Source organism: Winogradskyella pacifica, from assembly GCF_013403915.1.
Classification (GTDB): domain Bacteria; phylum Bacteroidota; class Bacteroidia; order Flavobacteriales; family Flavobacteriaceae; genus Winogradskyella; species Winogradskyella pacifica.
Genome location: NZ_JABFDI010000015.1, coordinates 57,672 through 108,561 on the forward strand (window position 1 = coordinate 57,672; position 50,890 = coordinate 108,561).

Genomic DNA, 50,890 nt, shown 5'->3' on the forward strand with positions numbered 1-50,890 from the left:
TCACACCAAATAAAGACATCACTAAAGAGGTCGTTTTAAAAGCGTTTGATAAAACTTTAGCTAATAACAATGTGATAAAAAGACTCTTTTCAAATCATCTTGCTGGAGAAGAAGCGTTTGATGAAGCTGAATCTATAGTTTGGGATTTAATTTCGGTTGGTGAAAACTCTTACACTTTAACAACTTCTGAATACTGGATGAGTAGAGACGAGTTTAAAGATGCTGAGTTTGACGCAACAGTAGTTGAGTTTGAAGACGAAGAGGACTAGTTCTTTTTTAAATAATCCAAATACATATCTTCAACCTTGGTTCTTGCCCAAGGTGTGCGTCTTAAAAACTTTAAACTAGACTTAATAGAAGGGTTATCTGTAAAACAGCGAATACTTACTTGATAGCCCATGTATTCCCAACCATAATGCGCTTGCAGTTCTGTTATGATCTGTTCTAATTTTACTCCGTGAAGTGGGTTATTGGGTTGCGTTGACATTTAGTTTTCAATTAAAGCCTTAATCTTAACCGCTTTTTCAAAATGATCTAATTGGTGGGTTTTAATCCACCAGATTGCAGCTTCCATTAATAATTCTGGATTGTCATTTTTGTTTTTAAAAAACGCATAGAAGGAAATGCCAACATTAGTGCCTTTTTGGGCAATCTTTTTATCGCAAACTTCTAGAATTTTGTCTTTTAGATTAGGAGTCATATCACTATAATTTCTTTCAACAAACAGATTACTTCGTCATGCTTCCTCGCAATGACGTTAGCTACTAACGTCTACTATCGTTATTTCGATTACGGCTTCTACTTTTATTTCGGTCTGAACTCGAACTTTTAGACTTTCCTGAGTTTCCCGAATTTTTATTATTAGAACCTCTTCCACGACCTTGATTTCTATTCTGACCTGGTTTTATCGGTTCTGTTGAAGCATTAGGATCTGGTTCGAAACCTTCGAGGATTTCAACTTCAATCTTCATATCAATCAACTTCTCAATATCGCGTAAAAAAGTCGTTTCATCTGCACTTACTAAAGAAATAGCTTCTCCACTAGCTCCTGCTCTACCTGTTCTACCAATTCTGTGAACGTAGTCTTCAGAAATATTAGGCAATTCAAAATTAATAACATGTGGCAACAACGGTATATCTAAACCTCTTGCTGCAATATCTGTAGCGACTAAAACTCTAACCGATCCATTTTTGAATCCGGCTAATGCTTTTGTTCTTGCTCCTTGACTTTTATTTCCATGAATCGCTGCGGCAGTAATGCCATCGCTTATCATCTTTTTGCAAAGTTTATTGGCTCCATGTTTTGTTCTTGTAAACACTAAAACCTGTTTCCAATCTCCTTCGGAAATTAACTTTATAATCAGTCCTGTTTTTTTGCCTTTGGCAACACGATAGACTTTTTGTTCAATAACCTCAACAGCTGTGTTTTCAGGTGTGGCTTCAACTTGAATAGGATTATTAAGAATTGAATACGCTAATTTCTTAATATCTTTAGAAAACGTTGCCGAGAACATAAGGTTCTGACGTTTGCTTGGCATTAGTTTCATAACGCGTTCTATATCGCGTAAAAAACCCATATCTAACATACGATCGGCTTCGTCTAATACAAATATCTCTACTTTACTTAAAGATAACAGACCTTGGTTTTCTAAATCGATTAAACGTCCTGGTGTTGCGACCAAAACATCGACTCCTTGACTTAATTTATTAACCTGTGGTTTCTGATTGACTCCCCCAAAAATAACAGTACTTCTAATGTTTAGAAACTCACTGTACTCTTTAACATTGGCATAAACTTGCGCTGCTAGCTCACGTGTTGGAGTTAATATTAAAGCTCTAATTGGTCTGTGTCTCTGCTGAGAACCATTAGATAATAGGTGAAGTAACGGTAATGTAAAACCTGCTGTTTTTCCTGTTCCGGTTTGTGCTGATGCTAAAACGTCTTTTCCTTCTAATACTGGAGGAATGGCTTTTGCTTGAATTGGAGAAGGTGTTTCGTATCCTTTTTTCTGGATAGCTTGAAGTAAAGGCTCAGATAGGCCCAAAGATTTAAATGACATAAATAGTGTTTATGAAGCAAACTCTATTTATTTAGGTCACTCCTTTAATTTGGTGCGAAGTTACGGCTATTTTAAGCCTGACTCTAAAAAAATGCTTATTATATTCTTAACACTATGAATTCTTGCGTTCTTGTAACTTAGTTAACGGACTAGTGCCACGGTTTTTAAAAGCATGAATAGTACTACTAATTATTAATACACCTGCACTCACAAAAGCCATGTACATCAATGTTTCGTTATTAAGTTTATTAGCATTTCCTATACCAATTAATGCCCAAGCACCAATAAGCGCAAACTCTCTCATATTACGTTCCCAAGTTACCAACACATTGATTATCACTGCAATGACGATAAGTATAATAGTCCAACTGACATCAGATAAGCCAAAACCATCCCAATCAATTTTCACTAAAAATGTTGAGACATTAGCAATACTAGCCACAGTTACCCAACCCGAATACATCACAAAAGGCCACCAAACAAAAGCAATAATGGGTAATGGCTCGTCATCTAATTCCATTCTGTTGTTGACTACAATCTTTAATAATGAAAACAGTAATAAGAAAATAAAAATGCAAGACACTGCTGTATATTCATAAATCCAAGCGAATACCCAAAGTGAATTAAATAAACACGACAGTATAAACCACCACCCTGTTCTCAGTACAACATCGTCATTTTTTACGTTTTTGAACAAGCTCCGACCTTGATAAACAACAAAACCTATCAACAGTAAATAAATTAGTCCCCAAATGGCAAACGTATAACCTGCAGGCGTGAACAAGGATCTATAACTATTAGACACTTCACCAATTGTTGTATTATTTAAGGCTCCTGTATTAGAGAGATAATTGATAAATATGATTAAAATTAGAGCTATTATATTTCCAATTTGAAGCGTCTTTTTCATGATTTAATTTTTCTCTAATTTAAGACTTATGATGCATTAGATTAACTTATTCTCGCCATTCTTTAACGTAAATGATATAAATAAATCTTGTTAAGCGCTCTTTATCAAACTTTAAAATGCTAAATCATTAGATTCCCCATAAAACTTTTGTGGTTTAGGGAAATTATTAAACTTGAAGAATTCATGTATATTAGCTGTTAGAGAAACACACACTAACAAAATTCAAATATGAAAACACTACTCTTTTTTTTACTCGTATTACCACTAACACTCTTAGCACAAGAACAAACCAATTCAGAAAAATTTTGGGAGCAACTCGAAGCACATTGTGGTAACGCTTACGAAGGTGAAATTACAGAAGGAGGAAAAGTAGGTGACGGCTTTACAGGTGAAAAATTAGTAATGCATGTGCGTTCTTGCGACACAAATGATATTAGAGTTCCGTTTTTTGTAGGTGAGAATAAATCGCGTACTTGGGTTTTGCATATGAATGAAGAAAAAATAATTCGATTAAAGCACGACCATAGACATGAAGATGGTTCGGAAGAAGATTTAACCCAATATGGAGGCACAAGTACAAATCAAGGTTTGGCCAATTTACAAATGTTTCCTGCCGATACACATACTTCAGAAATATTACCAGCCGCTTCTACTAATATTTGGTGGTTTACTATAGATGAAACAAGTCTAACTTATAACTTACGTCGTTTAGGCACTGATCGTTTATTTACGGTTCATTTTGATTTAACTAAAACTATTGAAACCCCAGATGCTCCTTGGGGAACTGAGGATTAATGATAAGAAAATACTACAACAAAAAAAACACCCCTTTATTTGCATAAAGAGGTGTTTTAGTAAAATACGAATATCTATTCTTCTGTTATAATTCTTTTTTAAGGTCTTCAATAGTTTTAGCCATTACAACACCTGGTAATTTTATTGGCGCTGCAACTTCTGCTAAAAATGTTCCTTTAACTTCTCCTGTTTTGTAAGTTGTAAAACCAATACGATACAAACCAGCAGTTAAAGCTTTTGTAGGACTTCCCACTTCACTCTTATATCTTAATAAAGAATTGTAGCTGCTTCCACTAGGTTGCTTAGGCATTTCGCTATTATCATCATTACTAGCAAGGGTTGTCCAAGTAGCGCTTTTAGCACCCTCTTCAGTAACACCTTCTTTTGTAAAAATAGTAGAACGCTCTAAAGTAATATAAGTATCAAAATAATCGCTTGAAGACGCATTTTCTGTATACTCATCAGATGTTATGGCATCTTTAACTTTTGTTTTAGCAACAGGAGATAGCATTCTTACTCCAAGTTCTGGTGCTACAGCAGGAACCCATAAATAAATGTAATAGAATTTTTTACCATCTACTATTTCATCTTCATTCCCGGCAGAGGCATATCCTAAATACGATATCACATCTGTGTAAGGTACTTTAATGGTTTTTGGCCCCACTTTTTTCTCAACTGAACTTCCAAACTTTTTTAATTTTTGAGCTTCTGCGTTAAACACACAACAGAAAGTAAATACTGATAATACTACTAATTTAATTTTCATGATTTTTAAGTGATTTTGATTATTAAAAGACATTCGTTATTTTATTATTTTAATTCAAAAGAGACGGTTACGGCATAACTCTGTAACGCTGAAGTCCCATAACTTTGAATATACTGTGTACTTGAATTTTGATCGACAATAGAAATAATTTCTCCAATAGTTTTATTCATTTCTTTAGCTAAAGCGCTTGCTTTTTCTTTGGCATTATCTATTGCTTTTTTTGAAAGATCAACTAACTGTTTATTGGTTAACTTCTTAGCTTCTACCTCGGTATTAACAACAGACATTCCTGCGGATTTTAACTTTGATAGTTTTCGAACATCGTCCTTATTTGATGTTTTGAAGTGGTAATATTCCGACTCTCTGTTTTGTGAATACGACATGGCAAACTCATAGTATGTATTTCTAGTAAACTGGCTAAATTCGATTCCTGAAGCTTCTAATTTTTTGATGTAATTCTTTTTAACTTCATCTAAAGAGGTTACTTCTACTTCACCTTGTCCTTCATAAACAAGCACTTGTTGCAATCCGATTAGAACTATATAACTATCGTCATCAACTATTGTTTCTGTTTCACCAACTACAGTAATTGTATTTTTATGTTCTTGGGCTATTAATGGCACTGTAAATAACAATGCCATTAAAAAGATAATTTTTTTCATGTATAAATTTGATTTTAAAATTTTAAAAGAATTGGTTAAAAGAAAAGGATTGAAGCAACGATCATCCAACCACCAACAAACACCCCTACAATACCTAGCTTTCCTTGTTTTGGAGCTAGTTTCTCTCTAAGAGCTATAGCTTTTTCTTTTGCAGCGTCATTTTTAGACAAGACGTATTTGTTAATAAGGCTAAATCCTAACATAAACCCTAGAACAGCTTGTACAATACTACCGGCTAATAATGTTGCCCACCAGATAGGGAATGTTGTCAACCAACCTAAGTTTAAAATGGAAAAAATAATACCCCAAACTCCATAAAAACATAAAATAAGTCCGATCCAACCTTGGTAAGGTTCTATTTTTTCTAACAATTCTTTTGCGTTAGGTTTTTTTGATAATAATAAAGATGGTACTGCGATGATACTTAATAAAATAAGTGTAATTCCGAAAGTCATAATTTTGTTTTAATGGTTAGAATTTGTTTGGTTTTGTAATAGAAACACGTTTAGTTTTTTATAATGTTTCTTATTTTCTTATGCAAATTTATACCCATAGCTACTTAGTTTTAACCCCGTTTTTAGCGAAAAACAATACCCTGTAAACAGGGTGTTAAAACGTTACTAACTAAACAAAAGCAAGTTATATGCCTTTTGAATTTGTATGTTTGTTGATAAAATCACTTTAGTCATAAAACCTATTTTAAAAATGTATTTATATTGAAATTTTAAAGCGCTAATGCTTAAGCAACAAAAGTATTAGCCGTAAAAAAGAGGTTCTATTATAAAATAGAACCTTTGTATATAATTGGTGGTAGTATATTTATATTATTAAGACACATAGCCTTTTTTAATAGCGTATTTTGTAAGTCCAGCGAGGTTTCTAACATTTAGCTTAGTAATCAGGTTCTTTCGGTAGCTTTCAATAGTATGCTTACTTAAAAACAACTGATCTGCGATTTCTTGAGTAGTAAACTCTTCAGCAATAAGTGAGATGACTTCTACTTCTCGTTTGGTGAGTTTAATTTCCTTTTCTTTATTCTTTTCAAATTTATTTTGAAGGTAGATATCTTTAATTTCCTTAGAGAAATATTTCTCTCCTCCTAAAATGGTTTCTATAGCTTTTAAGAATTCCTCCTTTTGTGCATTTTTCTGAAGATACCCATCTACATTATTTTCAATAAGGCTATCTATAATTTCTGGTGTGTTGTGCATACTAACCACCAATGTCTTTATATTTCTATCCGTATTCTTTATCCACTTATTTAAAGTAATACCATCCACTTCAGGCATTGTAACATCAGTAATTACAAGGTCTATTTTTTCTTCCGTATTTATCGAAATATATTTTTGAACATGGCCACCATGCTTTGCGGTATATAAAATGTTGTAACTACTTTCTGTATTTAGAATACTTAATAAACCATCTAAAAACATTTTGTGATCGTCTGCTATAATGAGGTTATGCTTCATTTAATTATGCTTTTAATGGAATTTCTATATTAATATTGGTGCCTCTATTGGGTTTAGAATCGATATGCAATATACCGTTATAATTTTCTACCCTATTCTTTATATTTGTTAAGCCTATGCCTAATGTAATCATTGATAAATCAAACCCAATACCATCATCTTCATAAACAAAAAACAGACATTCATTTAATACATCTAACTGTATATCTATGGTCTTTGCTTTTGCGTACTTAAGTGTATTGGTTGTTAATTCTTGAAAAATTGAAAACAATTCGTTTTGTAAAATCTTACTTAGTGCATTGATTTTTTCCTCATCGTAAAATGAAAGGTTAATGGTGATCTCACTAGCGTCTTCAACCGTATGGATGTATTCTTTAACTAGAAAAACAAAATCGTTCTCTCTAATTTTTTTTGGCAATAAGTTATGTGATAAGTTTCGTACTTGTTCATAAGTATCATCTAACTGACTATAAATTAATTTCAGTTTATCTGGGTGATTATAAAGCTGACTGAATTGTAATTTTATAGCCGCCAAATTACCACCAACACTATCGTGCATTTCTTGAGCTATTTTTTTACGCTCTTGATCTTGACCTCTAACAGATGCTTTAATTAACTTTAATTCTTGATCTTTTTTTAATGAAATGACTTGCTGCTCGTTAATCTCTTTTTCTTTTAAATTAAGTAAACTCTGTGCTTGTAATTTTTGATAGTAGATAACTAAAAGTCCAACAATAGGAATTAATAGAATAAAAAACGCCACGAGAACAATATATTTAATGGTCTTCTCTCTATCTAGCTCTACAGCTTTTAACGCTTCTTTTTCTTTAAGTAATGCAATTTCATTTTTACGTTTTTCAACACCATTTTGTAGTTGCAAAACCTGATTTTCATTTTGTTTTGCTATTATAGCTTTTTGAAGTTTATACTTTTCTATATCTGCGTCTTTGTTCTTAATATTTAAACTCTTATTAAGATTTTCTATCTGTAAGACTTTTATCGTTTTTTCTTTTTCAAGCGTTTTAAATTTAACTTCTAAATTGTTAATCTCTTGTTGCCTTTGCGAATTCTCAATAGAATCTTTTATCTGGTAATAGTATTTTCCATAGTTATATGCACTGCGATGATCCCCTTTTCGAAGTGAGAGTTTTTCCAACATAAGATAGCTATTCATCTCAATATCTAAATTACCCAAATTGACAGATTTAATTAAGGTATTAGAAAAAATTAAAAGGGCTTCATTATCTCTTTCTTCATTAAATAGCACAGCACCTATTTTACCTAAAATGATGAGTTCTAAATTATAAGATCTAGTTTCATTGCTTATATCTTTCGCTTCGTAGAAAGCCAAAAGTGCTTTATCTGTTTCTCCTTTACCTAAATAATTATCACCTATATTAATAATAACATTTACTAAGGCTTGTTTTTTATAAGTATCCTTCTCACAGATATCTTTTGCTTTCTGTAAATACGCATTAGATGTTTCGTATTTGGAAAGCGATGAATAAATAGAACCTAAATTGATGTAACTTCCTAAAATAAGTTCTTCATCATTAGAAAACTTAATACATTTTTCAAAAAGCTCTAAGGCCTCATCCGTTTTACCAAGAGTAACATAAGTACTAGCTAATCCGTGTAAATGTGTATAATATAGGTTTGTTTCATTATGTTTTTCACTGAGTTCAGCTCCTTTAATATGCCACTTTTTACTTTCTTGATATAAGCCTTTGTTTTTATTATTTAAAGCCAATAATTGGTAAGATAATATGGTTAGTCTAACGCCTAAAGAGTCGTTAACATTCTTTTTACTATTTAGTGCTTGATGTGTATAATAAATAGAAGAATCTATAGCAACATATCTATTATGGTAGTAAGCCAATAATAAATTGGTATTGGTTATGGCGTTATTAGATTTAAAAGTGCGCAAAGATTTGTGAGCTTCCCGATATGCTTTGGTTTCAGAACCATTATTAAAATAGTAAAAAAGCTGATTTACTTTTTTGTCTTCACTGTCAATAACAGCAGTTGTTTGAGCTATACAAATTGAAGTATAGCACAAAAAGAGAAAAACAAAAATGTTTTGGGGCTTAATAAACATGCGCAAATTTAGGGATAGTAGAACTTGTATTCATCCCCGAAAACAGGTATTTAAAAAATTTATCAACTTCGTTTTAGATCGGAAGTGTTTAAAGCACTTTATATCACCATATCATAGATGACAATCACAATACACTTAAACGATATTAAAAATCAGATAACATCCGCTATCCATAGAACTTTAAGTCCATTGCTAATTTGAGATCAATAAATTAAATTATTATTGGTTGTCTCTGCATACCCTTCTATAATTACATCTGGCTTAAGCAACTCTATTAAGTCTCTGTTAAAAGCCTGATTTTTCAAATGATATACAGTACGAAAATTCATCGCATAAAATAATCGCTGTCCCATAACGTACGAATCACTAAAAATCAAAAGTGTTTTATCACTTTTTGCTTTAGAGTTTTTTAATACCATTGAATCATAAGGCAATCTTTTGTCATTTGTTTCCTTTGTGTACTCATAAGGAAATTTTGGAAAAAGAACAGGTCCCATATCTGAAATGTTATAGGGGTAATCAGCCAACTTAGTAATAATATCACCCGACTCAATTAACTCATATAAAAAGGTATAGTCTTCAAGTTTTGTTGGTTCGTATGATTTTATATTAGTCCTTTTATATAAGGTATTCATAACATCTTGATAAGCTAAAAAACCACCAAAATTATTCCAATGTGTATCCGTTTTTCGATAAGTAGTTTTGTACTTATAAGGTTCAAAAGTGTTTTTAAAACTTAAAACATCTATTCCTTTACTTAATAATCTATTAGAAATTTGTTCTCCTCTTGAAATAGTATCTTTAATTGCTGATTGGAGAGCAAATGGTAGGTTTTCAGTATAAATATCAAATTTATTAGGGTAAATAACCCTTAAATATTCAATCCCATTTTTTTCACAATAGTCATAATGACTTACAATACGATTTTCTATAATATCTAATTCAGCCTCTGACAAATATTTTCTTTTCAAATCATATAATGCTAAACTTGTTTCTTCCTCATACACATATAAAAATCCATCCTTACCTACCGCAACTTTATTACTATTATTAGGTCCCAAAAAGAATTTTTCATTTATAAAATGATTCATATAAACTAACGAAGATTTGAAAGGAAACATCACATCCATATATGACCTAAGATCATCTATAGAGTTTAACTTTCTGTTTTCAGACGTCTCTTCATTATCCCAATGCATAAAAAAGATAACCATTGGTGTAAAGAGAATTAAAATAAAAATCCCATTTACAGATAGTGCAGATGACTCACTTTTTTTAATTATTTTATTAAATACTTTAAAGTATTTGAACAGAAAGACAATTAAAATACTTAAACCAAGTATTAATATACCTAATGTTTTATACCTAATGTTTTCTTTTATAATATCTGAGAATGGTAAAAAGTGAAGAGCTATAACATTACCCTCTTTTTTCTGGAATACATACTCGCCGTCTACAATTAAACAAGGAGAAGATTCTAACAGGTAATCAGGAAGATTTTTCTTCTGAATTTTGAAATCATAGTATGGACTCACCAAATGAATATCAAAAATCTCTGCTGTTCTTTGTTTATCATTTAAAAAATGAAGGTTTATTCGATCATTTTTAAATTTCTTTGGCAACTCAAAGTTATAAAAATTATCTGTTGAATCGTGCAATTGACTAAGTACGGTAATGTCCTCTTTTATCTCTTTACGATCAAAAGAATACAAATTAATCCCTCCTTTAGTGTTTCTGTTAGTATAAACTTTTACAGATGTAATTTGAGAAGAAAAGAGCAGAGCAACAGTACTCAACAAGATTTGATAAATCAAAATTGATGCTATGACCCAAAGACAAAATTTAATAAATGATTTACTTTTCATTAAAATCTAAAATAAATAAAAGGATTAAATGAATTAGACGCCATTTCAATTGTACATAATATCATTAAAACACCAATATACAATGGCAAAATATAGGCTTTATAATTTACAAAGAAAGTGTTAGAATCTAGTTTTCTAAGAAGTATTCTTTTTATTGGCGTAGAAATAATTATGGCTAAGATTAAAACTAAAATAGATTTAGCATTTACATAATACAAAGCATAGTAATTTGTATTCTCAGAAGAATACCATACTAAGTGTTTAATATATTCAAGAGCATAACTTAAGTCTTCTGCTCTAAAAAACACCCAACCAATCATTACGACAAAAAGCAGATAAACTCTACTTAATACGGACTTTAAAGCTGCATTATTTATTGGCAAGCTACTCGATTTTTCAATCAAAATAAAAGCTCCATGCCATAAACCCCAAACTATAAAATTCCAACTTGCTCCATGCCAAATACCTGTTAGAAGAAACACTCCAATAAGGTTTAAATACGTTCTTCTTTCACCTAATCTATTACCACCTAAAGGTATATACACATAATCTCTGAACCATGAAGAAAGTGATATGTGCCATCTTCTCCAAAATTCTTGTATACTTTTAGAAATATAAGGATAATTAAAGTTTTCTAGAAAACGAAATCCAAACATCCTACCTAAACCAATAGCCATGTCTGAATATCCTGAAAAATCAAAATAAATTTGAAGCGTATAACAAATAATACCTAACCATGCCATACTTAAAGGCAACTCCTCTGCTGGCATATAAAAAGCTGTGTCTGCTATAAGTGCTAAGGTATTAGCTATCAATAATTTTTTAGCTAAACCAGTAACAAAACGAAGTACACCTGATTTAAAAAGTTCTGCACTTTCTGTACGCGATGAAATATCTTTGGCAATATCAGCATACCTAACTATAGGACCTGCAATGAGTTGCGGAAACAAAGATATGTACAAACCCAGTTTAAATGGGTTTTTTTGATATAAAGTAGGCTCCCGATAAACATCAATTAAATAAGAAATACTTTGAAAGGTGAAAAACGAAATTCCAATAGGAAGATGAATATTTTCAATTTTAAACGCAAATTGATCAAATATGAAATTTGTGTATTTAAAATAAATTAGCACACCTAAATTCAAAAATATAGCTATACCTAGATAATATCGAGCTTTATCTGAGTCTCTATAACGATTTATCAATCCGCCAGCTACATAATTAACGATAATAGAACTTATCATCACTAAAACTAGCTCCTCCTCACCAATAGCATAAAAAGTTAAACTAACAATTAATAGAAAGTAGTTTCTCCAACTACGGGGTAGCACTTTATTTAAAAGCAATACTATAGGTAAAAAACAAAAGACAAATAGTAATGAACTAAAAACCATATAATTAAATTAGTTGTAGTAGAGTAGAAATGACATAAATAAAGTTATACTCAAAAAGTGAGCAATCTATGAATTTTATTCTTTTTATCTATATAGTTAAATCGAAAAATTATAATACACCTACAATTTTCTAACAGAAATGATTAAAGTGAACTAGTAGTAATAAATTAATTGTTTTAAAAATTATATATAGTACATTTTATAAAGTCTAAGATATTGTTATTTGATATTTATTCGCTTTAATCTATCTATATAAAACTAACGACTAATTGAAATATTTGCTACGCATGGGTAACACATTGTGATTACCGATTTATAACTGTTGGGTTTTGACATGTGCTATTATACCCTGAATCATGTAGAGCGAACTGAAGATTTTTTTGTCTATTATTATTACATAGACCTAGATTTAAATTACAGGAATATAACTATTTTGATAGTCAGTTTTTTTCTTCTATTTAATTAGATGTCCAGATTCAGATATTCTTATAAAGCCCCTTTACAAAGCAGACAACATACGCTCAACCTCAACAATCGTTGCTCCGTAAAGTTTTCGGTTAGGTTTCGTTAAGCGCAGAGACTCGGTAGAAATCTCATTTAACAGTTCCTTTCCTTCGGAAGTTCTATTATTTTCTACATAAAATTTTGCAAGCTCTAAACGTTCTGCATAATTAGAGTACGGTCTGTCTATTTGTTTTAATTGTGCTTCAGCTTCATCGGGTTTACCCAATTCGTTTAAAGCTAAACCATAGCAAAATTGCTGTTTTGAACCTTTAAATTCCGATTTATCTTTTATAAATTCTGCCTGTTCAATGACGGCGTTATAATCCTTGAGTTGAAAATAACACAACATCAAATTCTGCCGTGCATATAAATCATCTTGAACGGTATCTTCTAATGTTTTCTTATAGCTTATAATCGCATTAGGAATATCTTTATTGGAAAAATAGGCATCTGCCAACTCTATTCTGTTAGTGTAAGTATCTACAAACTCGAGTTTCTTTTCTAAATCCTTTATCCTTTTCGTGGGATTAAGAACCGTGGTGATTTCTTCTTGTATTTTTTCTGCATTATTCTGGTTATACACCTGAGTGATAATGTAGATTAATGAACCAATAACAGGAATAAAAAGCACAACAAAATACCAATAATAAGGTTTACTATTTTTATAAGCGTGATAAATACAAAATGCCTGAAGGGCAACAATTAAGTAATAAAACATATGTGTGAAATTAGTTCTTTATATTATAATTTATCGTGTAAACACTAATTCATTTTCTGAAGATAATTCTTCGCTAAAACCATAGTTCTCGTAATTAAAACCTTTAATATCATCTAGAGTTTTTGCGTCGGTATCAATGATATATCTCGCCATTAAACCTCTGGCCAATTTTGCAAAAATGGCTATAATTTTATACTTGTCGTTTTTAAATTCTTTAAAAGCAATATTGATTACGGGTACTTTTAAGGCTTTTGTATCTATGGCTTTAAAATACTCTTGACTTGCTAAATTCAGGAAAATTTCGTCGTCGTCTAACTCCTCATTTAAAGCCTTTGTCACTTTCTTTTTCCAAAATTCGTAAAGGTTTTTATTTTTACCAACTGGCATTTTTGTTCCCATTTCTAGTCGGTAGGGCTGCATTAAATCTAAGGGTTTTAATACACCATATAATCCTGAAAGGATCCTAACAGTATCTTCTACTTTATCTAACTTTTCGGTATCAATCGTATACGCATCTAATCCTCTGTACACATCTCCGCTAAACGCGTAAATAGCTTGCCGTGCATTATCTTTTGTAAATGGTAATTCCCATTCCTGATTGCGCTCATAATTTAATTGACCTAAATTATCTGATATGTGCATAAGCGCAGACAAATGCTTTGCGGACTTCTTTTTTAATACTTTATTTAATCGTTCTGCCTCGTCTAAAAACACTCCTTCTGTAGTTTTAGAAGTTGGTAATTTAGTGTCGAAGTCTAACGATTTTGCTGGTGATAGTACTAGTTTCATAATAATGCCCACAAAAGTGGGTATCTCTTTAAATTTAAATCAACACTCATTAAAGCACGTGTCTCATTAAAGGTTAAACAATTTTTCTTTCTCATTGTAAAAATACGATGTAAATGAAAAAATTTCTAACAATAGTGAAAACTAATATTGATAGTGTTATAAAGCTTAACTATAAAGCACCTATAACTAAAAATGCACCATTAGAAAAATAGTGCATTTTTAGTTAATCTTTATGCAGGACTTATTGTAAGGCGCGTTAAGGATGGAAATGGCATCCTTTTTATTACACGTTTTAATATTTTTTTTAAACGTGTAATAAAAATGAAACGCTATAAAACTATTAGTCTTTGGCATGCTTGGCATAATGCCTCCATTTCTCAATACATTGCGTCATATCATCAGGAACTTCAGATTCAAATCTCATGAATTCATTTGTCGTTGGATGTACAAACCCTAATGTTTTAGCATGTAAAGCTTGGCGTGGCAAAATTTTAAAACAGTTATCTACAAACTGCTTATATTTAGTAAATGTAGTCCCTTTTAAAATACGCTCTCCACCATAACGTTCATCGTTAAATAAAGTGTGACCAATATGTTTCATATGAACACGTATTTGGTGGGTACGACCAGTTTCAAGCTTACAAGTTACTAAAGTGACATAACCTAAACGCTCAAGAACTTTATAATGTGTTACGGCTGGTTTTCCTTGTTCGTCTTCATCATCTAAGAACACTGTATTTTGTAATCTGTTCTTTGGATGGCGACCAATATTACCTTCAATAGTACCTTCCTCTTCTTCTACATTACCCCAAACAATGGCAACATATTCGCGCTCACTCGTTTTTTTAGCAAACTGATTAGACAGATGAGCCATGGCTAGTTCGGTCTTTGCGACTACTAATAACCCACTGGTATCTTTATCAATTCTATGAACCAAACCTGGTCTTTCACTAGAGTTATTAGGCAAATTTTCGAAATGAAAAATAAGTGCATTTATTAAAGTCCCAGAATAATTACCGTGCCCTGGGTGTACAACCATACCTGCAGGTTTATTCACCACAAGCAAATCATCATCCTCATACACCACATCGATAGGAATATCTTCAGCAACAAGAAGATTCTCGTGCGGGGGATGTTCAAATTTAACAGTGATATAATCGTTAGGCTTTACTTTGTAATTGGACTTAACAGGAACGTCATTCACAAAAATACTACCGTCTTTTGCGGCAGCCTGAATTTTATTACGCGTAGCGTTTTCTATAAAATTCATTAAGTATTTATCGATACGAAGTGGTTGTTGACCTGCAACAACTTTAAAAGCGTGATGCTCGTATAATTCGTTTTCGTCTTGGTCTGAGATATCAGAAATATTTGGCATTATTTTAATTATAGTTTACCGTTTCCTACCACCAAGTCTATCTTAGAAGTTAAGGGTAATGATGTACCTGGTTTTAATGTTTTACCTTTGTGAGACATAGAAATAACACCTTCACCAATGGCATCTTTATAGGTGATGTCTCCTATTTCGAATTCTAAAGCTTCTAATTGAGGTTTAGCCTGTCTAAACGTACGTTTTAAAATATTTGGCACTTCGACTTTACGGTAACCAGAAGGGTTTAAGATTAAATATATTTTGCGATTTTCCTTTACTTGTGATCCTGCAATTGGGTTTTGTTCAATAACAGAATACTTAGGATATTTTGGATTATAATTTGCAGAATCTTGTATTTCCATGGCTAAATCATGATCCTTTAATTCGATACCAACAGTCTCTAAAGATTTACCCTTTAAATCTGGTACAATTATAAACTCACCATGATTAGTGGTTACACTTAACCATTTTAGGGCTATAAAACAAATCACCACAAGGGCTATAAGGGCTAATGCCAGTTGTTTAAAAAACACTTTACTAGTAAGAAACTTAACAAAACTCATATGAAAATAATTGTTGACAAAACTAAGAAATAATAACGACACAAAAATAAAATACGTATGAATTAGAGAATTAGATTATTGAAAATAAATGATACTTTTACACAGTAGCATTTTTAAACTAAATAATGAAGAAAAATATTGCAATTATAATGGGCGGTTATTCTAGTGAATACAAGATCTCCCTTAAGAGTGGCAACGTTGTTTTTGACGCTCTAGACAAAGATAAATACAATGCATATCGCATTCATATTTTTAAAGATAAATGGGTTTTTGTTAATGATTTGGACGAAGAATTTCCGATAGATAAAAATAATTTTTCCGTTTTAGTAAACGAAACAAAAATTGAGTTCGATTGTGTTTTTAATGCGATCCATGGTTCGCCAGGTGAAGATGGTTATATGCAAGCCTATTTTGAATTATTAGGAATGCCACAAACCAGCTGCTCAATGTACCAAGCAGCATTAACTTTTAATAAGCGCGATTTGTTAGCGGCTTTAAAACCTTACGGCATTAAAACGGCCGAAAGCTATTATCTTAATTTTGGCGACTCCATTAATGAAGATGCTATAATTGCTAAAGTTGGACTCCCTTGTTTTGTTAAGGCCAACAAAGCTGGTAGTAGTTTTGGAATTTCTAAAGTGTATAAGAAAGAAGATTTACAAACCGCCATTGACAACTCTTTTAAAGAAGACAATGAAATTATTATTGAGCAGTTTTTAGATGGTGTTGAAGTTTCTGTTGGTGTAATTTCGTATACATCTGAAACTCTCGTTTTACCGATCACAGAAATCGTTTCTGAAAATGATTTCTTTGATTATGAAGCTAAATATTTGGGGCAATCACAAGAAATTACTCCGGCACGTATATCTGAAGATTATGCCAACAAAGTAAGAACCGAAGCTAAAAAAATATATGAAATTTTAAAAATGAAAGGCTTTTCTAGAAGTGAATTTATTTTTAAAAATGACGAACCTTATCTATTAGAAGTAAACACGGTTCCTGGCTTAACTAAAGAAAGCATATTACCTAAGCAAGCAACGGAAGCTGGTATTAGCCTAAATGACTTATTTGGAAATGCCATTGAAGAAGCTTTGAAGAAATAATAATTATATTTGAAATTATAACTATTTCCGATTAGTACAGAAATATTAAAACTAAGTTTATGAAACGCGCAATATTCCCAGGATCCTTTGATCCTATTACAAACGGTCACCACGATATTATACTGCGTGGCATTAAATTGTTCGATGAAGTTGTTGTAGCTATTGGTATTAATGCCGAAAAAAAATACATGTTTTCTTTAGAGGAAAGAAAAGCATTTATTGAAGAAACATTTAAAGATGAACCTAAAGTAAAAGTAGTTACTTATAAAGGCTTAACTATTGATTTTTGTAAAGAAATTGATGCACAATTTATACTAAGAGGCTTAAGAAATCCTGCTGATTTTGAGTTCGAAAAAGCCATAGCACATACCAATAGAAAACTATCAAAAATTGAAACTGTATTCTTATTAACCGCAGCTAAAACTTCATTTATTTCGTCATCTATTGTGCGCGATGTATTAAGGAATGATGGTGACTATACTGTTTTGGTACCGAATAGTGTTCGCATAAATAAATAGAATTCACATTAATAGCAAATCAACAAACTTAGCAATGGAAGACAATTATTCGATATTTAGGAAATTCCAAAGTTTAGAACAAGCCTCAGAATTAAAAGCTTTGTTGAATGAAAACGGCATAGAAACCATACTTGACGACAATGCACCTTCTGTTGATGTTACGTTCACAGGAAACACTTTACAGAATGAGATTGAAGTCCGGATTAAACAAACCGACTTTCAAAAAGCTGAAAGCATTCTCGAAAAAGAAGTCGAGAACTTAATTGAAACTATAGATAAAGATTATTATTTGTTTAAATTCACAGATGAAGAACTTTATGACATTTTATTAAAGTCTGACGAATGGAATGCTTTTGACTATACATTAGCTCAAAAAATATTAATTCAAAGAGGCAAACCGATTGATAAAGAATTACTAAATTCTCTAAAAAATGAACGCTTAAAACAATTAGCTGAACCTGAGGGCAACCAAAAACCTTGGATTATTGCAGGCTACTTTTTTGCTGTTTTAGGCGGTTTTCTAGGCTTAATAATCGGTTATTTTTTATGGACATCTAAAAAAACCCTACCAGATGGACAGAAGATTCACACTTATGCTGAGAACGACAGAAGACACGGAAAATATATATTCTATATAAGTTTAGTAATTGCACCAACTACCATACTTTTTAGAGTAGTGAGTCAAATTTTAAATTAACACAGTAATTTTTTCTACTAGTAATTCTCTCTTTATATACAAAATGCTTTCCAATACTACTACAGAAAGCATAGAATCATTAGCATTAAAACGATATATGAGGAAATTTTGCACATACATCTTCCATTTCTAGCTGAAGTTTTGACAGAAATTTTTGATGTGCTTCAGAATTCGAATTAAAAGGACGATGCGCCTTTTTTGCTTGGATGGCTGCAATTTTATCTAAAGTTTGTAAAGCATCTGCTAATAACCAAACGGTTTTAAATTTTCCCCAGATATAATCTATAGCGACTTCATTTGGATGAAGCATATCTGCATTGTAAAAACGATAGTCACGTAATTCATCCATCATAATTTCGTAAGATGGAAAATAATAAAGGCTATTTCTAGGTTCAACAACATTGTGAATTGCCGCAATTAAATGCGCTTTACTTTGTGTATTTTCTATAAAACCATCTTTAATATGTCTTACGGGCGAAACCGTAAAGAGAAAACTAACTTCTGGATTCACACTTTTCACTAAAGCGATAATGGCTTGAAGTGATTCAGTAATCGTATCAACAGAACCTAATTCTTTTAGAAACTGTTTTTGGGGTAGTTTGTGACAATTAGCAACAACTTTATCCGATTCAATATGTCTATAAACCCAACTTGTTCCTAAGGTTATTATAACATGACTTGCATTAACTAAATTGTCGAGAGTCTCATCAATTTGAGAATTTAAAACACTTAGCAATTCGTCTTTTGAGGTCTTGTTTAATTTTGAGTGTGCATCTAAGCAAAACCATTGTTCGTTATAAAAGTATAAGTCATCTTCAGAATAATAGTCCTTATTTATGACACGCGTAATTAGATGTTCTATCGCTAAGGGATGAAATAAAATACCAAATGGATTAACTGTAGACTGAAACTTAAAATAATTAAACTTCTCACTTATATTTTCAGAAAAGCATGAACCAAGCAACAACACTGTAGAGTTATAATCTATTTGGTTATACTTCAGTGGTTTTAGTGGTATTTGAGTTTGAAGATTCATTTGTTAATTATTACTTAGAGGTTAAAGTTATTACACAAAGATTCGCGGAGTCTCTCAGAGATTCACTGAGAAAAACAGCAATTCAAATCACATTTTTTTTGTTTTTAAAAGTGTTTCAAGCATTTAGTGCAGTTAAAAAAAAAAAAAAAAACGTAATCATGAAAATTTAAAACTAACCCTCTGTGAATCTCTGCGCTTTTGCTCTGCGAAACTCTGGGTTACAACCGTTCTATAAATAATCCTTAGCAGCCTCCAAAGCAGTCTCAATCCCATTAGGATTCTTACCTCCCGCAGTGGCGAAGAACGGTTGTCCTCCACCTCCACCTTGGATGTGTTTTCCTAATTCTCTGACGATTGTACCAGCATTTAAACCTTTACTTGCCACCAATTCCTTAGAAATGTAACAAGACAAAATGGCCTTTCCATCATTTTCAGCACCAAATATTAAGAATAAATTTTCAAACTGACTTCCCAACTCAAAGCATACATCTTTAACTCCTGAAGCATCTAAATCGAGTTTCTTAGCTAAGAATTGAATACCGTTAATTTCGGTTAGTTCGCTTTTAAGTTCTCCCTTAATATTTTTAGCTTTATCTTTTAAAAGTTCTTCTATTTGTTTTTTTAAGTCGCTATTTTCTCCTTGCAGATTCTCTAATGCTTTTATAGGTTCTTTAGCATTGTTCAACAAGCCTTTCATTTCAAGATAAGCCGTGTTATTTTCAGCGAAATAATCCCTAACCGATTTATTTGTAATAGCTTCAATTCTTCTAATACCTGCTGCAACAGCTCCTTCAGACACAATTTTAAAATGCCAAATATCAGATGTGTTTTTTACATGAATTCCACCACACAACTCCATAGATTTCCCAAAACGAATCGTTCTCACCGTATCGCCATATTTCTCTCCGAATAAAGCCATAGCTCCTTCTTCAATAGCTTTTTCCATTGGGATATTTCGATGTTCCTCTAAAGGTAACTTGCCTTCAATTCTGGCATTTACAAAATCTTCTATTTCTTGTAATTGCTCTGGTGTTACTTTTGAAAAATGAGAAAAATCGAATCGTAATGATTTTGGTTTCACCAAAGATCCTTTTTGCTCTACATGCTCTCCTAATACTGTTCGTAAAGCTTGGTGCAATAAATGTGTCGCTGTATGATTACTGGAAGATAATGCACGGTGTTCACTATTCACTACAGCTTTAAAGCTTTCGTTTAAATGTTCTGGTAAATTTTTACATAAATGGATAATAACATTATTTTCCTTTTTAGTATCTAAAATATAAACCACATCTCCATGTGTATCTTGCAATACTCCTTTGTCTCCAACTTGTCCACCTCCTTCCGGATAAAATGGTGTTAAATTGAAAACTAACTGATACATTTCACCATCTTTTTTAGAGGTTACTTTTCGGTATCTTGCAATTTTTACATTAGCTTCTTGAGTGTCATATCCAATAAATTCTTGAACATCGTCTTCAAATAAAACCGTCCAATCTTCAGTTGACGTTTCACTAGCAGAGCGCGATCGTTCTTTCTGCTTTTGTAATTGCTCGTTAAATCCTTTTTCGTCTAATTTTAAATTCTTTTCAGATAAAATTAAAGCTGTTAAATCAATAGGGAATCCATAAGTGTCATACAACTCAAAAGCCTTTTCACCTGAAACGGTATCTCCTTTTGTTTCTTCAACAATTCGATTTAATAATACTAAACCTTGATCTAATGTTCTTAAAAAAGAAGCTTCTTCTTCTTTAATTACATTTTCAATTAAAACTTTTTGTGCTCTTATTTCAGGGAACGCCTCACCCATTTTTTTACTTAACACATCTACTAAACGATATATTAATGGTTCTTTTTTATCTAAGAATGTAAAACCATAACGCACGGCTCTTCGTAAAATTCTACGAATCACATAACCTGAACCTGTGTTGCTTGGTAATTGACCATCTGCAATTGAAAATGCCACAGCTCTAACATGGTCAGAAATAACACGAATTGCAACATCAACTTCTTCGTTATCACCATAGGTTTTTCCTGTAATGGTTTCTATTTCACGAATAATTGGTGTAAAAACATCGGTATCATAATTAGATTGTACACCTTGTAATACCATACATAAGCGCTCAAAGCCCATTCCTGTATCGATATGTTTATTTGGCAACGCTTCTAAAACTCCATTTGCCTTACGATTGTATTGCATAAAAACGAGATTCCATATTTCAACCACATGCGGATGATCCATGTTTATCAAAGTTTTAGCATCAACCTTTGCTTTTTCTTCAGCAGATCTAATATCGACGTGGATTTCGCTACAAGGTCCACATGGCCCTTGATCTCCCATTTCCCAGAAATTATCCTTTTTATTCCCTTTTAAAATGCGATCTTCAGAAATATATTTCTTCCAAATATCGTATGCTTCCGTATCCATTTTAAGATTATCCTCGTCATCACTGCCTTCAAAAACGGTTACATAAAGTATGCTTTTATCAATTCCGTATACTTCGGTAAGCAATTCCCAAGCCCAAGCAATCGCTTCCTCCTTAAAATAATCTCCAAAACTCCAGTTTCCTAGCATTTCAAACAAAGTATGATGATAGGTATCATAACCAACTTCCTCTAAGTCATTATGCTTACCAGAAACACGTAAGCATTTTTGTGAGTCCGAAATTCTATTTTTCTTTGGTTCTGAATTCCCTAAAAAGTATTCTTTAAAAGGCACCATACCAGCATTAACAAACATTAATGTTGGGTCATTCTTTAATACCATTGGTGCAGAAGGCACAATAAGATGTTGTTTTCCTTCAAAGAATTTTAAAAATTTAGATCGTACGTCTTGAGACTTCATATGCTGAATTTATAGCTTGTTTGTACTTGTTTGTATTTAATTACCACAAATGCGAAACAATTTTTTATCTTTGGTTGCTTTGCGAATAAATTACAAACCGAAATTATGTCTGTAATGCTGCAAAAATAGCATAAATTCAAACATGGCTAAAGTAAAATATTATTATGATTCCGAAACGCTTTCTTACCGAAAGATTAAGCGTAAAAAAGCAACAACTCTTAAGTATGCCGCTGTATTTTTAACCGCTGCTGGCTTATTTGCTTTTTTGATGGTTTTTATTGCTAGTCAATATATTGAGTCGCCAAAAGAGCGACAAATGGCGAGAGAATTGCAAAATATGGAATTGCAATACGAATTGTTAAACAAGCGAACAGATGATGCTTTTGCTGCTTTAGAAAATGTTGAAGAGCGCGACAATGCTATTTATAGACTCTATTTTGAAGCCAACCCAATACCTACAGAGCAACGAAGAGCAGGATTTGGTGGTATTAACCGTTATAAAAAGTATGAAGGTTTTGATAATACTAAACTAATTGCTGAAAGTAATAAGCGTTTAGATATTTTAGAAAAAGCTGTTGTTGTGCAATCTAAATCGTTAGATGAAATTGCAAAATTAGCAGAAGACAAAGAAAAGTTTTTAGAAGCTATACCTGCAATTCAACCTATAAGTAACGAGAATATGACACGTATGGCATCTGGTTATGGTTATAGAACGGATCCATTTACTAAGGTTCGGAAATTTCATTACGGTATGGATTTTACAGCACCACGTGGCACACCGATTTACGCTTCTGGAGATGGAGTAATTACCCGTGCAGATAGCCAATCTACAGGGTATGGAAATCATATTAGAATAGATCATGGTTATGGTTACATATCTTTATACGCCCATTTATATAAATACAACGTTAAAGTTAACCAACGCGTAAAACGTGGAGATTTAATAGGCTTTGTGGGTAGTACAGGTCGTTCTGAAGCACCGCACTTGCATTACGAAGTCTTTAAAGATGGTGAGCGTATTAATCCTATTAATTTTTATTATGGTAACTTATCTGCTGAAGAATACGATATCTTACTTAAGAAAGCGTCATTAGAAAACCAATCCCTCGATTAAGATGCATATAGACTTACCAGAAAAACGATATTACGGTATTGGAGAAGTAGCTAAAGCTTTTAAAGTGAATGCCTCTTTAATTCGATTTTGGGAAAAAGAATTCGATGCTTTAAAACCGAAGAAGAATGCTAAAGGGAACAGGAAATTTACTCCAGAAGACATTAAAAATCTTAAGTTTATTTACCATTTAGTAAAAGAAAGAGGATTTACACTTGAAGGTGCAAAAACACATCTTAAAGAAGAAAAAAAACAAGCTTTAGAAAAATTTGAAATTATCGAAAAGCTTGAAAGCATCAAAGCACAACTTAACAAAATTAAAACACAACTTTAAAACTAAACTATCATGAAAAAATGGCTAATTCCTGTAATCGTAATTGCAATCATTGCATTTGGAATCTACAATTGGGCTGTAGGATTTAATAATACAGCTGTAACTTATGAAGCAGATGCTAAAACAGCTTGGTCTAATGTAGAAAGTTCTTACCAAAGACGAAATGATCTTATTGGTAATTTAGTTAAAACTGTACAAGGCGCTGCTGATTTTGAAAAATCAACCTTAACAGCTGTAATAGAAGCTAGAGCAAAAGCAACTTCTACAACAATTGATGCCAGTAATTTAACTGCTGATAACATGGCGCAATTTCAACAAGCACAAAGTGGGTTAAGCGGAGCGTTATCCAAATTATTAGTATCTGTTGAGCGTTACCCTGAATTAAAAGCGAATCAAAATTTCTTAGAACTTCAAAGTCAATTAGAAGGTACCGAAAACCGAATTAATATCGCTAGAGATCGGTTTAATGAAAAGGTTAATATTTATGACATACATACTTCAAAATTTCCAGGATCAGTTTTAGCTGGTTGGTTTGGATTTGAAGAAATGCCTAGATATAAAGCAGATGCTGGTAGCGAAAATGCTCCAGACGTTAATTTCGACTTTTAATTAAAATCTATTTATGCCAAATATTGAGCAGTTCCTAACAGCCAAGGAAGAAGCCGAAATTGTTGAAGCTATTAGAATTGCTGAAGGCAAAACCTCTGGTGAAATTCGTGTACATATAGAACAGAAATGTGATATTGATGTCTACGAACATGCCTTAGAAGTATTTCATTATTTAAAAATGGATAATACCATTCAACGTAATGGTGTACTCATCTATGTTGCAGTAGATAATAAATCTTTTGTGATTTTTGGAGATCAAGGCATTAATAATAGTGTTGGCGCTGACTTTTGGAATTCTACGCGCGATAAAATTTCTAGTCAGTTTAAGTCAGGCCGTTTTAAACAAGGTTTAATTGATGGTATTCAGGAGGCAGGCAAAGCATTATCTCAATATTTTCCTTGGGATCATAATGACAAAGATGAATTGGATAATACAATCTCAAAAGGATAATGCAACAGATAAAACATATCGCATTTAAGGTTTTAGTTCTATTACTTTTAGTAAGTCCACTAATTGGACAAGCTCAATATAATATTCCTGAAAAACCAAAGTTTCAAACTAGTGTATACGATGACGACATTAATTTATTATCAGCGTCAGAAAAAAGCAGCTTAGAACAAAAACTAATACGCTATTCTGATTCTACATCAACACAAATTGTGGTTGCAATCATTGGCTCTACCAATGGCGAATACATCAATTATTTAGGAGCACAATGGGGAGAAGCATGGGGAATTGGCCAAGCTGATAAAGACAACGGTATTTTTATTCTTTTAGCTCGAAACGATCGAAAAATAAATATCAGCACTGGTAAAGGTGTTGAACACTTACTAACAGATGCCTTAAGTAAGCGTATTATAAATAATGATATCATTCCTTACTTTAAAAAAAATGATTATTACGGTGGATTAAACCGTGCTACGGATGTTATTTTTGAAGTAATGACTGGTGAATACAAAGGCACACGACAAACCGAAAACGGATTCCCAACTGAAGTTATCTTTTTCCTATTTATCATTTTCATCATTTTTATAATCGCCATTTCTAAAACTCGTGGAGGAGGAAATGGAGGTAATAGAGGAAATCGCGCTGGAAGCGGAGGACTTCTCGAAGCCATTATCTTAAGTAATATGGGACGTGGAAGTTTCTCTAAAGGTTCATCTTCAGGTGGCTTTGGCGGCAGCTCTGGAGGAGGCTTCGGAGGTGGAGGTGGTTTTGGTGGAGGCTTTGGAGGCGGAAGTTTTGGTGGTGGAGGCGCTTCAGGTGGCTGGTAATCCTCTCGTTTTAAGTCTAATTTTTACTTTCAGTAGCCAGTAGGATTTATTTCAATTTAAAAATTTAGTCATGCGATTAAAATTCTTCTTTCAACTTACAATCGTCTGCATTTTGTTTTTGAATTGTAAAGAAACAAAAACTGATGCTGAAACAATCCCATCGTATATTCCAGAAAACACATCTCAAAAGCGAGTTGTTGATTTAGCTAACTTATTTTCAAACGTTGAAAGCGATTCATTAGCTTATAAAATTATTGGATACGAAAAACACACCACAAATCAAATTGCAATTCTAACTTTAGATTCATTACCACCAAACACAACGATTCAATATTTTGGAACTGAAGTTGGTGAAAATTGGGGAATTGGCACAAAAGAAAAAAAACAACGGTTTACTCATCACAATTTCTAATCACGATAGAAAAGTCGCAATTTCAACAGCAATTGGCACCGAACAAACCATTTCCGATTACGAATGCAACGTTATAATTGATAGCATAATAATTCCTCAATTTAGAACCAACAACTATTATAAAGGAGTTGATAAAGCTTTAGATTCTTTAATTCTACTTTGGGATTAATCAAAATAGATCATATCACCACCACCTGTTTCACCTTTACTTCCTAAGCTATTAAATTTATAACTAAAGCTTAGCATAAAGTACTGTCTTAAAACGGTACTCTGCTTATCTTCAATATAATCTTGAGTGGCTATACGCATAGCATTAGTATTTTGATTTAATAAGTCGTAAACCTTTAATGTTATGATAGCTTTATCCTTAAACATACTATAAGCTAATGTTGAATTCCAAAACCAAGCACTTTTCTGAAAACCATCGGTCACATTAGGATTATAATTAAAACTAACATCATTTCTCCACTCAAAGTTTTTTGGTAAAAAAGTAGCCGTTCTTACACCCGCATTATGACTTGTAAATTGACGATCGTCAAAAGCTTCAATATCATAAGATGTGTTCGTATAACTTATCTGGTAATAAGGTTTAAACTCTAATACTTTATCCCATATAAAATCTACACCGAATCTTGGTGAGATTCTATCGGACTTACTAGCATATTTTACATCGTTATTAAAGTTAATTCGTTCTGAAGTATTATAACTTGCTCTAAACTTTAGTTTAATAGTTCTTAAGGTATCAACCTTAAAATCTTTATTGTAGTTTACCCAAGAACCAATATTATAATTCCCATCAACGTTTACATAAGTCGTTGTTCGCTTTAACGTTTCTTCATCTATAGTCGTTTTAGCCACAACTTGATTATCTGAAACACTAGCATTAACACCCACATAAAAACCAGTACGCTTTTGCCAATCGAACCCATTATAGCCAAGATATAAACTATGATTATTTGAAGGTTCTAAATTAGGATTACCAATTACAGTTTGAAGTGGATTTGATACGTCTTCATAGGCTTGAAGCTGTCGTAGTCCTGGTGGCTGATTTTCAAGCCAATAATTTGCATAAATTGACGACTTAGGACTAAACGTATAGCTGATATATGAATTAGCCTCTATATTTTCAAAATCGCGTTCTACATTAAATTCTGGTCTTAATAAATCTTGATTTTTAAGAGTTCTTATGTTATAACCTAAATCGAAACTTGTAGATAATTTTTCTCCTCTATAAGACAATCCCACTGATGGAATACTTCTATAATCTGTATATTGAAAATCTGTACTTAGATTCGTATTAAAATCTGTAAAATCTTGCGTACCATTATTAAAATCAAAAGTGCTTTCTCTGTTGTTATCTTTATCTCTAGCGTACTCATAATCTAAATTTAAGAAAAACTTTTTAGTTACGATTGGTAACCTATAAGACAGTTTTGTAGACACACCATAACTATTATTTTCACCATTGGTAAATTGATTTCTATCGATGATTTCTGGATTGCTACCAAAAACTTCTGTGTTTGATTCTAAAAAATCATCACTTTCTTGCTGATTGATACGCGTCTCTAATTCGGCTTTAATAAAAGCACCACGATTTCCTAATCGTTTAGTAATAGAAATTTCATTAGAAAATCGTTTTACATAACTTTCTACATTAGAGTTTAGGTTAGATTGATTGGTTAAAATTAAATCTTCATCTAAGGTTTCCTCATTACTAGTATATAATGTTCTCGATTTTGAATACCCAAATGAAGGCTCTATATTAATTTGAAAAGTAGAATCGGTTTCAATTTCGAATTCTAAATTAAACGAATGATTATCCGTATCGTTTGTAGACTTAGAGTCGGAATTGGTAAAATAACGCGAATCAGATAAAATAGTTTCGCGTTCGGATGAAGACTCATTTTCAGAATTACTCGATGAGAAAAAATAATCTGCGGACACATCGGTTTTTTCACCTATAATATCGGCATAGTTAACACCTGCATTTTGCGAAGTCGTAATCCCTTCTCCTCCACCAAAAGATCGACCATCTATAGTAAAAGAACCATTACCATCAAAAGACACACTGTTTCCACCTCCTAACATTTTTGAAATCTCTCCAAAACTAAATCCTGGTGTATTAGTATTATTACCACCCGCAAGCACACTTACACGTCTATCATTATCAAACAAATTTACCATACCTGCAAACTCGTAACGATCGTCAGTTCCAGCTCCTGCAGAAACCCTCCCAAAAACCCCTTTATTATTTTCTTCTTTAATAGTAAGATTTATCGTTTTATTTTCTTTGTCACCTTCCTCTCCCGTAAAGGCTTCAGATTTGGTTTTTGTATCTACAATCTGAATTTTTTCAATTATATCTTTAGTTAAATTCTTAGTGGTAATGGTAGGGTCGTCACCAAAAAAGGGTTTCCCATTCACTAAAATTTTATTTACTGATTTTCCATTAACCGTAATATTACCTTCTTCATCTACTTCTACGCCTGGTAACTGTTTTAATAAGTCTTCAACGTTGGCATCTTTTTTCGTTTTGAAAGATTTTACGTTAAACTCTAAAGTATCTTTTTTAATCGTTATCGGAGCTGTAGATTTTACCAAAACCTCTCCTAATTGATTATCAAGAGACATTGTTATTGTACCTAAATCAATCGTCTTTTTATCGATTACAATTTCCTTGAAATACGTTTTATAGCCCACATAAGACACGTAGAAATTTAAGCTCTTATCATAGGTTGAATTTTCAATTTTAAATTTTCCATCTTTATCTGATATGGTATACGTCACTACCGAACTGTCTTTTACACGTTCTAAGTAAACGGTTGCAGACTCTAAAGATAATTCAGTGTCCTCGGCTTTTAATGTTCCTGTAATTTCGAATGATTTTTCTTGAGAAAATGATTGTAATGCAAATAAAAACGCAAAAACTAGACTTAGTTTTTTCATGTGATTGATTGGTTGATTGATGATTAGCTGATTTAGAAACGCAAGAAAGCTAGAAATCGTATGAAATTTCTTAAAATTATTATAAAATTATCTTTTAAGAGTAAAGTGACCTTTAAAGGTTCTACCATCTAATAATGTTGCTGCAAACCAATAGTCATCGGTTGGTAGTAATTTCCCATTATGAGAACCGTTCCATTTTGGGTTTGATGCATTAATTAACCCAACTAATTTTCCATAACGATTGAATATTTCAACATGTACATTTTTAGATAATTCTAGAGAAAAACCTTTAATTTGCCAAGTATCATTTACAGTATCTCCATTTGGTGTGAAGAATTTTGGAAATCCTAAAACAACAACATCCGTTGATACAATTCCACAGTCGGCTTTTATATCTTTAACGTAGACTGAATGAATTCCTGCAGGTAAATTTTCAAAACTATTTGAATCTTGATATATACCGTTTTCGTCATCTAAAGCATAAACATAATCTCCATCTCCCGACACAATTACTGTAATAGAATTATTTTCTGATAAATCGGTAACCTCAATGGTTTCAAAAGTTGCTGTATTTGAAGGTAAAACTGTAATCGTTCTCGTATTGGCACAACCAAAAGGTTTAGTGACTTCTACAGAATAAGTTCCAGGTTCATTAACGTCAATAGTTATTGTTGTTTCACCTGTAGACCAATTATAATAAAAATTATTTGGAACATCATCCACCACACCTCCATTAAGTGATATAGTATCTGGAAATGTATTTGTACAATAGAAAATAGTCTCGTTTTCAAGTAGGTTTGGCAAATGTTCGACTTTTAAATTCACCTCTGCAATACTATAACAACTCCCATTTTGTTCTAATCTCGCAAAAATGGTTTGGTTATAAGGTTCTGTATTAGTAAAATTACTATTCAATTGATTGTCTTGAAGCAACGCGTTACTATGTGTTTCATAATACCCTAAAACAACAACATCTGATGCTAGAGAATTTAAAATCTGACTTTCTGCCTGTGTTAAATCAAAGCTAACTACACCTGTCTCGTTTAAATTATCACACTCAGTTAAAATACTATAATTTGAAACATTTGTGTTTACAGACAACAGCACTTCTGCTATTACACTACAACCAGTTATAGTATTTAATACCTGTGCATAAACCACTTGATTATTGGTTAGATTGGTATAATTATCATCATCTAAAGGAATCGACAAGTCTACCGTTTCAAAAAAGTTAACGTCTAAATTATTTAAATCACCACTGACAATAACATCGTTATAAGTACTAAGATTAAAATTAGAAATACCATCCATTACATCATCCTCACATTGGCTAATCGTAATGTTATTGACAATTGGTATAGCATTTATGGTTATGGTTAACGGATATCGTTCTGTATTAGTTGAACAACCTTGCACAACTGGCAATAACCAATAGGTTGTCGTCGTATTAATATTTACATCATAATTTAACCCAACATGAATTGGTGTCATTGAAGTTGACGTTTCAAACCACCAAACTTCTGAAGTTGAAGCTTCAGCCGTTAATGTAAAAGTATCTGTCCCACAAACAGCAATATCACCATCCAAAACTCTTGGCATTATAAGCGTCGTACTTGCGGATAAGCTAATATTGGGTTCATTAGGCATACCTCCATACTCAACAATATAGCCTTGAGGGTGATATGGATTATTTACTGCTAAATCACCTGTATTGGACAAGTCATTCCACGCCCCTAAAACACCAATTGATGCATCTGTAATATGCGCATAATCTTCATTATTAACATTATTGGGCTCATTATAATTCCAAAAAGAGAACTCATTATTTGCCGCACTCCCATTAGCATTACCTTGCCAAAACACCGTACCTGCTTCCGGACCTGTAACCCATTTCCATGTACCTTCAACTTCGGCATCAGATCCTCCAATCCATCCCGTTCCTGGACTTTGCTCACCTGCCAATTGCGATTCTTCTTCAGATGATAACGTTGCTAAATAGCCTCGTAAACCAAAATAAGTTTGTGCTGCAGCTGCATCTCTTGCTTGCGTCCAAGTAATACCTGGATCAGATACGTAAAAATAATAATGTCCTGTACTTGGTAAGTAATTAGCGTCTCCTAAATTAATTGAAAACTGTCTATCTTGAGTGAATGTTGTTTGTGTTGTTTGAAAAACTACATTTTCTATAGCACTTTCAAACTCTGCAAAAGTTGCTGGTCCAGATAAAGTTAAAAGTCCTTCCGATGCATTCCAACTCGATGAAATATTGGGATTCGTTCCAATTAACTCTAAAGTATCTTGTCCGTTTTGATATCCTTCAGCTATTTGTACAAAAATCTCGGATAATGAGGTGTCTTCAGGATTTGGATCGGTAATAGAAACAGAAGCTACTATTGATACTTGTGATTGCGGGCAATATATCTGTCCTCCTGAAACACTTATTTCAGGAGGAAGATTTTGTGTAAACCCATAACAATGGCATAACCAAAAGCATAAGATAAAAATAAAGCGCTTTATTATTTTCATAAAAAATTAAAGCTACTACTTTTTTCTCATATATACACTTACCGGAACTCCATTAAAATCAAACTTCTCTCTTAATTTATTCTCTAAAAAACGCTTATATGGCTCTTTTACATATTGCGGTAAATTACAGAAAAATGCAAACTGAGGTTGCGGAGTTGGCAACTGCATAATGTATTTTATTTTCACAAACTTACCTTTATTGGCTGGCGGTGGCTGATGCTCTATAATAGGTAATAAAGCTTCATTAAGTACACTGGTCTTAATTCGCTTAGTTCTATTATTATAAACCTCAACAGCTGTTTCAATAGCTTTAAAAATACGTTGCTTATTTAAAACTGAGATAAAAACGATTGGCACATCCGTAAACGGTGCGATTTCATTTCTAATATGCTGTTCAAATTCTTTAGCAGTCTTAGTGTTTTTTTCAACTAAATCCCACTTATTAACAAGAATTACAATACCTTTTCTGTTGCGTTCTGCTAACCAAAATATATTCTGAACTTGTCCATCAAATCCACGATTAGCATCTAACATTACTAAACAAACATCACTGTGTTCGATAGCTCTTACACTTCGCATTACAGAATAGAACTCTAAATCGTCCTTAACTTTAGTTTTACGACGTATACCAGCCGTATCCACTAAATTAAATTCAAATCCAAAACGGTTATATTTAGTATCAATCGAATCACGAGTAGTACCAGCAATATCGGTAACGATATAACGTTCCTCACCAATTAACGCATTAATGAATGACGATTTCCCAGCATTCGGTCTTCCGACTACTGCAAAACGAGGTAACTGATCTTCCTCAACTTCTTCTTTCTCTGGCAACGCTTCTACGATAGCATCTAATAAGTCCCCAGTTCCACTTCCGTTAATACTTGCGATAGCAAAATAGTCACCTAAACCAAGAGAATAAAACTCAACAGCATCTTCTAAACGTTTATTATTATCTACTTTATTAACAACTAAGAATACAGGTTTTTTAACTTTCCTCAACAATTGAGCAACGTCTTCATCCATTCCTGTAACTCCAGTCTCTACATCTACCATAAAAACTATAGCATCTGCTTCATCAATAGCTAATTCTACTTGCTTATCTATTTCTGCTTCAAAAATATCATCGCTACCAACTACGTATCCGCCAGTATCAATTAAAGAAAATTCTTTTCCGTTCCAATCTGTTTTACCGTAATGACGATCTCTTGTGACACCACTAACAGCATCAACAATAGCTTCACGCCTTTTTATAAGACGATTAAAAAATGTCGATTTCCCTACATTAGGACGACCTACTACAGCCACTATATTGCTCATTGATTTTTATTTAAGGCTACAAAGATACTATATACTTACGTGTTATGGTGAACTATTATTGACTTTTCACTCTATATATTAAAACCTAAAAAATTACAGAGAAAGTTAACTTAGCACATTGTTAATATCCTGTTGATAATAAGTATTAATTTGAATGAGGTAGCGTTAATTTTTAGTACTTTTAATGCGTGTATTAAATAGGATTTTATTTACATTTGTTGTGCCAGATTTAGAGGTCTAATTCCCCAAGAACTGCTCCTTTCTTGTAGACTTACCTATACTCTCAAAGGCAAAACACATTTCACGCAAACACATAAAAAAAAACAGTGTGTTATATTTAAATTACAAAAAATAATGAGGAGATTTTTTACGCTTATACCATTATTGATTTTAGGCTCTAATCTTAGTTTCGCTCAAGAAAATTATACAGACCATACGATACAAAAAGGTGAAAATGTTTATAAGATTTCTAGACAATATGGGGTAAGTGTCAATGCCATTTTTGAACTTAACCCAGGTTCTGAAGATATAATTTATGCTGGTAACATATTACGTATTCCAAATTCTAGCACTACAACCACCTCAACCACCTCAACTAACACTACTGTAGATAAGGATGACAACATCAGCAATTATGTCGTAAAATCAGGAGAAACAAAATCTGGTCTCTCTCGACGTTTTGGTGTAAGCATAGCAATGTTAGAACAACAAAACCCTCACATTGTAAGCATGCTTCAAGCAGGCCATACTATAAATGTAGATAAAACTATTAAAGAAACTCCACGCACAGCAAAAGACGGAGAGCACTATGTAGTAAAAGGTGAAACACTATGGGGAATTGCAAGAAATAACGGTATTAGTCTTGCGCAATTAGAGGCTGCAAATTCTGGACGTTTGTCCGAATTCTTACAAATAGGGCAAACTTTAATTATTCCAGATAAAACTTTAGAGAGTTCTACCGAAGGAGGCTATTTAGTGCAGCGTGGTGATACAAAATTCCAATTAGCTAAACGTTTTAACATGACTATAGCGGAGCTTGAAGAAAAAAATCCGCACACCGTGCCAATGTTAATGGCAGGTCACAGATTAAATGTGGATAACTCAGACGTAAATAATTCTGAAGAAATCCCGAACACAAATGAAGTTGCAATTACTAGAGTAGATTCTACAACCACTACTAATAGCTTTAAGAATTATGTTATCGAACCAAAAGAAACACTTTTTGGCTTGGCTAAAAAAGCAGGCATGACGATTGAGGAATTTACAACTTTAAATCCGAAATTACTGACGTCAGTTAATGTTGGAGACATTATTAAAATGCCAATTAACCCTGGACAAACTATAGCAACTACGGATATTACTGATACTGTTGATACTGTTGATACTGTTGATACTGTTGATACTGTTGATACTGTTGATACTGTTGATACTGTTGATACTAACACAAAAAGTACACCAACGAAAATTCATTCGAATAAAAATGAAGCTTTATTTAGTAACTTAGTTACAGAGACTTCAACCGGACTTTATTTTTACTCTCCTTTTTCTAGTGAAGAACTTGGTTCTTCTGAAGAACGACAAAAGATGATTAGCATTAATGCCGATTTCCAAAAGTATATCGATTTTTTCCAAGGTGCTCAAATTGCTATTGATTCTGCAAAAGCACTTAATCTTGATTTTGATGTGACACTTATTAAGAAAAATATAGCAAAATCAAAAATAACGATTGAAAGTCCGCATAGCAAAAATGCTATCCTTGTTCCATTTATAGACAACAGATCAAATTTTCCAAGTATTGAATCTAATACGCCGATAGCTATAATTGATATTGAATCTAATTTAGTTTCTAAAGATAGTATTAATGTTTACAGATCAATTCCTTCAGACACCATTCAAAAAACAAAAACCTTAAACTATTTAGCAAAACAAAATGCAAATGTTATTGTAATCAGTGATCTTGATGAAGCTCGAAATAAAGAACTAATTACATCTACAATTCCTGATGCTAAATTCCTAAAAGCTGATAATGCAGGTTTTTTTAAATCTGATGCTTTAAATAATGAATTAAGTAAAAGCAGACTTAATTATATTGTGTTTGATAGCGAAAAAACTATTGTTCTTCTCAATACAACGACAGCGTTAATGGGCAAATTATCTGATCATAATATTCAATTGGTTATGCTTGAATCTTCACTACTCCCAAAACAAAGTGAGGTTTCAGACATGAGATTTAGAATTTTACAGCTCATTTTTCCTGCAATTACAAATCCGCAAAACAAAGAAGATATTACCAATTTTGAAATTAAATACGAGGATGTATTTAGTTCTAAACCTTCACAAAATGCTATTGTAGGATTTAATGTAACCTTTGATATTTTACTAAGGATCTCTCAAAACTCATCATTTGAAGACATTATAAACACAACACTTTCAGAACAACCCCATTTAAAGTTTGATTATCAAAAAACCACAGACAGAAACTATTCGAACACGGGTATCTATTTAATGCAATATAATTCTAACGAAGGCATGATAGAACTAATTAATGGTAATTAAAATCAATTACATTACTAATTCCTACAAGCAAATAAACTGCGAATTATACATCTATAAATAGTATAGACTTAAGCAAAACAATATAATTTACAACTAAAATCATGAAGAGTAACAACAAAAACTCCTTCAAACACCTAGTTTTAGTTAACATTTGAGACGAATAAAAAAACTACAAAACTGTAGGTTTTAATTTTGCTATGTAAGGGCTATTTACATATATTTGTTTTCCCTCGATCTCTCAATATAGCAAGACAAGAGAACTTGCTGTTCTTAAATATATGGCGTTGATTACAACAAAAGTAATTATTATAAATTTTTTTAATGAAAGCCAAACAGTACAGTTTTAAAAGATATCCTATACTATTAGCATTTCTTGTTATTTCAATATTCTGTGGATTAACAACGGTTAATGCACAATGCCCTACAGTTATAAATAGCTCACAATCACTTTGTGATGTACAATCTGTACTCGTTGGCGATTTACAAGCTATTGATAATGGCGGTGGCGTTGTTTGGTACGACTCACCTACTTCAACTGTTCCTTTACTCAATTCAGAAAGTCTTATTAACGGTGAAGATTATTATGCTGATGATAATTCTGGAAGCTGTGGAACAAGAGCTAGAGTAGATATTACAATTTATGGTCCACCTGTTGGTGATAACTTTCAAGGAGTTTGTTTAGACGACCCTTCATTAGCAACAGTGAATAGTCTAATCGCTATAGGAAACGACGTTCAATGGTATTTATCACCATCTGGAGGTACTCCTTTGAATGACACTGACATTTTAAGTGACAACACTATATATTACGCAGATCAAGCAAGTGCAGATGGATCTTGTAGAACTTCAAGATTATCTGTTTTAGTTTTGGTTGGCTCTACTCCTGTTCCAACTGGAGATATGGTTCAAAATTTTTGTGTTACGCCAGAGTTCACACCTACAGTTGCTGATTTAGTTGCGAGCGGTAACAACAATTGGTATATCTCTTTATTTTCAGCATTAGAATTACCACCTTCTACCCCTTTAGTAAGTGGGCAAACATATTATGCTACAACTTTAGATCCTCCGTGCGAAAGTACAGGACGTTTATCCGTTTTAGCTATGTTAGACATCGCACCAAATGCTGGTGGAGATGGCACTTTAGATTTATGCGATAATACAAACTCTACAATCAATCTATTTACAGAACTTCAAGGCACTCCTGATTCTGGAGGTGTCTGGACACCTACTTTAAATAGTGGTACGGGTGTTTTTGACCCAAATATTGATACAGAAGGCATATATACTTATACTGTTAGTTCAAATAATAGCTGTCCGGATGAGTCTGCAACAGTGACCGTAACATTAATACCAGAACCTAATGCTGGTACAAACGGCACTATAGACTTATGTAGCACTAGTGATGTCGTTGATTTATTTTTAAGCTTAGGAGGCACACCCGATTCTGGTGGTGTTTGGTCACCTGCACTGGCAAGCGGTACTGGTGAATTTAACCCAGCTATAGATTCAGATGGTATTTATACATATACCGTTAGTGGTACTCCTCCATGTTTAGACACTACTGCAATAGTAAATGTTTCGGTAACTCCTTATAAAGATGCTGGAGAAGATGGAACTATAGACATTTGCGATACTACAGGAACTATAGATTTATTTAATAGTTTAGGTGGCACACCAGATGTTGGTGGTATTTGGTCTCCTGCATTAAATAGTGGCACAGGAATTTTTGATCCTTCGATTGATAGCCCTGGTGTTTACACTTATGAATTTACAGGAAATGCTCCTTGCCCTGATGAATCTGCAACAGTTACTGTTGTAGTAAATCCATTACCTAATGCGGGTTCAGATGGAATATTAGAAATTTGTAGTAATGATTTAGCAACAGTAGATTTATTTGAGAGTTTAGGAGGTACACCTGAAGTTGGTGGCACATGGCTTCCTGCACTTAATAGTGGAACAGGGGTTTTTGATCCTTCTATTGATACAGCAGGAGTTTATACTTATACAGTAAACGGTATTTCTCCTTGTCCAGATGCTTCAGCAAATGTTAACATCACTATTATACCAGAACCAGATGCAGGATTAGATGCTACAATCGATATCTGTAGTAATAACGGAACATTTGATTTATTTGATTTTCTCGGAGGCACTCCTGAAGCTGGAGGAAGTTGGTCTCCTGCATTGGCAAGCGGAACAGGAATTTACGATCCTTTAATTGACACTAATACGACTTACACCTATACCGTAGCAGGAACAACTCCGTGTGCAGATGCTATTGCTACAATTACATTAACCGTTACCCCGTTCTTAGACGCAGGACTAGATGGAGCTGTAACAATTTGTACTGCTGATGGTACAACAGATCTTTTTAACAGTCTTAACGGTACGCCTCAAATTGGAGGAACATGGTCTCCTTCTTTATCTAGTGGGACAGGAATATTTGATCCTAGTATTGATTCTGGAGGTACTTATACCTATTCAACTACGGGAACAGCACCGTGTTTAGATGATTCTGCCATTGTTGTGGTCACCGTAGTACCATCACCAGATGCTGGTAGTGATGGTACATTACTTTTATGTAGCCTTTCAAATACAGCAAATCTATTTGATAGTCTTAACGGAACACCTCAAACAGGAGGAACATGGTCACCTACACTTCTTAGTGGTACCGGAGTTTTTGATCCTAATACAGATGCAGATGGAATTTACACGTACACCATAAACTCTATATGTGGAGCTATTTCGGCAAATGTAACAGTTACCACAATTGATGCTAATAACGCAGGAACAAACAGTATTGTAGAATTTTGTAGTAATAATACCATTACTCTAGATCTATTCGATAGTTTAGGAGGAACACCAGATGTTGGTGGAACTTGGTCTCCTTCTTTAAATAGTGGATCAGGAATTTTTGATTCAAGTTTAGATACAGCAAATTCTTATACCTATACGGTTTCAAATAGTGCAACACTTTGTCCTGATGATTCTGCAACAGTTTTAATTTCAATTTTACAGGGGCCAAATGCTGGAAATGACAGTACATTAAACTTATGTAATTCAACAAATTCAGTAAATTTATTTGACAGTCTTGCCGGAATTCCTGATGCTGGTGGAACCTGGTCTCCTACTCTAAATAGTGGAACAGGCGTTTTAGATCCTAATATAGATTCAGAAGGTATTTACACCTATACAATAAATAATTCATGTGGAACGAGTTCTGCAACTGTTGACGTTTCGTTTTCAAATACCAATGATGCAGGAACCGATGGCTCAATTGCACTTTGTAGCACGGATACTTCTATCGATTTATTTAATAGTTTAGGGGGCACGCCAGGTGTTGGTGGAACGTGGTCTCCGACACTTGCTAGTGGCACAGGGATTTTTGATCCTAGTATTGATGCTGCTGGTTTGTATACTTATACAATTTCAAGCGTGAGTCCTGCTTGTCCTGATGCAACGGCTACAGTTGAAGTTTCTATTTCACAAGGTCCAAATGCAGGAAATGATGGAACACTAAATTTATGTGATTCAACAAATACAATAGATTTATTTGATAGTCTTTCTGGAACTCCTGAAACTGGCGGAACTTGGTCTCCTGCTCTAAATAGTGGCACCGGAGTTTTAGACCCTAATACTGATCCAGAAGGTATTTATACCTATACATTAAACAATTCTTGTGGCACGAGTTCTGCAACTGTTGACGTTTCTTTTTCAGACACTAATGATGCAGGAACTGATGGTTCAATTGACTTTTGTAGTACTGACGCAACAGTCGATTTATTTAATAGTTTAGGTGGCACACCTGATGTTGGCGGCACATGGTCTCCTGCACTTGCTAGTGGAACTGGAACTTTTGATCCTAGTATTGATGCCGCTGGTTCGTACACTTATACAATTTCAAGTGTCGGTTCTACTTGTCCTGATGCAACTGCTACAGTTGAAGTTTCTGTTTTACAAGAACCGGATGCAGGAAATGATGGGACATTAAATTTATGTGATTCAACGAATTCAGTTGATTTATTTGATAGTCTTGCAGGAACACCTGAAACTGGAGGAACATGGACTCCGGCATTAAATAGTGGTACGGGTATTTTTGATCCAACAACAGACCCAGAAGGTAATTATACATATACATTAACTAATTTATGTGATACGAGTTCTGCAACGGTTACAGTTTCTTTTTCATCTACTAATAATGCAGGAACAGATGGCTCAATTGATTTTTGTAGTACAGATACATCGGTAGATTTATTTAATAGCCTAGGTGGCACACCTAATGTAGGTGGAACATGGTCACCAGCACTTGCTAGTGGCACAGGGATTTTTGATCCTAGTATTGATGCCGCCGGTTCTTATACTTATACTATTTCTAGTCCTTCTTGTCCTGATGCCATGGCAACAGTGATTGTATCTCTTTCACAAGGTCCTGATGCAGGAAATGACGGCACACTAAATTTATGTGACTCAACAGATACTGTTGATTTATTTGAAGGTCTATCGGGAACACCTGAAACAGGAGGAACTTGGTCTCCTGCGTTAAATAGTGGCACAGGAATTTTAGACCCTAATACCGATTTAGAAGGTCTTTATACATATACCCTAACTAATTCTTGTGGTACGAGTTCAGCAACTGTAGCCGTATCTTTTTCTGGCAGTAATAATGCAGGAACAGACGGAACAATTGAGCTGTGCAGTAATTCGCCAATCATTGATTTATTTGATCTTTTAGGAGGGAATCCAGATGTTGGAGGAACATGGTCGCCACAACTGACTAGTGGAACTGGAATATTTGATCCAAGTATTGACAATGCTGGAACCTATACCTATACCATATCTAGTATTGGTTCTGCTTGCCCAGATGATACGTCTAAAGTTCTTGTTTCAATTATACCAGACCCAAATGCTGGTAATGACAATGCCCTTAATTTATGTATAGATCAAACCGACCCCGTAGATCTTTTTGATAGTCTTGGAGGTACACCAGATTCTGGAGGTGTTTGGACACCTGCACTTACAAGTGGTACCGGAATTTACGACCCAACCATAGACCCTGTTGGTATTTACACTTATACGGTGACCTCAGAAGAATGTGGATTAACAGATTCAGCTAATGTAACCGTTACTATTATAGATATTCCAGATAGTACAGGTTTAACAATGTCTATAGTTAATAATGTTGTTTGTATCGGATTAGAAGATGTTACCATTGACATTACAGGTGCTAATCTATTACCAGATGGAGATTACTCTATAGTATATCAGCTTACAGACGCAAATAATTCAGTAAATACCGTAGCTATTACTATCGTTGGAGGAAATGCTACGTTTATAATTCCACAGTCCTTATTACCTAATTCTGGCTTAACCTCTGTTACGCTTACTCAACTATTCGTTCTAGGCCAAAGTTGTAGTGCTATTACAGATGCTATAGAACCTGTTACAATAGCAATAGAAAATTTATCTACACCCGAGATTATTAGTAGTGGTGACGAATTTTGCTCGGAAGATAACCCAACGTTGGTAGACTTGTCAAATAATATTATTGACGATGAAATTGTTATTTGGTACGATCAACCCATTGGCGGAATAGCTTATGACAGTACAGAAACATTACAAGAAGGTGTTATTTATTATGGTGCTTTAACATCTGAATATGGTTGTGAGAGTCCTACAAGATTAGAAGTTAGTATCAACTTTATTACATGTGTTGGGGAGCTTTTAATCCCTGACGGTTTTTCACCAAATGACGATGGCATTAATGATGAATTTAATATCTTAAGGTTAGATGAGCTCTATCCTAATTTTAAATTAAGCGTTTATAATAGATACGGTAACATACTTTATGAAGGTGATATTAATTCACCTAAATGGGATGGTAGATGGAAAAATAGTAATAAGCCGCTTCCTGCTGGTGTTTATTTTTATATTTTAGAATTTAACAATGGTGAACGCGAAGCAGTACAAGGACGAGTCTATCTAAACAGATAATTATGACATATTAAAATGATACGTAAATTAACTACATATAGCATTGCGATTATAACTCTATTTTTAGGGTTCTCTTCATATGCACAACAAGATCCGCAATACACACAGTATATGTATAATATGAGTGTCATAAATCCTGCATACGCAACTGATGATGATACTTCGATGAACATCGGTTTACTTTACAGATCACAATGGGCTAGATCTATTGGCGGACCAACAACCGGATCGTTATTTATACATTCTAAGATTGCAGATCGTTTAGAAGGTGGTCTTTCTTTTGTTCATGATGAAATTGGTGATGTTGTTAAACAAACAAGTGCTTATGCTGATATTGCCTATGTTATTCCTGCAGGTGATAATTCAAGTTTATCTTTTGGAATAAAAGCAGGAGCCACATTTTACAGTACTAATTTTGATGGATTTGTGTATTCAGATCCACTGCCTGATCCTTTATTTGCAGAAAATATAAATAGAACCCTTCCTAATGTTGGAGCCGGTTTATATTATTTTTCAGAAAATTATTACTTAGGCTTATCAGCACCTAATTTATTACAGACCAAACATCTTCAAGATGATAGTGGAGTTGTTTCTGAAGCTTCAGAAAACATGCATTTATTTTTAACTGGTGGCTATGTTCTAAATTTTGGAGATAACTTTAAATTTAAACCTGCTTTTATGGCTAAGTATGTTAACAATGCACCATTATCTGTAGATGTAACAGCTAACGTATTAATGTATGAAAAAGTAGAATTTGGAGTTGGTTATCGCTATGATGATTCGGTAACAGGTATGGTTAATTTTTCTATGTCGTCAGCGGTTCGTATTGGTTATGCTTACGACCACACAATCTCTAATTTAGGACGATTTAATTCTGGTTCGCATGAACTATTATTATTATTTAACATCGGTAATCTCGGCAAAGGCTACGATAAATCCCCTAGATTTTTCTAATTGAATACACATGAAAACCTTAAAACTATATATACTATTAGCGGCTTTAATAACAGGAACCCTGTGTTTTTCTCAATCATCAAAAAAAGCAAACATTCTTTATGAAAACAAAGCCTATGTTGAGGCAGCCGAGATTTTTTCAAGCCTACCCAAAACGGCTGAAAATTTAGAAAAATTAGGAGATTGTTATTATTATAATTCTGAGTTTGAAAAAGCTTACAAAGCATACAAACAGGTTTATAATGCCAAAATTAATACTGAGCTAACCGAAGATTTTTATTTTAAATATTTTCAAGTTTTAAAAGGCACTAAGAATTACGAAAAAGCAGATGAAATTTCGACACAACATCTAAATGATACCATAAACACACATGAATTAAAGGAGTTACTAAAACGTATTGTTCCTTATAAATATGAATTAAAGAATCTAACAGAAGATGTTGGTGGTTCTAGTTTTGGAATTGGACTTCATGGAGATAAAGTTGTTTTTGCATCCACTAAAAACATAGAGAACCCAAACTATAATTGGAATGGTAAACCTTATTTAGATTTATATGAAGGAGTGGTTTCAAAAGGCGATGATATAACCTTAGACAGTATACAACCACTTAGCGATGCAATCAATACTGTAAAACAACATGAAAGTAATGCTGTGTTTACCAAAGATGGCAAAACCATGTATTTTTCTAGAAACCTAAAAAAACGAATTGATTTAGATTCAACAAAAATTGCTGTTGTAAGTATTTTTAAAGCAGAACTCATTGATGATGAGTGGAAAAATATAGAACCTGTTTCTTTTTCAAGTGAAACCTACTCCACAATGCACCCGTCATTAAATAGTGATGAAACTCGGTTATATTTTTCAAGTGATATGCCAAGTACTTTAGGCTCATTTGATATTTTTTATGTGGATGTTTATGCCGATCATACTTTTGGTGCCCCAATTAACTTAGGCGAAAATATTAATACAATTCGCAGAGAACAATTCCCCTTTATTGCTGCAGATAGTACGCTGTATTTTTCTTCAAATGGTAAACATGGCTTTGGCGGTTTAGATTTATTTGCAAGTAGTGTTAGTAATAATGAATTTTTAGATGCCCTTAATTTAGGAGAAACTATAAATAGTGAAAAAGATGATTTTGCCTTTGTCATCGCTGATTCTATAAATACAGGATATATATCGTCTAACAGATCTGGATTAGATAATATCTATACTTTTAAACGTATCGAAAATGAAAGAACCTATTTTATTGAAGGTTTAGTTACAGACAAAGTCACAGGAAAAATACTTCCAAATACCACAGTAACATTATTTGATAAGGATGGTAATGTAATTGCCGAACAATTAGTCGGAGAAGATGGACGCTATAAACTTCCGACGCAACCAAGTCAAAAATATTCCGTTGAAGGGTTTCAACCAAAGTACATTCCTCAACTTGAATTTTTTGACACTAATGACAAAGGTAATATTGAGTTTAATATTGAGTTAGAAATTGAATCTTATAAGGATGCTGAAGAAATCGTTACGGATGATGACGAAGGCAATACGTATATCGAATTAGAGAATATTTATTTTGATTTTGCGAAATGGGATATTAAACCACAAGCCGCAAGAACATTAGATGTATTGGTTGCACTACTGACAAAATACCCTAGGATGGAAATACAACTTGGTGCACATACAGATTCTAGAGCAGGATATGAATTTAATATGGATCTTTCTGAGAAAAGAGCCCGTGCTACATTGGAATATCTTGTAGAGAACGGAATCCCTAGAACACGATTAACGTCTAAAGGTTATGGGGAAACGAAGCCATTAGTTCCTTGCGGTGAAAACTGTACGGAAACAGAATTCTCAATTAATAGACGTTGTGAATTCCTTATTCTACGTTAAAATGGCGACACTATAAACTATGGCACTGCCTAATGATATCGTTTTAAGACCACGATTTAAGTTTGAAATTAATTCGAGCAATGAAACGATATTAAAAGTTTTCGAGGGTATGAATACGTCTGAAAAAGAATTTATAGTCTCTAGGATAGATGACCATGTTTTTATAAAGTTCCCTAAAAAAGAGCAACATTTTTGGTCTCCGCAGTTGCATTTAGAAATTAATGAAGAAACAAGCCATAAAGCAATTGTTCATGGCTTATTTGGACCTAGTCCAACGGTTTGGACTATGTTTATGTTTTTTCACTTTATAGTAGCAGCTTTATGTTTAGGGTTTGGAGTTTGGGCATATACGAATGCTAACCTGGGAAACGATTATGCCATACAATTATTTGCATCGCTATTTATGATTATCCTTTGGTTCATCTTATATTTTGCAGGTCGATTAGGACGTGCAAAAGGAAAACCAGAAATGCACCGACTAAATAATTTTATGAAAGAAACCCTTAGCGCTTATCGTTGATTATAACCAAAACGTTTTAGCTGATTCTGATTGCTTCTCCAGTTCTTATTTACTTTCACATACAATTCTAAGTGCACTTGTTTTCCAAAGAATTTTTCTAAATCCTTGCGCGCTTCTACTCCAACACGTTTTAACGCCGAGCCTTTATGACCAATGATAATACCTTTTTGAGTTTCACGCTCCACCATAATAACAGAACGCATTCTAATAATGTCATCTTCTTCAAAAAACTCTTCTGTATCTACTTCAACAGCATACGGAATCTCCTTCTTATAATGAATTAAGATTTTTTCTCTAATAGCTTCGTTTACAAAAAACCGTTCAGGCTTATCTGTTAATTGGTCTTTTGGGTAAAATGCAGGAGACTCAGGTAATAATTCTATAATTCTATCGAATACATTCTGAACATTAAAACCTTCAGTTGCTGATATAGGGAAAAACTCAGCATTAGGTACTTTACTTTGCCATAATACAGATTGTTCTTCTAATTGTTCTTGATTGGATTTATCAATCTTATTCAATAATAATAAAACAGGAATTTTAGAATTGGTGATTTTATTAAAAAAGGCTTCATCTTTTAGTTCCTTTTCTCCAATTTCAACCATATAGATTAAAACATCTGCATCATCAAAAGCTGATTTCACAAAATCCATCATAGATTCTTGCAGTTCATATGCTGGTTTAATTATTCCTGGAGTATCGCTTAATATAACCTGAAAATCATCACCATTCACAATTCCTAAAATCCGATGTCTTGTTGTTTGTGCTTTTGATGTAATTATTGATAATTTTTCACCAATAAAAGCATTCATCAAAGTGGATTTACCAACGTTTGGATTACCTATAATATTTACAAAACCTGCTTTATGCATATTAACTATTTTAATGCAAAGTTAAGATTAATAATGATTGTATCGCTAAAGAATCTGCATATCTAAACTTAAAGCGCTATAGATACGTCAGAAACGTCTTATTATGATATAATGAAAATCCTATCTTAAATTAACAATAACACTGCTTATGGATTAAGACTATTTTTCACTATTAAAAAATAGTAGAAACAAAAAAAGTCTTTCCAAAAGGAAAGACTTTAAGTATTTTAGTAGAAACTACAATTAGATTGCAGCAACATGCTTAGTTAACTGAGATTTTAAGTTACCAGCTTTATTAGCATGAATAATATTCTTCTTAGCTAATTTATCTAACATACTGATAACAGAAGGTAACATAGTTTGCGCTTCTTTAGCATCAGTGATATCACGTAATTTTTTTATAGCATTACGAGTTGTCTTATGCTGATATTTATTAAGTACACGTCTTTTTTCGTTACTTCTTATTCTTTTTAAAGCTGACTTGTGATTTGCCATTATATTATTTTCTTATTAAAAATTGTAGCCCGTAGGGGAATCGAACCCCTCTTACATGGATGAAAACCATGCGTCCTAGCCGATAGACGAACGGGCCATTTGGTTATTAAAATATTTAAATGAACCTGCAATGTTTGCATTGCGGGTGCAAATATACAACTATATTTTACTTTTGCAACACCAAATTAAATTTTTTTGAAAATTAATACGCTTTTGCAAAAAGTACGCGCTGCGTCGATGGTTTTCCGCTATAAACACAAGTGCCTTTTTCCATTTTATTTGACATAGGAATACATCTAATGGTCGCTTTTGTAAGCTCCTTAATTTTTTGTTCTGTTTCTGCAGTTCCATCCCAATGTGCTGAGATAAAACCAGTTTTCGTCTCTAAAATCTTTTTAAATGTTTCAAAATCATTTACTTCTGTAGTATGTTCATCCCTGAAGTTTTTAGCTTTAGAAAATAATTCGTCCTGAATCACCTCTAAAAGATCCTTTATAGTTGAAGCTATATCATCAATTTGAACACTCTCTTTCGTTAAAGTATCACGTCTAGCCAATTCAACGGTATTATTTTCTAAATCTTTTGGACCAATAGCAATTCGCAATGGCACACCTTGTAATTCATGCTGTGCAAATTTAGCTCCTGGTCTATGTGTTGTTCTTTTATCATACTTACAACTAACACCTAATGCTTTTAGCTCTTTAATAATACTTTCTGCTTTTTCTGAAATCGCTTCAAACTGTTCGTCTGTTTTAAATATAGGTACAATAACCACTTGAAATGGAGCTAAGTTTGGTGGTAACACTAAACCCTTATCATCACTATGCGTCATAATCAATGCCCCTACCAATCTTGTAGATACTCCCCAAGACGTTGCCCATACATGGTCTAATTTACCTTCATTATTAGTAAACTTAACATCAAAAGCTTTTGCAAAATTTTGACCTAAGAAATGAGATGTCCCTGCTTGGAGTGCTTTTCCATCTTGCATTAAAGCTTCTATACAATAAGTCTCTACTGCACCTGCAAAACGCTCACTTTCCGTTTTCACACCTTTAACAACAGGTATTGCCATAAAATTTTGAGCAAACGCTGCATAAACATCATTCATTTGCTCTGCTTCTACTAATGCTTCAGCTTTAGTAGCATGTGCTGTATGTCCTTCTTGCCATAAAAATTCGGCTGTACGTAAAAACAAACGCGTTCGCATTTCCCAACGTACAACATTAGCCCATTGATTTATTAATATCGGTAAATCTCTATAACTTTGAATCCAACCTTTATAAGTATTCCATATGATAGCTTCGCTCGTTGGTCTTACAACCAACTCCTCTTCAAGCTTAGCTTCAGGATCTACTCTTAATTTTCCTGGGTTATCAGGGTCGTTTTGTAATCTATAATGTGTGACTACAGCACACTCTTTAGCAAAACCTTCAGCATTCTTTTCCTCTGCTTCAAATAAACTTTTAGGAACAAATAATGGAAAATACGCATTTTGATGTCCTGTTTCTTTAAACATTCTATCTAATTCTGCTTGCATTTTTTCCCAAATAGCATAACCATAAGGTTTAATAACCATACAACCTCTAACGGCAGAATTTTCTGCTAAATCAGCTTTTACAACCAATTCATTGTACCATTTTGAATAATCTTCAGCTCTACTCGTAAGATTTTTGCTCATTTTCCTTGTTTTGGCACAAATATTGTGCTTATGTTAAATGTATTAAATAATACAGCAAAACTAACTATTTTTGCTATGTTCAACAATAAAATAAAAGAGATATGCAATTTAAAACTATAATAACTCAAAAATTGCCATTTTTTGTTGCATTCGGTTTATTAACCGTGTTAACTTCTTGTGGTTCGTTTCAGTATGCAGGTTATGACAATGACGGCATTTATGCTACTGAAGAGTACGAAAATGATACAGAAGAACCTGTAATTACGACTTCAACTAATGATTCTAATTATTATAAAAATTATTTCGCTGAAAATTCGGCTGAAGTAGATGCTATACAAGAAGAATCTGAAGTTTTTACAGATATAGATTCTTATGAAGGGAATTATACTGAACAAATAATAGATACTTTAGAACAACGCCCTGCCTACGGAGGTTGGGGACAAAACAGCAATACGGTTACTATTAATTATATCGATAACGGTTGGTATGGATATAATAGTCCATGGAATTGGAATAGCGGATGGGGCTATGGCCACTATGGTTGGGCACGACCTTGGGGATGGAATAATTGGGGATGGAATAATCATTGGTCTTATGGCGGATACTATGGTAACGGTTATGGCTATGGTTATGGTCATTATAGCCCTTGGGGATATGGTTATAACAATTATGGTTGGAATACTAATTATTACAGAAATAACAGATATGCCTATAACAACACTAGAAGAGGGTCTTTATTATACAATAGTAACTTAAGTCGTAGAAGTAACTCTGCATTATCTAGAAGTGATTATTCATCTCGTAGATTGTCGAATTCTTCTAGTCTATCTCGAAATAGTCTTAATAGTAGTTTGAGATCGAATACATCTAGTAGAATAAGAACATCTAGAAGTGCAACGACAACTAGCCCCACCCGTACTATTAGAAATTCTTCTACAACAACAAGATCGAATTCTAATAGAAGAGTCACAAGACCTACTACAACTAGAAGTACAAGTAGAACCACAACCACAAGATCTACAGCTCCAACAAGAAGCACAAGATCTTCATCAACTGCTCGTTCAAGTTCTAGTAGTTCATCTAGATCTTCTGGGACTGTAAGATCTTCTTCAAGTAGTTCTAGATCGAGCGGTGGTAGTTCTTCTAGCAGTAGTAGACGAGGTGGTAGAGGATAAAAATAATAGTACGTCCAAAATAAAAAAAATTACATATGAAAAAGTTACTTATGTTAAGCATAAGCTTACTAAGCACGTCTTATATTTTAGCTCAAGACATTACAGATGCACTTAGGTATTCCATGGATGAAATTCAAGGCACAGCTCGCTATAGAGCGATGGGTGGTGCATTTGGAGCCTTAGGGGGCGACATGTCTAGTATTAATATTAACCCTGCCGGTTCTGCTGTATTTAATAATAGTCATGGTTCAATATCATTAGGTTTATTGAATACCAATAATGATGTTAGTTATTTTAATGGGATGAATACCTCTTCAAATTCTAATGTCGATTTAAATCAGCTTGGTGCTGCATTTATTTTTAAAAACACGAACGGAAACTCAGGTTGGAATAAATTCGCTTTAAGTTTTGCCTATGATCGTTCTGCTGATTTTGATAACGACTGGGTTGCTAATGGTGTAAACCCAAACCGAACAATAGGTGATTATTTTCTGTCTAATGCGCAAGGGTTACGGTTAGATGAAATTTCAGCCTTGCCTGGTGAGTCAATATCAGAAGCTTATTCTGAAATAGGATCATTTTATGGCTATAGAAACCAGCAAGCATTTTTAGGTTATGAAGGATTTATCATTGATCCCTCAAATAATACAGATGAAAACACAGAATATGTTACAAATATAAATGGTGGCAACTATAATCAACGTTATGCTTACTCTAGCAGAGGCTATAATGGGAAACTGGCATTTAACGTTGCAACAAGTTATAATGATAGACTTTATTTTGGGTTGAATCTGAACTCACACTTTATTAATTATGAACGAACGACACTTCTTAACGAGTCCAATTCAAATGCGAGTTCATTAGTTAATCGTGTGGATTTTGAAAACAATTTACTAACTACAGGTAGTGGCTTTTCTTTTCAATTAGGCGGAATTGCTAAAATTACTGAAGAATTAAGAGTAGGCTTATCTTACAACTCACCTACTTGGTATAGAATTTCTGACGAAACATCACAATATCTAGCAACTTCTAGGCTAGAGGGTGGATCTAACCTTAGTCAAGTTGTAAACCCGAATGTAATTAATATTTATGAAGAATATAAATTACAAACTCCTGGTAAAGTTACCGGAAGCTTGGCTTATGTTTTTGGAAAAACAGGTTTATTAAGTTTTGATTATGCCGTAAAAGATTATAGTAATTCAAAATTTAAACCAACAACAGAAGCTCTTTTCTCTAGTTTAAATAATAGTATCAGCAATAACTTAGACTCGGCTGTATCTTATAGACTGGGAGGCGAATATCGTTTTAAGCAAATTAGTTTTAGGGGAGGTTATCGTTTTGAAGAAAGCCCTTATAAGAATGATAATTTTTATGGTGACCTTAACGGATACTCTTTAGGTTTAGGATATAGTTTTGGTAATCTTAATATAGATTTTGCCTTCAGCCAATCCGAACGTGATTATAATTACCAATTATACACAGAAGGTTTAACAGATACGGCACAAATTGAGTCTAAACTTACTGACTTTGTTTTAACATTAGGCTTTAATTTATAAATAAAGCCAACTTAAAAAGTAAAAAAAAGACGTGAACGTATTCAATATGTTCGCGTCTTTTTTTGTTTCATATTAGAAAAGGCCATTCTATTCCTTTTAAGAACTCATATTCTAATGATTTAAAATTCAGACTTAACAGTGATTTTAAATACATACTAGATATTGATCAAATGTATTTATTAAACCTTAGTATGAGTCCAAGTTTTATATACTTATCTTATAAGAAAATCAACTTATAAAAATTTAGCTTAGACAGCCATCTAGCAATGCTTAGGGTAAGCTTTATACTTCTCTTAATGAATTTACCTGTTCGTAGACAAGAAAAGTAAATATGGTCTTTACTTCAAACACTTTAAAGCAAAAAAAAGCCTGAACACATTAAAATGTTCAGGCTTTTTGTATTTACAATTCAATTTATCTTTTTAAACTAAAATGGGCTTTAAATTCTTTACGTACTCCGTCGCTTGGTTCGTCGTACTCTACTGTAAACCAGTAGTCACTTGTT

Annotated in this window: 42 protein-coding genes and 1 tRNA gene (1 of these 43 running past the window's edge); 19 read left to right on the top strand and 24 right to left on the bottom strand. The window is 33.2% G+C overall.

Features of this window, described 5'->3' with window-relative positions; genetic code table 11:
- Positions 1-269 carry the 3' end of a hypothetical protein gene (locus HM984_RS13330; RefSeq protein ID WP_179349498.1) on the top strand. 391 nt of this gene lie to the left of the window's left edge, so only the last 269 of its 660 coding nucleotides appear in the window; its start codon lies beyond the left edge, outside the window; the stop codon is at positions 267-269.
- Here the strand turns inward: HM984_RS13330 and HM984_RS13335 are convergent.
- The 4 genes from HM984_RS13335 to HM984_RS13350 all read right to left on the bottom strand — a co-directional run bounded on the left by HM984_RS13335 (position 266) and on the right by HM984_RS13350 (position 2,970).
- Positions 266-487, bottom strand: coding sequence for a VF530 family protein (locus tag HM984_RS13335; protein ID WP_115809839.1), 222 nt, complete (start codon positions 485-487; stop codon positions 266-268). The genes HM984_RS13330 and HM984_RS13335 overlap by 4 nt on opposite strands.
- On the bottom strand, positions 488-700 hold the full coding sequence (locus HM984_RS13340) for a DUF6500 family protein (protein WP_179349499.1): 213 nt from the start codon (positions 698-700) through the stop codon (positions 488-490).
- Between the two features lie 64 nt (positions 701-764).
- Positions 765-2,060, bottom strand: coding sequence for a DEAD/DEAH box helicase (locus HM984_RS13345; RefSeq protein ID WP_179349500.1), 1,296 nt, complete (start codon positions 2,058-2,060; stop codon positions 765-767).
- A 112-nt stretch (positions 2,061-2,172) separates the two neighbouring features.
- On the bottom strand, positions 2,173-2,970 hold the full coding sequence (locus HM984_RS13350; protein ID WP_179349501.1) for a TspO-related membrane protein: 798 nt from the start codon (positions 2,968-2,970) through the stop codon (positions 2,173-2,175).
- 228 nt (positions 2,971-3,198) lie between these two features.
- On the opposite strand from HM984_RS13350, the gene HM984_RS13355 reads away from it, so the two are divergent.
- Positions 3,199-3,765, top strand: coding sequence for a hypothetical protein (locus HM984_RS13355; RefSeq protein ID WP_179349502.1), 567 nt, complete (start codon positions 3,199-3,201; stop codon positions 3,763-3,765).
- 85 nt (positions 3,766-3,850) lie between these two features.
- On the opposite strand, the gene HM984_RS13360 is transcribed toward HM984_RS13355, so the two are convergent.
- The 11 genes from HM984_RS13360 to HM984_RS13410 all read right to left on the bottom strand — a co-directional run bounded on the left by HM984_RS13360 (position 3,851) and on the right by HM984_RS13410 (position 15,965).
- Positions 3,851-4,531, bottom strand: coding sequence for a Lipl32 family lipoprotein (locus tag HM984_RS13360; RefSeq protein WP_179349503.1), 681 nt, complete (start codon positions 4,529-4,531; stop codon positions 3,851-3,853).
- A 44-nt stretch (positions 4,532-4,575) separates the two neighbouring features.
- On the bottom strand, positions 4,576-5,193 hold the full coding sequence (locus HM984_RS13365; protein ID WP_179349504.1) for an SIMPL domain-containing protein: 618 nt from the start codon (positions 5,191-5,193) through the stop codon (positions 4,576-4,578).
- Between the two features lie 35 nt (positions 5,194-5,228).
- Entirely contained in the window at positions 5,229-5,648 is a 420-nt protein-coding gene (locus HM984_RS13370; RefSeq protein WP_179349505.1) for a hypothetical protein, read from the bottom strand.
- Between the two features lie 372 nt (positions 5,649-6,020).
- Positions 6,021-6,662, bottom strand: coding sequence for a response regulator transcription factor (locus tag HM984_RS13375; protein ID WP_115809825.1), 642 nt, complete (start codon positions 6,660-6,662; stop codon positions 6,021-6,023).
- A 4-nt stretch (positions 6,663-6,666) separates the two neighbouring features.
- The gene (locus tag HM984_RS13380; protein ID WP_179349506.1) at positions 6,667-8,589 is read right to left on the bottom strand and encodes an ATP-binding protein; all 1,923 of its coding nucleotides are present in this window, start codon (positions 8,587-8,589) and stop codon (positions 6,667-6,669) included.
- Positions 8,590-8,963: 374 nt separating this feature from the next.
- The gene (locus tag HM984_RS13385) at positions 8,964-10,625 is read right to left on the bottom strand and encodes an alginate O-acetyltransferase AlgX-related protein (protein ID WP_179349507.1); all 1,662 of its coding nucleotides are present in this window, start codon (positions 10,623-10,625) and stop codon (positions 8,964-8,966) included.
- Complete coding sequence (locus tag HM984_RS13390; protein ID WP_371312528.1) at positions 10,625-11,956, bottom strand: MBOAT family O-acyltransferase; 1,332 nt, start codon at positions 11,954-11,956, stop codon at positions 10,625-10,627. The genes HM984_RS13385 and HM984_RS13390 overlap by 1 nt, the downstream gene beginning before the upstream one ends.
- A gap of 562 nt (positions 11,957-12,518) precedes the next feature.
- Positions 12,519-13,241 (bottom strand): TRAFs-binding domain-containing protein, encoded by a 723-nt coding sequence (locus tag HM984_RS13395; protein WP_179349509.1) that lies wholly within the window; start codon positions 13,239-13,241, stop codon positions 12,519-12,521.
- 30 nt (positions 13,242-13,271) lie between these two features.
- Positions 13,272-14,030: a peroxide stress protein YaaA gene (yaaA, locus tag HM984_RS13400; protein ID WP_115809815.1), complete on the bottom strand. Its 759-nt coding sequence runs from the start codon at positions 14,028-14,030 to the stop codon at positions 13,272-13,274.
- 340 nt (positions 14,031-14,370) lie between these two features.
- The gene (locus tag HM984_RS13405) at positions 14,371-15,408 is read right to left on the bottom strand and encodes an RluA family pseudouridine synthase (protein ID WP_115809813.1); all 1,038 of its coding nucleotides are present in this window, start codon (positions 15,406-15,408) and stop codon (positions 14,371-14,373) included.
- 8 nt (positions 15,409-15,416) lie between these two features.
- Positions 15,417-15,965 carry a PASTA domain-containing protein gene (locus tag HM984_RS13410; RefSeq protein WP_115809811.1) on the bottom strand — a complete coding sequence of 183 codons (549 nt, stop codon included), beginning with the start codon at positions 15,963-15,965 and terminating at the stop codon, positions 15,417-15,419.
- Positions 15,966-16,090: 125 nt separating this feature from the next.
- Between HM984_RS13410 and HM984_RS13415 the strand changes: the two genes are divergently transcribed.
- Genes HM984_RS13415 through HM984_RS13425 form a run of 3 tightly spaced genes read left to right on the top strand, consistent with a single transcriptional unit; the run spans position 16,091 to position 18,283 of the window.
- Positions 16,091-17,068, top strand: coding sequence for a D-alanine--D-alanine ligase (locus tag HM984_RS13415; protein WP_179349510.1), 978 nt, complete (start codon positions 16,091-16,093; stop codon positions 17,066-17,068).
- Between the two features lie 59 nt (positions 17,069-17,127).
- Positions 17,128-17,586: a pantetheine-phosphate adenylyltransferase gene (gene coaD, locus HM984_RS13420; protein WP_179349511.1), complete on the top strand. Its 459-nt coding sequence runs from the start codon at positions 17,128-17,130 to the stop codon at positions 17,584-17,586.
- Positions 17,587-17,620: 34 nt separating this feature from the next.
- A complete protein-coding gene (locus HM984_RS13425) occupies positions 17,621-18,283 on the top strand; it encodes a hypothetical protein (RefSeq protein ID WP_179349512.1) in 663 nt (220 codons plus the stop codon).
- Positions 18,284-18,368: 85 nt separating this feature from the next.
- On the opposite strand, the gene HM984_RS13430 is transcribed toward HM984_RS13425, so the two are convergent.
- Together HM984_RS13430 and alaS are read right to left on the bottom strand one after the other, a co-directional pair.
- A complete protein-coding gene (locus HM984_RS13430) occupies positions 18,369-19,319 on the bottom strand; it encodes a GSCFA domain-containing protein (protein ID WP_179349513.1) in 951 nt (316 codons plus the stop codon).
- A 229-nt stretch (positions 19,320-19,548) separates the two neighbouring features.
- Complete coding sequence (gene alaS / locus HM984_RS13435) at positions 19,549-22,161, bottom strand: alanine--tRNA ligase (RefSeq protein ID WP_179349514.1); 2,613 nt, start codon at positions 22,159-22,161, stop codon at positions 19,549-19,551.
- A 142-nt stretch (positions 22,162-22,303) separates the two neighbouring features.
- Here alaS and HM984_RS13440 point away from each other — a divergent pair, with 142 nt between their 5' ends.
- From HM984_RS13440 to HM984_RS13470, 7 genes are all read left to right on the top strand, one after another.
- Positions 22,304-23,275, top strand: coding sequence for a M23 family metallopeptidase (locus HM984_RS13440; protein ID WP_115809799.1), 972 nt, complete (start codon positions 22,304-22,306; stop codon positions 23,273-23,275).
- Between the two features lies 1 nt (position 23,276).
- Positions 23,277-23,606, top strand: coding sequence for a MerR family transcriptional regulator (locus tag HM984_RS13445; protein ID WP_115809797.1), 330 nt, complete (start codon positions 23,277-23,279; stop codon positions 23,604-23,606).
- Positions 23,607-23,618: 12 nt separating this feature from the next.
- A complete protein-coding gene (locus HM984_RS13450; protein WP_115809795.1) occupies positions 23,619-24,215 on the top strand; it encodes a LemA family protein in 597 nt (198 codons plus the stop codon).
- A 13-nt stretch (positions 24,216-24,228) separates the two neighbouring features.
- The gene (locus HM984_RS13455) at positions 24,229-24,666 is read left to right on the top strand and encodes a TPM domain-containing protein (protein WP_115809793.1); all 438 of its coding nucleotides are present in this window, start codon (positions 24,229-24,231) and stop codon (positions 24,664-24,666) included.
- Positions 24,666-25,490 (top strand): TPM domain-containing protein, encoded by an 825-nt coding sequence (locus HM984_RS13460; protein ID WP_179349515.1) that lies wholly within the window; start codon positions 24,666-24,668, stop codon positions 25,488-25,490. Before HM984_RS13455 ends, HM984_RS13460 begins: the two co-directional genes overlap by 1 nt.
- A gap of 70 nt (positions 25,491-25,560) precedes the next feature.
- Positions 25,561-25,902 carry a TPM domain-containing protein gene (locus HM984_RS13465; RefSeq protein ID WP_179349516.1) on the top strand — a complete coding sequence of 114 codons (342 nt, stop codon included), beginning with the start codon at positions 25,561-25,563 and terminating at the stop codon, positions 25,900-25,902.
- On the top strand, positions 25,856-26,071 hold the full coding sequence (locus tag HM984_RS13470) for a TPM domain-containing protein (RefSeq protein WP_179349517.1): 216 nt from the start codon (positions 25,856-25,858) through the stop codon (positions 26,069-26,071). Before HM984_RS13465 ends, HM984_RS13470 begins: the two co-directional genes overlap by 47 nt.
- Here the strand turns inward: HM984_RS13470 and HM984_RS13475 are convergent.
- The 3 genes from HM984_RS13475 to der form a co-directional block, all read right to left on the bottom strand.
- A complete protein-coding gene (locus HM984_RS13475) occupies positions 26,068-28,848 on the bottom strand; it encodes an outer membrane beta-barrel protein (protein ID WP_179349518.1) in 2,781 nt (926 codons plus the stop codon). The genes HM984_RS13470 and HM984_RS13475 overlap by 4 nt on opposite strands.
- A gap of 87 nt (positions 28,849-28,935) precedes the next feature.
- Entirely contained in the window at positions 28,936-31,374 is a 2,439-nt protein-coding gene (locus tag HM984_RS13480; protein ID WP_179349519.1) for a T9SS type B sorting domain-containing protein, read from the bottom strand.
- A gap of 15 nt (positions 31,375-31,389) precedes the next feature.
- Positions 31,390-32,694, bottom strand: coding sequence for a ribosome biogenesis GTPase Der (der, locus tag HM984_RS13485; RefSeq protein WP_179349520.1), 1,305 nt, complete (start codon positions 32,692-32,694; stop codon positions 31,390-31,392).
- 354 nt (positions 32,695-33,048) lie between these two features.
- On the opposite strand from der, the gene HM984_RS13490 reads away from it, so the two are divergent.
- The 5 genes from HM984_RS13490 (at position 33,049) to HM984_RS13510 (ending at position 44,606) form a co-directional block, all read left to right on the top strand.
- Positions 33,049-35,250 (top strand): muramidase family protein, encoded by a 2,202-nt coding sequence (locus HM984_RS13490; protein WP_179349521.1) that lies wholly within the window; start codon positions 33,049-33,051, stop codon positions 35,248-35,250.
- 321 nt (positions 35,251-35,571) lie between these two features.
- Positions 35,572-41,238, top strand: a complete 5,667-nt coding sequence (locus HM984_RS13495) for a T9SS type B sorting domain-containing protein (protein ID WP_179349522.1) — start codon at positions 35,572-35,574, stop codon at positions 41,236-41,238.
- Between the two features lie 15 nt (positions 41,239-41,253).
- Positions 41,254-42,192 carry a PorP/SprF family type IX secretion system membrane protein gene (locus tag HM984_RS13500; protein ID WP_081669506.1) on the top strand — a complete coding sequence of 313 codons (939 nt, stop codon included), beginning with the start codon at positions 41,254-41,256 and terminating at the stop codon, positions 42,190-42,192.
- A 10-nt stretch (positions 42,193-42,202) separates the two neighbouring features.
- Positions 42,203-44,086, top strand: coding sequence for an OmpA family protein (locus HM984_RS13505; protein ID WP_179349523.1), 1,884 nt, complete (start codon positions 42,203-42,205; stop codon positions 44,084-44,086).
- Positions 44,087-44,105: 19 nt separating this feature from the next.
- Entirely contained in the window at positions 44,106-44,606 is a 501-nt protein-coding gene (locus HM984_RS13510) for a GTP-binding protein (protein ID WP_115809773.1), read from the top strand.
- Here the strand turns inward: HM984_RS13510 and era are convergent.
- The 4 genes from era to proS all read right to left on the bottom strand — a co-directional run bounded on the left by era (position 44,597) and on the right by proS (position 47,654).
- Positions 44,597-45,478, bottom strand: a complete 882-nt coding sequence (era, locus tag HM984_RS13515) for a GTPase Era (RefSeq protein WP_115809771.1) — start codon at positions 45,476-45,478, stop codon at positions 44,597-44,599. The genes HM984_RS13510 and era overlap by 10 nt on opposite strands.
- 243 nt (positions 45,479-45,721) lie before the next feature.
- Positions 45,722-45,973, bottom strand: coding sequence for a 30S ribosomal protein S20 (gene rpsT, locus HM984_RS13520; RefSeq protein ID WP_020896549.1), 252 nt, complete (start codon positions 45,971-45,973; stop codon positions 45,722-45,724).
- Between the two features lie 25 nt (positions 45,974-45,998).
- Positions 45,999-46,070 (bottom strand) — tRNA-Glu (locus HM984_RS13525).
- A 105-nt stretch (positions 46,071-46,175) separates the two neighbouring features.
- Positions 46,176-47,654, bottom strand: a complete 1,479-nt coding sequence (gene proS / locus HM984_RS13530) for a proline--tRNA ligase (RefSeq protein ID WP_179349524.1) — start codon at positions 47,652-47,654, stop codon at positions 46,176-46,178.
- A gap of 101 nt (positions 47,655-47,755) precedes the next feature.
- On the opposite strand from proS, the gene HM984_RS13535 reads away from it, so the two are divergent.
- Together HM984_RS13535 and HM984_RS13540 are read left to right on the top strand one after the other, a co-directional pair.
- A complete protein-coding gene (locus HM984_RS13535; protein ID WP_179349525.1) occupies positions 47,756-48,829 on the top strand; it encodes a hypothetical protein in 1,074 nt (357 codons plus the stop codon).
- Between the two features lie 35 nt (positions 48,830-48,864).
- A complete protein-coding gene (locus HM984_RS13540) occupies positions 48,865-50,385 on the top strand; it encodes an OmpP1/FadL family transporter (protein ID WP_179349526.1) in 1,521 nt (506 codons plus the stop codon).
- Positions 50,386-50,890: the final 505 nt, after the last annotated feature.

What these genes read in the sequence shown, in the direction of transcription:
- rpsT (WP_020896549.1), bottom strand. Translation starts at nt 45,973, where the DNA reads ATGGCAAATCACAAGTCAGCTTTAAAAAGAATAAGAAGTAACGAAAAA.
- HM984_RS13395 (WP_179349509.1), bottom strand. Translation starts at nt 13,241, where the DNA reads ATGTTTTATTACTTAATTGTTGCCCTTCAGGCATTTTGTATTTATCAC.
- HM984_RS13500 (WP_081669506.1), top strand. Translation starts at nt 41,254, where the DNA reads ATGATACGTAAATTAACTACATATAGCATTGCGATTATAACTCTATTT.
- HM984_RS13405 (WP_115809813.1), bottom strand. Translation starts at nt 15,408, where the DNA reads ATGCCAAATATTTCTGATATCTCAGACCAAGACGAAAACGAATTATAC.
- HM984_RS13460 (WP_179349515.1), top strand. Translation starts at nt 24,666, where the DNA reads ATGCAACAGATAAAACATATCGCATTTAAGGTTTTAGTTCTATTACTT.
- HM984_RS13480 (WP_179349519.1), bottom strand. Translation starts at nt 31,374, where the DNA reads ATGAAAATAATAAAGCGCTTTATTTTTATCTTATGCTTTTGGTTATGC.
- HM984_RS13510 (WP_115809773.1), top strand. Translation starts at nt 44,106, where the DNA reads ATGGCACTGCCTAATGATATCGTTTTAAGACCACGATTTAAGTTTGAA.
- HM984_RS13370 (WP_179349505.1), bottom strand. Translation starts at nt 5,648, where the DNA reads ATGACTTTCGGAATTACACTTATTTTATTAAGTATCATCGCAGTACCA.
- HM984_RS13410 (WP_115809811.1), bottom strand. Translation starts at nt 15,965, where the DNA reads ATGAGTTTTGTTAAGTTTCTTACTAGTAAAGTGTTTTTTAAACAACTG.
- der (WP_179349520.1), bottom strand. Translation starts at nt 32,694, where the DNA reads ATGAGCAATATAGTGGCTGTAGTAGGTCGTCCTAATGTAGGGAAATCG.
- HM984_RS13355 (WP_179349502.1), top strand. Translation starts at nt 3,199, where the DNA reads ATGAAAACACTACTCTTTTTTTTACTCGTATTACCACTAACACTCTTA.
- HM984_RS13425 (WP_179349512.1), top strand. Translation starts at nt 17,621, where the DNA reads ATGGAAGACAATTATTCGATATTTAGGAAATTCCAAAGTTTAGAACAA.
- HM984_RS13335 (WP_115809839.1), bottom strand. Translation starts at nt 487, where the DNA reads ATGTCAACGCAACCCAATAACCCACTTCACGGAGTAAAATTAGAACAG.
- HM984_RS13445 (WP_115809797.1), top strand. Translation starts at nt 23,277, where the DNA reads ATGCATATAGACTTACCAGAAAAACGATATTACGGTATTGGAGAAGTA.
- HM984_RS13385 (WP_179349507.1), bottom strand. Translation starts at nt 10,625, where the DNA reads ATGAAAAGTAAATCATTTATTAAATTTTGTCTTTGGGTCATAGCATCA.
- HM984_RS13490 (WP_179349521.1), top strand. Translation starts at nt 33,049, where the DNA reads ATGAGGAGATTTTTTACGCTTATACCATTATTGATTTTAGGCTCTAAT.
- HM984_RS13340 (WP_179349499.1), bottom strand. Translation starts at nt 700, where the DNA reads ATGACTCCTAATCTAAAAGACAAAATTCTAGAAGTTTGCGATAAAAAG.
- yaaA (WP_115809815.1), bottom strand. Translation starts at nt 14,030, where the DNA reads ATGAAACTAGTACTATCACCAGCAAAATCGTTAGACTTCGACACTAAA.
- HM984_RS13350 (WP_179349501.1), bottom strand. Translation starts at nt 2,970, where the DNA reads ATGAAAAAGACGCTTCAAATTGGAAATATAATAGCTCTAATTTTAATC.
- proS (WP_179349524.1), bottom strand. Translation starts at nt 47,654, where the DNA reads ATGAGCAAAAATCTTACGAGTAGAGCTGAAGATTATTCAAAATGGTAC.
- HM984_RS13450 (WP_115809795.1), top strand. Translation starts at nt 23,619, where the DNA reads ATGAAAAAATGGCTAATTCCTGTAATCGTAATTGCAATCATTGCATTT.
- HM984_RS13415 (WP_179349510.1), top strand. Translation starts at nt 16,091, where the DNA reads ATGAAGAAAAATATTGCAATTATAATGGGCGGTTATTCTAGTGAATAC.
- HM984_RS13465 (WP_179349516.1), top strand. Translation starts at nt 25,561, where the DNA reads ATGCGATTAAAATTCTTCTTTCAACTTACAATCGTCTGCATTTTGTTT.
- HM984_RS13365 (WP_179349504.1), bottom strand. Translation starts at nt 5,193, where the DNA reads ATGAAAAAAATTATCTTTTTAATGGCATTGTTATTTACAGTGCCATTA.
- HM984_RS13430 (WP_179349513.1), bottom strand. Translation starts at nt 19,319, where the DNA reads ATGAATCTTCAAACTCAAATACCACTAAAACCACTGAAGTATAACCAA.
- HM984_RS13475 (WP_179349518.1), bottom strand. Translation starts at nt 28,848, where the DNA reads ATGAAAAAACTAAGTCTAGTTTTTGCGTTTTTATTTGCATTACAATCA.
- HM984_RS13345 (WP_179349500.1), bottom strand. Translation starts at nt 2,060, where the DNA reads ATGTCATTTAAATCTTTGGGCCTATCTGAGCCTTTACTTCAAGCTATC.
- alaS (WP_179349514.1), bottom strand. Translation starts at nt 22,161, where the DNA reads ATGAAGTCTCAAGACGTACGATCTAAATTTTTAAAATTCTTTGAAGGA.
- HM984_RS13455 (WP_115809793.1), top strand. Translation starts at nt 24,229, where the DNA reads ATGCCAAATATTGAGCAGTTCCTAACAGCCAAGGAAGAAGCCGAAATT.
- HM984_RS13540 (WP_179349526.1), top strand. Translation starts at nt 48,865, where the DNA reads ATGAAAAAGTTACTTATGTTAAGCATAAGCTTACTAAGCACGTCTTAT.
- coaD (WP_179349511.1), top strand. Translation starts at nt 17,128, where the DNA reads ATGAAACGCGCAATATTCCCAGGATCCTTTGATCCTATTACAAACGGT.
- HM984_RS13360 (WP_179349503.1), bottom strand. Translation starts at nt 4,531, where the DNA reads ATGAAAATTAAATTAGTAGTATTATCAGTATTTACTTTCTGTTGTGTG.
- HM984_RS13495 (WP_179349522.1), top strand. Translation starts at nt 35,572, where the DNA reads ATGAAAGCCAAACAGTACAGTTTTAAAAGATATCCTATACTATTAGCA.
- HM984_RS13535 (WP_179349525.1), top strand. Translation starts at nt 47,756, where the DNA reads ATGCAATTTAAAACTATAATAACTCAAAAATTGCCATTTTTTGTTGCA.
- HM984_RS13505 (WP_179349523.1), top strand. Translation starts at nt 42,203, where the DNA reads ATGAAAACCTTAAAACTATATATACTATTAGCGGCTTTAATAACAGGA.
- HM984_RS13375 (WP_115809825.1), bottom strand. Translation starts at nt 6,662, where the DNA reads ATGAAGCATAACCTCATTATAGCAGACGATCACAAAATGTTTTTAGAT.
- era (WP_115809771.1), bottom strand. Translation starts at nt 45,478, where the DNA reads ATGCATAAAGCAGGTTTTGTAAATATTATAGGTAATCCAAACGTTGGT.
- HM984_RS13440 (WP_115809799.1), top strand. Translation starts at nt 22,304, where the DNA reads ATGGCTAAAGTAAAATATTATTATGATTCCGAAACGCTTTCTTACCGA.